This is a genomic window from Microbacterium sp., from assembly GCF_035554235.1.
In the GTDB taxonomy this organism is placed as follows: domain Bacteria; phylum Actinomycetota; class Actinomycetes; order Actinomycetales; family Microbacteriaceae; genus Microbacterium.
Genome location: NZ_DATMIO010000122.1, coordinates 1 through 51,989 on the forward strand (window position 1 = coordinate 1; position 51,989 = coordinate 51,989).

Consider the following 51,989-nt stretch of genomic DNA (forward strand, 5'->3'; position numbering starts at 1 on the left):
GCGGCGTCTGCGGAACATGGCGCGCCCGCCTGGTGGAGGGCGACGTGCGGATGACGCAGAACTACGCGCTCGAGCCCGAGGAGATCGCCCGCGGCTACATCCTCACGTGCCAGTCGCACCCCTCTACCCCTCGCGTCGTCGTGGACTACGACGTCTGACCCTCGCCGCTGAACCGAACCGAACCGAACCGAACACCGCAGAGGAGCCCGCATGATCCGGCTGACCATCGACGGCACCGTGGCCGAGGTCGTGCTCGATGCCCCCGACCGCCTGAACGCGCTCGGCCCCGACGACCTCGCCGAGCTCGACGGCGCCTACGCCGAGGCCGAGCGCGCCGGGGTCCGCGCCCTGCTCCTGCGCGGCGAGGGGCGGGCCTTCTGCGCGGGACGGGACATCTCGGGCGTCGACCCGCGCACCGACGACGTGATGGGATACCTTGGCGAGCTCGTCGGCCCCCTGCTGCGGCGAATGAGCGCGTTCCCCGCCCCCACCTTCGCGGTCGCGCACGGCGCATGCCTGGGCGTCGGGCTCGGGCTGCTGATCGCGAGCGACGTCGTCTACGTGGCCGAGACGGCGAAGATCGGCTCGCCGTTCGCCAACCTCGGGGCGACCCTCGACTCCGGCGGCCACGCCCTCTTCTACGAGCGGCTCGGTGCGCACAAGACGCTCGACCTGATCTACACGGGACGACTGATGTCGGGCGCCGAGGCCGTGCAGTCGGGCCTGTTCTCGAGGGTCTTCCCGGCCGACGAGGTGCTGGGGGAGGCGAGGGATGCCGCGCACCGGGCGTCGGAGGGCGCGACCCAGGCGTTCCGGGCATCGAAGCAACTCGTGCGCGCGCTGCGAGACGAGCGCCTCGGACTCTGGGACTCGCTCGACAGCGAGAACCGCGCCCAGGCCGCGCTCTGCGACACCGACGACTACCGCGAGGGCTTCGCCGCGTTCCAGCAGAAGCGGCGCCCGGCTTTCACGGGGCGGGGCTAGGACGGCAAGCGCGTTCGCGCAGGTCAGTCGCCGCGGGTCCACGTGCCGCGGAGGAACCGCCACCGCGGCTTGCGTGCGGGTTCGCCCGCCTCAGCGGCGGAGCGGCGGGTCGCGGCATCCCGGCGCTCGCCCCACGCGCGCACGCACTCGTCCACATCCACGGTCGGGGTCACAACCGGAGGTCCGCCCAGCAGCTGCCGGCGCGCCTCGATGACGCGGCGGTTGAAGTCCTCGAGGTAGTCGCGCACGTCCCTCTCGGCGCGCAGCGCATCGAGCCGCTGCTCGAGCTCGGCGAACTCGGTGCGAAGGGTCAGCGCGGGCGGCCCGAGGCCGGTCAGGCGCTCGCGCTCGATCTTGCGGCGGATCCACCAGTCCGGGTCGTGCGTCGTTCCCAGACCCGGGATGGGTTTGCCGGCCCCCGGCAGATCGTCGAAGTCGCCGCGGCGGATGGCCTGGTCGATCGAGGCCTCGACGATGGCGGCGCGCTCTTCTCGCGTCCAGATCCGATCGGATGCCGGGGCACCGGCATCCGATTCTTCGCCGCGCTCGCGCGCCTCCTTCTCGAGGCGGTAGCGCATCGCGGCATCCCTGCTGTCTTGCGTCACGGTCTCCTCCACGTGCTTCGAGGCTAACCGCCGCAAACCCGCGAGGGCTCGGTGCTAGCCTGACTCCACCCCTTCCGAAGGCGATCATGACCCCCTTGACACTCTTCGCGCACACCCTCGCGGTGCTGTTCGAGGTGTCGGTCGCTACGCAGAGCGCGAGCGGTCTGGCCGCGCTCGGAGTCATCGTGCTCTCGGGCGCCGCGATCGTGGTCGCGACGCTCCTCGCGGTGCGGGCCGCCGCTGCATTGCTCGGGATGCTGTCCCCCGAGCGCGCGGTGGAGCCCCCGCCCATTCCGTTCCTGCGCACGCAGGACGATCCCACCGCCGAGGGACACCCGCGTCCTCGAGCGCCTGGCCTGGCGACCTCGGTCGCCGTCCGCTGACCGCACCCGCCCTGCATCCCCGTGCCACGGCGCGGATTCGCGGCGCGCGCCGTCCGGCGACCATACGAAACCCCATCCTCGTATGACAGTCAGGACACCCCCATGGATCTCTACTCCTTCGGCCCCATCGCGGTCGTGCTCGACGGCGCCTACGCCGCCGTGATGTCTCTCAGTTCCCTTCTCACCCCGCTCGCCGGAACCGCGAGCGCGGCGCTCGCGATCGTGCTCGTCACCCTCCTCGTCCGCGCCGCACTCATCCCGGTCGGTGTTTCTCAGGTACGCGCGGCGAACACCCGGCGTCGCCTCGCCCCGAAGCTCGCCGCCCTCCAGAAGCAGTTCAAGGGCAGGCCCGAGGTGCTGCAGCGCAAGACCATGGAGCTGTACCGTGCGGAGGGCATTTCGCCGACCGCCGGGTGCCTGCCCCTGCTGCTGCAGCTGCCCGTCGTGTCGGCCATCTACGCGCTCTTCGTCGTGACGACGGTCAACGGCCACGCGAACGAGCTGCTCACGGAATCGTTTCTCGGGATGCCGCTCGGCTCGAGCTTCGTGCACCAGCTGATGACGGGGGCACTGGGGCTGGAACCGGCGCTGATGATGGTGGCGATCGTGGCCGTCATCGCGGTCGTCGCCCAGCTGTCCAGAAAGCTCCTGGCCGATGTGCCGGCGACGCAACCGGGCGTGGATGAGCCTGCGGCGGGCGCGCCCGACCTCGCGCGCATGATGGGCGCCCTGAGCTACCTGCCGTTCGTCACGGCCATCGTCGCGCTCTTCGTGCCGCTGGCCGCCGCGCTGTACATCACAGTGACGACCGCGTGGACCTTCGGGGAGCGGTGGCTGCTTCGACGGATGCTTCCCGCCGACGCAGCGTGAACGCCGGCCTGCGCCGAATAGCAGCCGTCAGCCGCGGACGGCAGCGCCCATGGCGCGGACGGCTTCGTCGAGGAGGGGCCGCGGCATTGCGAAGACGAGGCGCACGAAGCCCTTCGACCCGGCGCCGCACAGGGCGCCGTCGGTGAGGGCGACGCCGGCGCGCTCGCGGAAGAAGTCCGCGGGCGGGCCCTGGATGCCGAGCCGGCTGACGTCGAGCCATGCCAGGTACGTGGCATCCGGTGCGCTGAAGCGCGCGCCGGGGAGCTCTTCGCGCACGAGCTGGGACAGCAGGCTCCGATTGCCGGCGAGATAGCGGTTGACCTCGTTCAGCCACTCGCCGCCGTGCGCGTAGGCGGCCGTCGACGCGATGACGCCCAGGGTCGATGCACCGTGCATGACAGCGAAGCCGAAGCGGCGGTAGACCCGGTCGTCGGCGTCGTTCGAGGTGATCAGCTGCGCGGCCTTGAGCCCCGGGGTGTTCCACGCCTTCGACGAGCTCGTCCCCGTGACCGCGTGATGCGCGGCCGCGTCCGACACGGAGGCGTAGGGGATGTGCGTGCGGTCGCCGAAGCGGATCGGCGCATGGATCTCGTCGGCGAACACCCGGCCGCCGTGACGCTCGACGATGGCCGCGATGGCCTCCAGCTCGGCGCGTTCGAGCATCGTGCCCGTGGGGTTGTGGGGGTTGCAGAGCACGAGGGTGCGGGCACCGGCCTCGAACGCCGCGTCGATCGCGTCGAGATCGTGCGACCAGCGGCCGTCCGTGACGATGCCGGGCACCTCGACGACCCGCCGCCCGATGGAGGGAAGATATGTCAAGAACGGCATGTAGGCCGGGGTGGGAACGATGACGGCCGAGCCGGCGGGGCTGTACTCCTCGACGGCGACCCGCAGCGCTGCCATGACGTCACTGACCGGGTGCACCCGATCGGGGTCGACCTCCCACCCGTACTCCCGGCGCATCCAGTGCGCTGTCGCGACCCCGAGTTCGGCGGCCGTCGGCGGCGAGAGGTATCCGAGCGTCTGATCGTCGATCGCGCGGTGCAGCGCCTCGGCGACGACCGGAGCCGTGCCGAAGTCCATCTCGGCGACCCAGGCGCCGATGGTTCCGGGATGCAGGCTCCACTTGCGGCTCGATGGGCGCTCGAGTTCTGCACGGCTGCGCCGGTCGAAGGGATGCGTCGCATCGAGCACTCCGCTCAACGCCGTGGCCCCCGACATCCCGCACCGCCTCCGATCCCACCCCGCAGCTCGCCCACGGGAACCACCATGCTGACACGGAGGGCCTTCGAACGCGGCGCCGTGTTACGCCTTGAGTCGACCCGGCCCGCTCGCCCCGGCACGCTGCGGCATCAGCCGAGCCGGCCGTCGCCGGGACGTGCGACGCGCAGCCAGCGGTAGCCGTAGGGCGGCAGTTCGACCTCGACGCGGGAGCCCCGACCGGGCCTGAGCACGTCGTCGCCGAAGAGATCGCGGAGGGCCACGTCATCGGGTTCGTCGCCCAGATCGATCTCTGCCACGGCGGGCACCTCGCTGAAGTTGTGCAGGGCGATCATGCGGCCCACGTCGGCGCGGAGACTGTGCACGAGCACGGAGCGCGCCTTCTGCGGCTGAACCTCCAGCGCGCCCCAGCCGATCTCGGCCGAGGTGCGGTAGCGCGACGCGAGGTGCCTGATGAACTGCAGCAGCGAGTGCTCGTCGTTGCGCTGGTCCGACGCGTTGATGTGCCGCGGCGCGTAGCCGTCCGGGGGGAAGGGCGCCGGCATCCTCGACGCGGCAGCGCTTGTGAACCCGCCCTTGTCGTCCGGCCCCCACTGCATCGGCGTGCGCACCGCGAGGCGGCCCTTGATCTCGGGGTTCTCCCCCATTCCGATCTCCTCGCCGTAGAAGAGCACCGGCACGCCGGGGAGCGAGAACAGCAGGCTGTAGACCATGCGCACGCGCCGCGGATCGCCGCCCAGCATCGGCGGGAGGCGGCGGGTGATGCCGCGGTCGTAGACGCGCTGCGACTCATCGGGCGCGAGCGCGTCGAAGACCTCGTTGCGCTGACTCTCGGTGAGCTTGTCGAGGGTGAGTTCGTCGTGGTTGCGCACGAAGTTCGCCCAGGCCGCCTCGGGCGGGATCTCGGGCCGCGCGGTCAGCGTCCGGATGAGCGGCGCGGGATCGGAGCGCACCAGAGACAGGTACATCGACTGCATCGACATGAAGTCGAACTGCAGGTCGAGCTCTCCCCCGCGCTGGCCGCCGAAGTAGGCGACCTGGTCGCGGTAGGGCACGTTCACCTCGCCGAGCAGCACGGCCTCGCTGCTGCGGCGCTGCAGGAACCGCTTCAGGTCGCGCAGGAACTCATGGGGGTCGCCCATCTCCACGCCCTCGGGGGGTGCGATCAGGAAGGGCACCGCGTCGACCCGGAAGCCCGAGACGCCCAGCTGCAGCCAGAAGCCGATGACCTTGGCGATCTCGTCGCGCACCCTCGGGTTGGCGATGTTGAGGTCGGGCTGATGCGCGTAGAAGCTGTGCAGGTAGTACTGGCCCGTCCGCTCATCGAGCTCCCACACGCTCGCCTCCTCTCCGGGGAACACGGTCGGCTGCTGCTTCTTCGGCGGCTCATCGCGCCAGATGTAGTAGTCGCGGAAGCGTGAGGTGCGGCTGCGGCGGGCGTTGACGAACCACGGATGCCGATCGGACGTGTGGTTCACGACGAGGTCGACGATCACGCGGATGCCGCGGTCGCGAGCCGTGCGGATCACCTCGACGAGCTCACCATGGCTCCCGAGTCGCGGGTCGACGCCGTAGAAGTCGGTGATGTCGTAGCCGTCGTCCCGGTCGGGCGAGGGAAAGAACGGCATGAGCCACAGGCACGTGATGCCGAGGTCGGCGAGGTAGTCGATGCGGCGGGCGAGGCCCTCGAAGTCCCCCGTGCCATCGCCGTTGCCATCCATATAGGTTTCGATGTCGAGGCAGTACACGACCGCGTTCTTCCACCACAGATCGCCGGTGTCGGTGATCTTCACAGGAGCCCCCTCAGCGCGGGCAGCAGTTCGCGCTCGGCACGCTCGATGAACGCGGATTGGTCCTTGCCGACGTGGTGAAGGTAGAGCCGATCGAACCCGGCGGCCGCCCGGTGTGCGATCTGCTCGGCGAGATCGCCGGCCTCGGTGGCGATGAGCACCGACTTCTTCAGGGTCGCATCGTCCACGCCCTCGGCCGCCGCGTCGAAGTCCTCCGGCTGCTCGAGGTCCCAGAGCCGCGGGCCGGTGACGGCTGCCTGCCGCCACTGGTCGCGCACGATGGCGAGGGCGGATGCGTCGTCGTCGGCCAGGCACACATGCACCTGCAGCGAGAGCGGGCCGCGCCCGCCCGCCTCCCGGTAGCGGTGCACGAGGGAATCGAGCGCCGGCCGGTCTTGCGCGACCGTGACGAGCCCGTCGGCCCACGCCGCGACGTGCGCGGCGGTGTGCGGCGCGACGGCGGCGGCGAACAGCGGCGGTGGCTTCGCCGGCCTGCTCCAGACCCGCGCGCGATGCACCCGCACGGTGCCGTCGACGTCCACCTCCCGACCCTCGAGCAGCCGGGCGATCACGGCGTGCGATTCGTCGAGCCGCACGTCACGGAACTCCTTCTCGGGCCACGGGTCGCCGGTGACGTGCTCGTTCATGGCTTCGCCGCTGCCCAGGCACGCCCAGAACCTGCCGGGGAACATCTCCTCGAGCGTCGCGATCGCCTGTGCGGTGATGACCGGGTGGTACCGCTGACCGGGCGCCGTGACGACGCCGAACGAGAACGACGTGCGGGCGAGGGCGGCGCCGAGCCAGCTCCAGGCGTACCCCGACTCGCCCTGCCGCACCCCCCACGGGGCGAGGTGGTCCGAGCACATGGCGCCATCGAAGCCGGCGGCCTCGGCATCCTGCACGGCCTCCAGCAGCGCGCTGGGAGGAAGCTGCTCGTGCGAGGCGTGGTAACCGATGAGGGCCATCCGGCGAGTCTTCCGCGCGCTCCCGGCCCGGGCAACGCCTTGCACATCGCGCGCGCATCCGGTACGCGGGCTGCCGCTCCGCGGCGCGTCCCGCCGCGGGGCGCGCATCCGGCCCTGCGGCGCGCGAGTGTAAGCCCGGACGCGCCGAAAAATCTAGCCCCCTGGGTTCTTGCAGGGGCGTCGCACAGTGGAAGGACCGATCCCCACGACCACATCGGAGGCGTCATGTACTTCCACGTCCAGAGGCTCATCAACGAGATCGAGCAGGACGAGCCGGATCCCGCCGCCGCGAACGCCCTGCAGGAAGGGCTCGGCGGACAGTTCGGCGAGATGCGCACGATGATGCAGTACCTGTTCCAGAGCATCAACTTCCGCGGGCCTGCGGCGAAGCCCTACCGCGACCTGATCCAGGGAATCGGCACCGAGGAGATAAGCCACGTCGAGCTTCTCGGCACGACGATCTCGCGACTCCTCGACGGATCGCCTCGGTACCGCGGCAAGCCCACCGATCCGGTCGACGAGCCCGGCGCGGGCGGGGCCACCCCGCTCGCTGTCGCCCTGTCCGAGAGCAACATCCATCATTACCTCGTAGGCGCCCAGGGGGCGCTGCCGGTGGATGCCGCGGGCAACCCCTGGAGCGGGAGCTACGTGTACAACTCCGGCAACCTGGTGCTCGATCTGCTGTACAACCTGATGCTCGAATCGACCGGGCGCCTGCAGAAGTGCCGCCTGTACGAGATGACCGCCAACAAGACGGCTCGCTCGACGATCTCGTACCTCATCGTGCGAGACCAGGCGCACGAGAACGCCTACGCGAAGGCGCTCGAGACGCTCGGCGTGAACTGGCGCATCTCGCTTCCCATCCCGAAGACGAGCGCCGAGCAGTTCCCCGAGGTGAAGAAGCTGCTCGATCTCGGGCTGCAGAGCAAGCAGTTCTCGTTCGACCTGACCGCCGAATCGGAGGCCGGGAAGATCTTCCAGGGCATGTCCCCGTCCAAGGACGGAACGAGCCTCGACGCCTCGGAGCAGGCGCCGGAGGGCGTTCCCTCCGTCATCTCGCCCGAACGCCTGGAGGAGTTCTCCCCCGGAACCGACCCCGCTCTGCGGGAGCTGATCGAGGCGACCGCCGCCATGGAGATGGCCGAGATCGAGGCCACCTTCGGAGCCATGAAGTAGCCGTTCCTCACCGACCAACACCCCGGCCGAAGGGCCGGACAACCGAAAGGGGCACCATGTCCGAGAGTTATGGATCGGGCTCACCGACGAGCACCGATGCGTCCACCCCGAGCGGAAGCACGGTGGATGCAGCCAAGAACGAAGCGCGCGAGGTGAAAGACACCGCATCGGCCGAGGCCGGCCACGTCGTCGAGACGGCGAAGTCCGAAGCCGGTGCGGTCGCCGCGGAGGCCAAGACGCAGGTGAAGCGGCTCTACGCGCAGACGACGAGCGAGCTTCGTGACCAGGCCGCGACGCAGCAGCAGCGCGCGGCGGCCGGTCTCGCGTCGATGGGCGACGAACTGCGGGCTCTCGCCGCCGGCGAGAAGCCCGAATCGAGCGGCATCGCGTCCGATCTGGTGCGCGAGGCATCCACCCGGGTGTCGGATCTCTCGTCGTGGCTCGGCGACCGCGACCCGGGTTCGCTGCTGCAGGAGGTCAAGTCCTACGCCCGCCGCAGGCCTGGCACGTTCATCGCCCTGGCCGCGGTCGCGGGAATCGTGGCGGGCCGCCTCGCCCGGGCGCTCACCGAGCACAACGCCGACGAGAAGGCCGACCGGGAGCGCCTGTCGGCGAGCCCGAGCGCGGCCGCCGGCCCGAGCCTCCCGACCGGCGGGACGACCTCCTACCCCGGGTCCACCGCCGGCGCGCCCGTGCCGCCGGCAACCGTCGACGACCTGACGGAGACCCCCCTCTACGCGGAGCGGACGGCCTCGATTCAGGGCGGTGCGACGCAGGAGGGAACCGGCGATGTCCGACGCGACTCCCTCTGAGCAGAAGGCCGCGAACACCTCGCTGGGCGAACTGCTTGGCGAGGTCACGAGCGACCTCTCGACGCTCATGCGGCAGGAACTCGAACTCGCCAAGGCCGAGTTGAGGGAGTCCGCGAAGAAGGCGGCGAAGGGCGGCGCCATGCTGGGCGGCGCCGGATACGCCGGCCATCTGACCGTGCTCTTCCTCTCGATCGCCCTGTGGATGGCGCTGGCGTACCTGATCGGTCTGGGCTGGGCCGCCCTGGTCGTCGCCGTCATCTGGGGCGTGGTCGCGGCGATCCTCTTCGTCGTGGGCCGCAAGAAGTTCCAGGAAGTCGAGGGCGCTCCCCAGACGGTGGAGACCCTCAAAGAGATACCCGATGCATTCAGCAGAAATGAGGAGAACCGATGAGCACTTCGCCCGACGCGATCCGCGCCGATATCGAGGAGACACGCAGGGAGCTCGGCGGCGACGTCGATGCCCTCGCCGACAAGGTCACGCCGTCCAAGATCATGGACCGCCAGAAGGGCAGGGTCAAAGACGCCATCGGCTCGGTGAAGGACCGCATCATGGGGGTGGCTGACGACGCCGGATCCGGCCTGCACGACGCCGGTGCGGGCATCGGGGACGCCAAGGACCGCGTCGTCGCCAAGGCCCAGGGCAATCCCCTCGCCGTGGGGCTCGTCGCCTTCGGGGTCGGCCTCGTCGTGGCATCCCTCATTCCCGCGTCGGAGAAGGAGAAGGATGTCGCGGCAAACGTCCAAGACGGCGCCCAGCCGCTCGTCGAGAAGGCGAAGGATGTCGCGAAGGAGGTCGGTGAGCACCTGAAGGAGCCGGCCCAGCAGGCCGCCACCGCCGTGAAGGACACGGCGACGGATGCGGCGCAGACCATCAAGGCCGAGACGAAGGATGCCGCGGCCGAAGTGAAGGGCAAGGCTCAACAGGCCCGCGAGAACGTATCGGGCAGCTGACCGAATCGAATCGTCCATTCGGCGGGGAGACGGGCGACCGTCTCCCCGCCTCCATTCCCCCCGCCTCCATTCCCAGGTGACCCCATGACCAACGACGCTTCCCTCCGCCGCACCGACGACGACACGCGGGACGCTCCCGACCCCGAAGACCCGAGAAAGCCCGATTCGCCGAAGGACCTCCAGAAGCGCTCGTGGAGGTACATCGCGCTGAAGAGCGCGCGGGAGTTCTCCTCCGACCAGTGCACCGACATCGCCGCGGCGCTGACCTACTTCGGCGTGCTGTCGCTCTTCCCGGCACTCATCGCCGTGTTCGCCCTCCTCGGCCTGCTCGGTCAGCGCGGTGAGGCCACCGACGCGATCCTCGGCATCGTCAGCGCCGTTGCGCCCGGCGACAGCGCCGACGCCCTCCGGGGTCCGATCGAAGAGCTCGCCGGCTCGCCGGCGAAGGGATTCGCCCTGGTCTCCGGCATCCTTCTGGCCATCTGGTCGGCCTCCGGATACGTCGGCGCCTTCAGCCGGGCGATGAACAGGATCTACGAGATACCGGAGGGCAGGCCGTTCTGGAAGCTGAAGCCCGTTCAGCTGCTCGTCACGGTCATCGCGATCGTGCTCGTCGTCATCGCGGCCGTGCTCCTCGTCGTCTCGGGGCCCGTGGCCGAGGCGGTCGGCGGGGCGCTCGGACTCGGTGAGCTCGCGACGACGCTGTGGAACATCCTGAAATGGCCGGCGCTGGCGTTCGTCGTCGTGCTGATCATCGCGATCCTCTACTACGCCACGCCGAACGCGAAGCAGCCGAAGTTCCGCTGGCTGAGTCTCGGAGCCGTGGTGGCGATCCTGGCGATCGTCATCGCGACGCTGCTTTTCGGCCTGTACGTGACGAACTTCTCGAACTACGACCGCACCTACGGTTCGATGGCCGGCGTCGTCATCTTCCTGCTCTGGCTCTGGATCGTGAACATCGCCCTGCTCTTCGGCGCCGAGTTCGACGCGGAGCTCGAACGCGGGCGCCAGCTGCAGGCCGGCATCGAGGCCGAGGAGACCATCCAGCTTCCGCCCCGCGACACACGGAAGATCGACAAGGCCGAGGCGAAGGAGAGCAAGGACATCGAGGAGGGGCGCCGCATCCGTCGGGCCTCTACTCACGAACCGGACCGCCGTCAAGGAGGCTGACGTCCGGGGGCCCCGACCCTAGCCTTGACGCATGCGCACCGTGTTCGGGTCGTGGACAGCCGTCATCGTGGTCGGGCTGGTCTACATGTACGTCATCGCTCTGTCGGGGCGGTGAGTCATGCGCAACGCGATCAAGCGACACGGCCTCAGCATCTTCTTCGGCCTGATCTTCGTGCTCGCACTCGTGGGGCAGTCCCTTGCCGGGCTCGCGGTCTTCAACGAAGACCAGCAGTCGCACGGACTGCCCCCGGTGACCTACGTCGACTTCGTCACGTCGTCGCAGTTCGTCGTCGATGTCGCCGAGAACTGGCAGTCGGAGTACCTCCAGTTCTTCCTGTTCATCCTCGCGACCGTCTGGCTGGTGCAGAAGGGCTCACCCGAGTCGAAGAAGGTCGAGGATGCCGGTCCGGGCGATGACCGGACCGAACTCATCGGAAAGCACGCGCGCCCCGACTCGCCGCCGTGGGCGCGCGCGGGCGGCTGGCGCACGATGGTCTACTCGAACTCGCTCCTGCTCGTGATGGGCAGTGTGTTCCTCGCATCGTGGCTCGTTCAGTCCATCGCCGGCACGGTGGTCTTCAACCACGAACAGCTCGAACACGGAGCCGGCCCGATCACGTGGGGCCAGTATCTCGTCGAGGCGGACTTCTGGAACCGCACGCTGCAGAACTGGCAGTCCGAGTTCCTCGCCGTCGGGTCGATGATCGCCCTCTCCATCTATCTGCGCCAGCGTGGGTCATCCGAATCGAAGCCCGTCGGCGCGCCGCATCACGAGACCGCCGTCGAGGCGGAGTGAATCCGCGCTCAGCGCGGTGGTGCGAGCGCGGTCACGCCGGTGCGCGCCGGGGTGCGATCGGCGGGAAGGAGGGGATCGGCACCGGCCTGGTCGATCGGGGCGTCTCCTTCTGCGCGATCACCGCGTCGGCGGCGTTCAGCGCATCGTCCAGTTCGGCGAATCGCGTCGGAGCGTTCGTGCTCCGGATCCACACGACTTCGATGTGGTCATCGACGAGCTCCATGAACGCCACCACCCGGCGTCCGTCATCCTCGGGGAGCGTGCCGTCGCAGACGCGCCATCCGCTCTCGCCGACGTGGGTCAATTCCGCTCGTCGGTCCATGGTGCCGCCCGCCATCGGACCCACCCCTCTCTGTGTGATGCCGCCACGCTCGATGGTGGCGAATGTCGCACGCGCGACGGTGTCGAATGTCGTCACTCGTGCCGGTCCGCGGGCCGAACCTCGGCGCGCCGGGCCGACCACGCGGCCGTAGGCGGCCGCTCATCGTCGCGCTCGCGATGCGCGCGCCGCTCGGGGTGTTCGCGAGTCCACTGCGCGCGCTGGTTCGAATCCCGGCGGTCCATCGTCATGTGCTCACCTCTGCCGTGTCACCGTCTTTGGCGTCGTAGCCCAGCGTGCCTCACATCCGGCGTGGGCGAGAGGGGCTTGACGGTGCGCGGATCGCGGACTAGGCGATGCAGACCCGCGCCATGACACCCGGCGGGCGGGGAGGCTACGCCGCACCTCCGTCCGCGTCAAGGGTCTGAATCCGGCCGCGAGTTGCACCTACCGTCATCCCACCGCCCACTTCTCCCCGGCGGTGAAGGGTGCATTCGATGAAGAATTCCAACGGGCGGATTCCCGCCGCCGTGCTCACCGGCCTGCTGGCCGTCGCCCTGGCGTCGTGCGCCGTCGGGACCGGCGGCGCCGACGACTCCGACGCCGACTACGACCCGGACGCCGACCTTTCGGGCAGCGTGACCGTGATGGGCTTCTCCGGAGTCGACGAAGTCGCGACTTCCCGCGTCGCGCTCGCTGAGGAAGCGCTGGGGGATGTCGAGGTCGAACTCATCGAGGGCGACCTCGACCTGCAGCAGTTCCTCTCGTCCGTGGCATCGGGCAATCCCCCGGAGCTGCTGTACGCAAACCGCGACCAGATCGGATCGCTCGCCGCTCGGGGAGCGATCATCCCCCTCGACCGCTGCATCGAGGGCGAAGGCATCGACACGGCGCAGTTCGTTCCCGCCGCCATCGCCCAGGTGACGCTCGACGACCAGATCTACGGCATCCCGGAGTTCAACACCGTGCAGTTGACGATGGCGAACGCCGACCTGCTCGCACAGGCGGGCGTCACCATCGAGGACGTGAACGGGTCGGACTGGGATGCGGTGAGCGCCGCCAATCAGGCCCTCGTCGTGCGGTCAGGCGGTGGCCTCGCCGTGATCGGCTACGACAGCAAGCTGCCTGAGTTCCTGCCGCTCTGGGCGAAGGCCAACGGCGCCGACCTGATCAGCGAAGACGGCCGCACAGCGCAGCTCGATGATCCGGCCGTCATCGAGGCGCTCACGTGGGCCGTCTCGATCTACGACGCGCAGGGTGGGTTCAGCGATGTCAAGGCATACCGCGACTCCGCCGACTTCTTCGGTGAGGGCAACCAGTTCGCCACCAGCGTGCTGGGCGCGATGCCGATGGAGCAGTGGTACGTCAACGTGCTCAACGATGAGTCGCCCGATGCCCCGCTCGCGTTCGACACCGTGCGCGACCGCACGGGCAAGACGCTCGCGTACGCGTCGGGTTCCGCGTGGGCGATCCCCGCGGGGAGCGCGAACCCAGAGGCGGCGTGCCGCTGGGCCCGCGTGATGACCTCGGTCGACGCGTGGGAAGCGGCGGCCAACGCCCGCATCGAAGCGCGAGAGGCCGACGGCAAGCCGTTCACCGGCATCCTCACCGGCAACGCCGAAGCCGACGCGATGATCGAGGGCATGGTGACCTCCGGCGGCGAGCCGTGGGACACCGCGGTCCGCAAGATGTACGAAGCGAACGGCAGCACGTTCTCGCTGCCGGCGAATCCGGCCGATGCGGAGTTCACGACGGCGTTGCAGGATGCCGTGAATTCGGTGCTGAACGGTCAGGCCACCGCCGAGGAGGCCATGGCCACGGCGCAGGAGAACGCGCAGAAGGCGCTCGACGAGGCCTGGGCAGAGCTCGAGGCGGAGGAGTGACGTGACCGCGGGAGCCACCGTCGCCGGGAGGGAGATCCCGCCTCCTCCCGACGAGCGCGCCCGTGCGCGCTCCCGCAAGAGGGCATCGCGCCGCAACGTGGGCTCCGCGCTGCTCTTCCTCTCGCCGTGGATCATCGGCTTCGTGGTCTTCACCGCGTGGCCGCTCATCTACAGCGCGTACCTTTCGCTGACCGACTACGACGTCATCAACGACCCTCGGTTCGTCGGCTTCGAGAACTTCGCCGAACTCGTCTCCGATCCGAAAGTCGCGCTGGCGCTCGCCAACACCTTCCTCTTCACCGCGGTGCAGGTGCCGCTCTACGTGATCGTGTCGCTGGCGCTCGCGCTGCTGCTCCAGCGGGCCAGCCGGTCGGCCGGATTCTTCCGGACGATCTTCTTCCTGCCGAAGATGACGCCGCCGGTGGCAGTCGGCATCCTGTTCCTGCTCCTCTTCAACGGCCAGAACGGCGTGATCAACCAGGTGCTCGGATGGTTCGGCATCGACGGGCCCGCCTGGACGACCGACCCGAACTGGATCAAGCCGGGCCTCATCATGATGAGCCTCTGGACCGTCGCGGCATCCGTCATCATCCTCCTCGCCGCCCTGCAGAACGTGCCCGAAGAGCTCTACGAGTCCGCGCGGCTCGACGGCGCGGGTTTCTGGCGGCAGTCGTTCAGTGTGACGCTGCCCCTGATCAGTCCGGCACTTTTCTTCATCATCGTCGTCAACACGATCGCCGGCCTGCAGACCTTCGACGAGGCGTACACGGCATTCTTCGGCGCCGGCAACACGACCTACAGCAACGATGCGGCGCTGTTCTACGTGATCTACCTCTTCCAGCAGGCGTTCGAGTTTCTGAACATGGGCTACGCCTCGGCGATGGCGTGGCTGCTGTTCGGCCTGATCATGATCGTCACGGCGGTGCAGCTGATCGTGTCGAGGCGGCTCGTGTACTACGAGGGCGAGGCGCCGAGGTGAGCCGCGTCCTTCCGCCGGGGGTGCCCTCGGGAGCCCCCGACCCGGATTTCGAGCTCGACCCGCGGGCCCGCACCGTGGGCGCGGACACCGACAGGCCGCGCTCGCGGCCGGTCCCCGGCCTCGCTGCCCGCGCGTCGAAGGCTCCCCCGCGCAACGTCGGCAAGACGGTGCGGCGCGTCCTCGTGATCACCGCCCTCTCCGTGCTGGCCGTCATCTTCGCGTATCCCTTCATCTGGCTGATCAGCGCGTCGTTCAAACCCCGCGGTGAGGTGTTCGACAACAAGCTCATCCCCGAGACCTTCACCCTCGACAACTACGTGCAGGTATGGATCGAGGCGCCGCTCGGGCTCTGGCTGCTCAACACGCTCATCGTGACCGCGCTCGCCTCGGTGACGGTGGCCCTGTCGAGCGCGATGGTCGCGTGGGGCTTCTCGTACTTCCGCTTCCGCGGGCGTGGCCCGCTGTTCGCGCTCGTGCTCGGTTCGATGATGCTGCCCGGTGCCGTGACGATGATCCCGACCTTCCTGATCTGGAACTCCCTGGGGATGGTCGGCACGCTCACTCCCCTCTGGGCGGGCAATCTCTTCGCCAGCGCGTTCTACGTCTTCCTCATCCGCCAGTTCATGCTGGGTCTCCCGCGCGACCTGTTCGAGGCGGCACGCGTGGACGGCGCGTCGCAGTGGGCGGTGTTCTGGCGCATCGCACTGCCGCTGAGTCGCCCGGTGCTGGCTGTGACGCTGGTCTTCGAGGTGCAGGCGGTGTGGACCGACCTGATGCGGGCGCTCATCTACCTCCGTGACTCGTCGACCTTCACCATCCCGCGCGGCCTGAAGTCACTCGTCGACGCCTTCGGCTTCGGCGGCGAGTGGCACTGGGAGATCATCGTGACCGCGAGCGTCATCGCCACGATCCCGATGATCATCATCTTCTTCATCGGCCAGCGGCAGATCATCCAGGGCATCAGCACCTCCGGCCTGAAGGGCTGATACGGCGGTCAGGCTCAGCGGCTGCGGAGCCGCACGCTGCCGGCCGAGATGGAGACATCGATGGCGTTCTGCGCAGAGCTCGAGGTCTCGAGGTCGTTGCGGACGTTGCCGGCGGACTCGCTGACGGTGACGGCGTAGGCGTCGTCGGGCAGCGTCAGCTCGAGACTGCCGGCGCTCACATCGATCGTCGTGTCGGTGGGGGCGTCGCCCGTGAAGTCCGCGACCATCGCGCCGGCGCTGACGGTGAGATCGGCGGTGCGCACGTCGGCGATGTCGAGCTCGGCTCGTCCGGCGGCCACCTCGGCCGAGAGGGTTTCGGCGGCCCCGTCCACCTGCAGGTCGCCGGCCGACACATCGAGCTCGAGCTCCCCGAATCCGCCGGTCGTCGTGAGCTTGCCGGCGGCGAGCTCGAGGTGGGCGTCGAGGTCGCCGTCGAGCGCGCGCGGCAGGGTCAGCGTGGCTCGGGTCGGCCCGCTCATCCAGCCGCCGAACCACCAGCCGTCGAGCCAGCCGCGGTGCGGCGACGCGACGGTCAGCGTGTCGCCCTCGCGCTCGAAGGTCCAGTCGCCGCGACCGGGGCCGCTCGTGATATCCAGCACGGCCTCCTCGACGTCGCCGAAGGCGACGTCGAGGGTGCCGGCCGAGGCCTCGACATCGAGCTCGGCGATATCGTCGACCGCCAGCGTGCGGGTGATCGTCTCAGTGCTCGCCGAGCCGACCGTGGCGACCGCGGCGCCGCCCACCGTGACGACCGCGACCAGACCGCCGAGCACCGCCGCGAGGATCGCGATGACGCGTCCGGCGGGCGGGCCGGATGCCGGCGGCACAGCGCCGGACGCCGATGGCAGCGGGCCTTCTGCCGGCGGCACAGGCCCCCCGGCGGGCGGGAGCGGGGGCGGCGGGGGCGGGGTGAAGTCGTTCGTGGTCATGTCATGCTCCTGTCTGCGGCGATCCGCCGCCGTGCTCGAGGTGGGCGAGGGCTGCGAGCACCCGCCGGTTTCCCGAATCGTCCTGCTCGAGACCGAGCTTCTGGAAGACCGCCGTGATGTGCTTCTCGACGCTGCCCTCGGTGAGGTGCAGCGTCCGCGCGATCGCCTGGTTCGACTTCCCCTCTGCGAGAAGCCCGAGCACGGTCGATTCGCGCGCGGTCAGCCGCTGCATCCGCTCGTCGACCTGCCGGCGACCGAGCAGCTGCGCCACGACCTCCGGGTCGAGCACCGTGCCGCCCGCGGCGATCTGCTCCACCGACTCGAGGAATTCCGTGACGTCGGCGACCCGGTCCTTCAGCAGGTAACCGAGCGCACCCCCGCGTCCCCCGATCAGGTCGGCCGCGTAGCGCTCCTCGACATACTGCGAGAGCACGAGCACCGGCAGATGGGGGTTCGCCGCGCGGAGGCGGAGCGCGGCGCGGATGCCCTCGTCGGTGAAGGTCGGGGGCAGGCGCACATCGAGGATGCAGAGATCGGGGCGGCCGGCGGCCACCGCGTCGTCGAGGCTAGTGGCGTCGGGGATGGCGGCGACGACATCGTGCCCGGCATCCTCGAGCAGTCGCACGATGCCTTCGCGCAGAAGGACGGAGTCTTCGCAGATCAGGATGCGCACGGGACGTTCACCTCCACCTGTGTCGGACCGCCCACCGGGCTGTCGAGCCGGAAGGTGCCGCCGGCGGCGACCACCCGGTTCGAGATGCCGTCGAGCCCGCCGCCGGGCGTGAGGTGGGCGCCGCCGATGCCGTCGTCCTCGACCCGCGCCCAGATGGCGCCGTCTTCTCGCTCGCGCACCAGCACGCGGCACTCCGATGCCCGCGAGTGCTTGGCGGCGTTGGTCAGCGACTCGGCGATGACGAAGTACACCGCGGCCTCCGTCACCGCGCTGCAGCGGCGGGTGAGCCGCACATCGAGCAGCACGGGGATGTGCGAGCGGGCGGCGAGGGCCGACAGCGCGGCATCGAGTCCGCGATCATCGAGCACCGAGGCGTGGATGCCGCGGGCGAGCTGGCGCAGCTCTGTGATGGCCGCCTTGGTGGAGGTGTGCGCCTCGGCGATGAGCGCCTTGGCGGCATCGGGATCGGCGTCGACCTTCTGCTGCGCGAGCCCCAGCGTCATACCGACCGAGACGAGGCGGGGCTGGATGCCGTCGTGCAGATCGCGCTCGATGCGCGTGCGCTCCACCTCAGCCGCGCGCACCGCGCCCGCACGCTGCGTGCTCGATGCGTGTGCCGCGTCGGCGAAGAGCTGCTCGCGGGAGGGGATCATGACCGATCGCGAGATGAGACCGTGCAGCAGCGCGAGCCCGACGATGGCGGCCACGGCGAGCAGCGCGATCAGCACCCCCGCGACCGGGGCCCAGGCGACGGGAATCTCGACGTCGGTGCGGCCGAGCGAGACGGCGGCGGTGTCGGCGTACAGCGGGGCGAAGGCAGACACGAGCCCCGAGGCGGCGAAGCCCAGCGCGGCGAGCGCGATCAGGCCGAGCACCGTCGAGATCACGAAGTTGGCGAGCGCCCGCCACGACGCCGGGTCGATGAACTGCAGCCAGAGCGTGTGGAGGAAGCCGGCGAAGCCGGTGCGGCTGCTGCGCCGCAGGCGACGAGCCGGCAATTCGATGCCGTAGAGGCCGCCGACGCGGGCCGTCTCGAGCCAGCTGAGGCCGAACAGGGCGTACGCGAACGCGATGAGGCCGAGCACTCCGATGCCGAAGAGCACCAGGAAGGGAACGGATGTCGCGAGCAGTCCGAAGATCGCCCCGAGGATGACGGGGCCGATCCAGCCGAGCGCGAACAGGTGCCCGACGGCGCCGGCGAGGGTCAGTGGCCGCGCGATGGGCACGCGCTGGGGAAGCGGTGATGTCATGCCTCCACGCTAGGTGCGGGGCTGCGTCTGCGCCCCCGAGGCAGCCGCAGACTTCGTTTCGGGTTAACCCCCGCAGTTTCGGGCCGCTCTGCCGTGGCGTGCGCTAGCGTGAGGCCGAGTCAGCCCCACCCCACCCGCAGGGAGATCTGTGTCGACGACGATCATGATCCGGGCCGAGCATGCCGCCGGAGAGCGGCGGGTCTCGGCCACTCCAGACAGCGTCAAGAGGCTCGTCGCTGCCGGCGCCACGGTGCTCGTCGCCTCGGGTGCCGGAGCCGGAGCGCTCCTGACCGACGCCCAGTACGAGGCCGTCGGTGCGCGCATCGTCGCGCCCGCCGACGCCGCCGGGAACGCCCCGCAGGCCGATGTCCATTTCCATGTGCGTCCGCTGGAGCCGAGCGAAGTGTCCGCGCTCCCGGCGGGGGCGGTGACCCTCGGCACGGCGGACCCCTTCACCCACCCCGACAGCGTGGCGGTCGCCCGCGACCGCGGCGTCACGATGCTCGCGCTCGACCTCCTTCCGCGCATCTCACGTGCCCAGTCGATGGACGTGCTCTCGTCGCAGTCGCTCGTCGCCGGGTACCGGCTGGTCACGATGGCCGCCGACGCCTTCGGACGCATGTTCCCGATGTCGATGACCGCCGCGGGCACTCTGGCCCCGGCACGCGTGCTCGTGCTCGGGGCGGGGGTCGCCGGCCTCCAGGCGATCGCGACGGCCAAGCGCCTCGGCGGCGTGGTGTCGGCGAACGACGTGCGCGCGGCATCCGCCGACGAAGTCCGCTCGGTCGGCGGGACGTTCATCGACCTCGACCTCGAGACCGCCGATGCCGCCGGCGGCTACGCCAAGGCGCTCGGCGAAGACCGCGCGCGCCGGCAGCAGCAGCTGCTCGCTCCGCACCTCGCGGCATCCGACATCGTCCTCACCACCGCGGCCGTGCCCGGCCGCGCCGCGCCGCGCCTGGTCACCGCCCAGATGCTCGCGGGCATGCGGCCCGGCTCGGTGCTCGTCGACCTCGCCGCAGAGTCCGGCGGCAACATCGAGGGCTCGGTCGCCGGCGAGCGGCGCGCGGTCGAGGTCGCCGGGGGCGCCATCACTGTGATCGGCGCGCGCAACATCCAATCCGACCTCCCCGTCGACGCGTCGAAGCTGCTCGCCATGAACTACGCCAACTACCTGACCCCGCTGCTCGCGGACGGGACGCTCACCCTCGACTTCGCCGACGAACTCGTCGCCGGCTGCGCCCTCACCCACGAGGGCGCCGTGGTCAATCCGCGCATCGCCGAACTGCTGGAAGGAGCGTCCCGCTGATGGATGCATTCGCCCTCATCACGATCACCGTGCTCGCGATCTTCCTGGGCTTCGAGGTCGTCTCGAAGGTCTCGAGCACCCTGCACACCCCCCTCATGTCGGAGGCGAACGCCATCCACGGCATCATCCTGCTCGGCGCCATCGTCGTCGCCGGGCAGGCCGATGAGCCGGTCACGCTGACGCTCTCGATCGTGGCCGTGCTGCTTGCCACCATGAACGTCGTCGGCGGGTTCGTCGTCACCGACCGCATGCTCGTCATGTTCTCGGGCGGGCGGCGGCAGAAGGCGACCGCTGACAAGAGAGCGGATGCTCCGGCTGACAAGAGAGCGGATGCCGCGGCCGAGGAGGTCGCGAAGTGAGGCTGCTCAGCCCGGAGGTCGTGACGGTCTGCTACCTCGTCGCGGCGGTGCTCTTCATCCTCGCCCTGAAGGGGCTCAGCAACCCGCGCACCGCCCGGCGGGCGAACCTCTTCGGCGCCGCCGGGGCCGCCCTCGCGGTCGTCGCCTATTCGCTCAGCACCGTGCTGAACAATCTCGTGTGGATCGTGCTCGCCGTCGTCGTCGGATCGGTCGTGGCGGTCATCGCGTCGCGCCGCGTGAAGATGACGCAGATGCCGCAGCTCGTCGCCGCGTTCAACGGCGTCGGCGGCGGGGCCGCCGCGCTCGTCGCGGTCGTCGAGGTGACGCACAGCGACAACCCGTGGACGCTCGGCGTCGTGGCTGTCACGACGCTCATCGGCGGGGTGTCGCTGACGGGATCGTTCGTCACGTTCGGCAAGCTGCAGGGCGTCATCACGACGCGGGCCGTCGTCTTTCCCGGCCTGCGGCTGCTGCTCGTCGTGGCCCTCCTCGGGGCGATCGCCCTCGGCGTGACGCTCGCTGTCACCGGCGACATCCTCTTCGCCTACGCGCTCCTCGCGGTCGGCATGCTGCTCGGTGTGCTGCTCGTGCTGCCGATCGGCGGCGCCGACGTGCCGATCGTCATCTCGCTGCTCAACGCCTTCACGGGCCTCGCGGTGGCGGCCTCGGGTCTCGTGCTCGGCAACGTGCTGCTGCTCATCGCGGGGACGCTCGTCGGCGCCAGCGGCACGATCCTGACGATGGCGATGGCCAAGGCCATGGGCCGCACGGTCACCGGCATCGTGTTCGGCGCGTTCACCGCGGTCGCCTCGACGACCCACGGCGCGGCCGATGACCGCCCCATCCGCACGATGGACGCCGACGACGTCGCGATCCTCCTCGAGTACGCGCAGACGATCGTCATCGTGCCGGGGTACGGGCTCGCGGTCGCCCAGGCGCATCACGCGGCGGCCGAGCTCGCCGACCTGCTGCGCGAGGGTGGCGCAGACGTCGTGTTCGGCATCCATCCCGTCGCCGGCCGCATGCCCGGCCATATGAACGTGCTGCTGGCCGAGGCGAACGTGCCCTACGAGGCCCTCGTCGAGATGGACGAGGTGAACGGACGATTCAAGGCGACCGACCTCGTGCTGGTGGTCGGCGCGAACGACGTCGTGAACCCCGCAGCCAAGACCTCGCCCGGCTCGCCGATCTACGGGATGCCGATCCTGGAGGTCGCCGACGCGAAGCAGATCGTCTTTCTCAAGCGCAGCCTCAACCCCGGCTTCGCGGGGATCGAGAACGAGCTGTTCTACGACCCCAAGGTCTCGATCGTGCTGGGCGATGCGAAGGCGACGCTCTCGAAGGTGCTCGCGAGCGTCAAGTCCCCGGCGTGAGCGGGCACGCACAAGCCGAAGGCCCGTGCGCCATACGGCCCGCGGCCCGTGCAACCGCGGTGGGACGCCCTACTCGGTGCGCGTCAGCAGATGCGCCGGGATCGCGAGCGCGAGGCTGACCGCCAGGATGCCGCCGATGAAGACCGGGCCCTGCCACTCGGTGAGCGAGAACGCGAACGAGAAGAGGAACATCCCGCCCAGGAAGAGGACGAAGGTCACGATGACGGCGATTCCGGTACTCATACTTCGCAGTGTCGTCCACAACGGCGCGGCATGCAAGCTGGCGAATCCTTGGTCGCCGGCCCTCTCTACACCTGGGGTTCGGAGGCGCCGCTGAAGAAATCGGCGGTGCGGGCGGCGGAGGCGCGTGCGGACTCCTCGGTCTCCCCTGCCGCGATCGCCGCGTCGCCCCACGCCGCCGCCGTGGCGCGGATGAACGCGAGGCCGTCGACCGATGCGGCCCACTCGGTGGTCTCCACCGGGGCCGACGTGTCGAGCGCGAGGTACGCCGCGAGTCCGAGAAGGCCCTGGTCCCAGCCGACGCCCGTCGCGCCCGGACCGAAGACGTCGTAGAACTCGTAGGGCACGTCGGCGGCGTGCTCGAGCGTAAGGCGCGTGCCGTCTCCTTCAGGAGCGAGTCGTACACGGATGTCGCTCGTGCCGCCCCCGAAGTCCCACGTTGCCGAGAAGCCGTTCGGCGCGTTGCACGTGAGGATCGTGCCGGTGGCGTTGCCCTCGACCTCGTACGTGCCACCGACGCGGAAGTCTCCGGCGACGTTGCCGAACCAGCGCGCGAGGCGCTGCTGGTCGACGATCGCGTCCCAGAGGTCGTCGAGCCCTGTCGGATAGACGTGGCTGATCGTCAGCACGGCTCCGGCCGCGGACTCCTTCCGCTCGATGGTCATGCTGCGCACCCCGTCGGCGACGAGGCGGTCGGCTTCGGCCTTGATGTCGGTCATTCCCGTTCTCCTTGGTTCTTCGTCGTGCGCCGCTCGCGCTTGCCGCGAGCGATCTCGGTCTCGAGGGCCGCGAGCCGCGGCATCCAGAATCGACGGAAGGGCGTCACCCACTCGTCCACCTGCCGCATGCCCTCCGGCTCGAACGAGTACACGCGCCGCGGGCCGTCGGCGCGCGAGGCTGCGAACCCGTTCTCGCGGAGCACGCGCAGGTGCTGCGACACCGCGGACTGGGTGATGCCGAACTCGCGCACGACGGCCTCGGTCAGATCGCCCGCGCTGCGATCGCCGTCCGCGAGCAATTCGAGGAGGCGCCGGCGCACCGGGTCTCCGAGAACATCGAACGCGTGCATACGCCCATAATATTAGTTCGGGCTTATATGAGTCAAGCCTGAAGTGACGCGGGCGCCTCACAACCGGGCGTTGGCCGCGAGCACGACCGCCACGGCCTCGGCCCGAGAGTTCGCCCCGAGCTTGCGCAGCACCCGCGAGATGTGGAACTTCACGGTGTTCTCGCTGATGCCCAGCTCGGTTGCGATGGAGCGGTTGCGACGCCCCTCGGCGAGGAGCTTCAGCACCTCGACCTCTCGCGGGCGAAGGTTCCACGCCGGGTCGGCGGGCCCGACATGCGGCGGATCCAGCGGGATCACGACCGACATCTCGGTGCCCCACCCCGGCGTCGCGTCCACGGTCAGCCGGCCGTCGAGGGCGTGCACGCGCTGCCGGACGAGCTGGAGCTGCGTCGAGGAGTCGGCCGCGACCCCCGGGCCGTCGTCGCGGAGGTGGATGAGCAGGTTGGTCCCGTCGCAATCCCATTGCACGCGCACGCGATTGACCGCCGGGCGATCCACGAGCGCCAGGATCGAGCCGCGCACGACCGCCCGCGCCCCATGGGCGACCTCGCTCGGAAGCGGACGCCCATCGATCGGCGGCTCGACGAACTGCACGTCGATCTCCCGGTAGCGCATGAGCGGACGGAGGTCGTCGCGAAGCCGCTCGAACGCCGTGGTCACGGGCTCTTCGGTCACGGTGCGCACCCGGTCGCTCGCCGTGCGGAGGTGCACGAGACCCTCCGCCGCGATTCCGATGGCGCTGTGCCGCGCCGCGCGGTCGTCGAGCCCCGCCGACCGCAACGCCCCCAGCACGGACTCGAGCGTGGTCGAGTACTCGTCCGCGAGCTCCGTCAGGGCCTCCATGCGCTCGCCGGACGCGGCGCGCGCGAACTGGAGGTACGAGGGCGGCGCGATGTCCGCAGGCTCCTGCACGCGCAGCGCCACGATGCTCCACAGCTGCAGCACCGTCGCCCTGTCGACCTCGTCGGCCGGGCCGGCGGCCATCACCAACAGGGCGCCGTTGCGCGAGACGACCTGGAGCACGGCCGTCGGCACGCCGTTCACCGAGAGTTCGCCGTTTCGCGCCGTGCCGGGCGGCAGCTCGCGGCGCCGTTCGTCGAGGTCGAGGAAGGAGACCCCATCGACGAACGCCGCGTCGCCCACGCTGCGACGATGGCCTCCCCCGGCATCCGCCGCGAGGATGATGAGCCCGTCGTGCGGGACGAACGTGCTCAGCAGGGCCGAGAGCTTGGAGGGCACCTCCCTCGCGGGCGACGTGACGACGTCGGCAAGTTCTCGCAGGATGTGTTCGGTGTGCGCGGGTCCGGGATCGGGCATGCAGCCCACAGTAGGTGCCGCCCATTCCTTTGGGTAGGGCGAATGCCCCATGAGAGGGATCGACCCACCCGAACGGATCAAGGATGCTTGCGGATGTCGGGCGACGGGGCGAAGAAGGAGGACGAGGATGTCGGGAAACAGGGCGGTGGCCTACAAGGGTCCGGGACACGTCGAGGTGGTCGATACTCCGTACCCGGAATTCGAGCTCAAGGACGGGCCGGGCGTCAACCCGGCGAACGTCGGCCGCAAGGTCTCGCACGGCGCGATCCTGCGCACCGTGAGCACCAACATCTGCGGCTCCGACCAGCACATGGTGCGGGGGCGCACCACCGCTCCCGCCGGCCTGGTGCTCGGGCACGAGATCACCGGAGAGGTGGTCGAGGTCGGTCCCGACGTGGAGTTCATCAAGGTGGGTGACATCGTCTCGGTGCCCTTCAACATCGCGTGCGGCCGCTGCCGCAACTGCAAGGAGGGCAAGACCGGCATCTGCCTAAACGTCAACCCCGACCGACCGGGCAGCGCCTACGGCTACGTCGACATGGGCGGCTGGGTCGGCGGTCAGGCCGAGTACGTGCTCGTCCCCTATGCCGACTGGAACCTGCTGCGCTTCCCCGACCGCGACCAGGCGCTCGAGAAGATCCTCGACCTCACGATGCTGTCCGACATCTTCCCGACCGGCTTTCACGGCGCCTACACGGCGGGCGTCGGCCCCGGCTCGACCGTCTACATCGCAGGGGCCGGGCCTGTCGGGCTCGCCGCCGCCGTCGGAGCGCAGCTCCTGGGAGCGGCCGTCGTCATCGTCGGAGATCTCAACGAGGAGCGCCTCGCGCAGGCGCGGTCGTTCGGCTGCGAGAGCGTCGATGTCTCCCGGGGCGACCCCAAAGACCAGGTCGAGCAGATTCTCGGGGTTCCCGAGGTCGACTCGGCGGTGGATGCTGTCGGGTTCGAAGCGCGCGGACACGGTGCGGATGCCTCGCACGAGGCGCCCGCGACGGTGCTGAATTCGCTCATGGACCTCACGGCCGCAGGCGGCGCCCTCGGCATCCCCGGCCTGTATGTCACCGGCGACCCCGGCGGCGTAGACGAGGCCGCGAAGGTCGGCTCGCTGTCGCTGCGCCTGGGCCTCGGGTGGGCGAAGTCGCTGTCGTTCACGACGGGCCAGTGCCCCGTGATGCGGTACAACCGGCAGCTGATGATGGCGATCCTGCATGACAGGGTGCAGATCGCGAAGGCGGTCAACGCCACCCCGATCACGCTCGACGAGGCACCCCAGGGGTACGCCGAGTTCGACCAGGGCGCGGCGAAGAAGTACGTGCTGAACCCGAACGGCTACATCAAGGCCGCATGACAGAAACGGATGCCGCGGCACGAGCGGCGGCATCCATCCCTCTTCCACACTCACCGAGAAAGTAAGGAACAACAGCCATGACCAGTGTCACCCTCGAAGACGCCCGCCGTGTGATCTCCGCCGCCGAGAAGCGTGCCGACGAGATCGGCCAGCCTATGAACATCGCCGTCGTCGACTCCGGCGGCAACCTCGTCGCCCACGTCCGTCAGGACGGCGCGTGGATCGGCAGCGTCAACATCTCGATCAACAAGGCGTGGACGTCTCGCGCGTTCGACATCTCCACGAAGGACCTCGGCGACAACTCGCAGCCGAACCAGCAGTTCTACGGCATCCACGCCACGAACGGCGGCAAGGTCGCGATCTTCGCCGGTGGCATCCCGCTGTCGCGCGACGGAGTCGTCATCGGCGCCGTCGGTGTCAGCGGCGGCTCCGGCGAGCAGGACCACAGTGTCGCCGAGGCGGGCGCCGCCGCCTTCTGACGCCGGACTCGGTGGGCCGCGCCCGGGCTACAGCCCGACGCGCGGCACCCGCACGTCGACCCAGACGAGCCGGTGGTCGCTGCTCGGGAAGGGGAAGACGCCGGTCAGGCGCGACAGCGGATCGGCCTGCACGGGCCAGAAGACCCCCGATGCCGCGACCCGGAGGGCGAGCGAGGGCAGCACGTAGTCCGCGCGAAGGTTGCCGGGAGCGGTGTCGGCGAAGTCCGCGGTGTCGTACTTCGGGTCGCCCTCGTGGGTGGCGTTCGCGCCGCCCTGCAGCGCCGCCGCCTCGCTCGCGCCCGCCGACGCGGGTCGCGGGTCCTGGATCCGCCAGTGGCCGAGCAGCTGGTCGATCGCGGCATCCACCGAATCGCCATCCAGCGGGTCGGCGTTCTGGTCGCCCACGATGACGAAGGAATCGACCAGCCGCAGGCCGCCGCGCTTGCCCGCGTCATCGACGATGTAGCGCGATGTCACGGGTGAGATGTAGTCGCGCCAGAAGCGGATCTCGTCGTGGTTGCGGCGGCCGTTGCGGTCCTCCGGCCCGTCGAACGTGGGTGGCGTCGGGTGCGACGCGAGCACGTGCACCGTGTGCTTGCCGACCGTGATCGGAACGTCCCAGTGCGACTTGCTGGAGAGGCGGATCACCGAGAGCTCCTCGGGGGTGAACCAGTCGTTCGGTGCCGGCGTCGCCGGATCGTCGGGCAGGAGCGCGCCCGGCATGTCCTTCCACAGGAAGTTCTGGAAGGTCCGCACCTTGTCGGTCTGGATCGGGTGCTTCGAGAGCACGACCATGCCGTACTGCCCCTCGAAGAGCCCGAACCCGAAGGCGTCGTCGCCCCCGCCGACGGTCCCGTCGTTGTTGAGGTCGAAGCCGCTCGGGATGCCGGTGTTGGAGGGTGCGACGAAGGCATAGGGGTAGTCCACGGGGGCCGCGCCGTTCTGCGCGACCTCGAGGTAGTTGTCGCGGAACAGGTCGACCACATGGCCGCCCGCGACGTAGTCGAATTCGTTGAGCAGGATGACGTCGGCATTCGCCCGCTGGATCACTTCGGCCACCGTCTTCGCCTGTGCGTTGTCGGGCGTCGACAGGTCGGTCACGAGCTGCCCGGCGGCGCCCCGGTTGAGCGACAGATTGTAGGTGGCGACGCGAAGCGGCTGCTTCTGGAAGAGCACGTCGCCTGGCCCGTGCGTATGCACGGTCGGGGCGGACGGTGCCGCGGACGCAGGGGGCGCGGCCGCGAGCGCTCCGAGCGCGAGGGCGCCGATGGAGGCGGTCGTGACGAGGCTGCGGAGGCGACGGTGGCTGGGCATGAGGATCCTTCGTTCGCGAGATTGCGGGACCGTGCGGGTTCGAGGCTAGATCCCTCGGGTCCTCGGCGCACCCCTGTTCACCAACTCTTCAGACCGGCGTTCCCGAAACCGCTCGGGCGCTTCCGCGGCTGCTCCCCGCTCGATAGCGTGGGAGCAACTCGCTCGTCGTCGCCGGCATCCCGGCGGGAGGAGGGCACCGTGGGAGATCGGGTGGCTGATCCGACGGCGGGCGCAATCGTCACCCGCACCCTCGAAGGGCTGGCGGCGAAGTTCGACGAGACCGAGCAGCGGATGCTGCGGGGGGATGACCCCGAGGGGACCCATGACCACCGCACGACGGTGCGCCGGGTGCGCAGCGTGCTCGCGGCGTACCGTGGCCTGTTCGACAGCGCCGCCGTGAAGCGCCTGCGGAGCGAGCTGAAGGTCTGGGGCGGCGTTCTCGGTGTGGTGCGCGACATCGAGGTGGGCGCAGACCTGGCGGAGGCCGCGATCGACAGTGCCGACGGGCAGGCGGGGGCCCCCGTCCGCCGGCGGCTGGTGGAGCAGGAGCGCGAGGCGGCCGAGCGTGCGCGGGGCCGCGCGGTCGTCGTCCACGACGGCGAGCGGGCGCGCGAGACCCGCCGGCTGCTCAAGGACTTCGCCGCGGATCCCCCGCGCGCCGCTGCCGCGGACGAACCGGCCGAGCGCCTTCGCAAGGCCATCCGCCGCGAACTGCGCCGCACGGAGCGCGCCGCGCTGGCCCTCGACGGATCGCTCGCGCGCCTGCACGCGCTGCGCAAGGCGGCGCGTCGCCTCCGCTACGCCGTGGAGGGCCCGATGGATGATCCGAGCGCGCCCTTCGGCCGGAAGATCGCCCGCGTCGGCGAGCGCGCCCACGCGATCCAGCGCCTTCTCGGCGATCACCGGGATGCCGCGCTCCTCGCGGAGCGGGTCGACCGCGCCGCCGCGCTGGCCGCCAGGGACGGCGAGGACGTCACGGACTACGAGCGACTCGCCGGCATCGCGGTGACGGATGCCGACGCGGCGCTCGCCGGGCTCGACCGGGCACTCGCCCGGCTGAGATCGGCGGCGCGCAAGCTGGGCTGACCCTGTCCGGGCCTACAGATCGTCGTCGTCGAACTCGTCGTCGAGCTCGGCCACCTCGAGATCACCGAGCGCGGCCTCCGATGCGAGCGCCCTGACGATGTTGCCCGTCGCGGCCGCGATCCTGGCCGTGCCCACGATCGGCGCGATCGCCGTCAGCACGCCGCGGATGCTGTCGAGGTCGAGCCCGTCCTCGGCCGCGACATCGAGGTTGAGGGCGTACGACACGGGCGGCGCGTCCACCGCGACGAGCGCCGCGATGCGCACGAGGATCAGGGTGTCGATGTCGAGGGATGACGTCTCGTACGAGTCGACAGTCATGCGTGCAAGCAGGTCCAGGACCGGAGCCTCGGTGGTCGTGTCACTCATGATTGTCCCTTTCAACGCCGTCAGAGAGATGGGTCGGCGCAGCGGTGTCGCTGCCCCACCACCCTCGCAGGACGCCTGTCACAGGAGTGTGAACGCCCGGTTAAGCGGGGCGGAACAGTGCGGCATCCGGATGTGCGCCGCCTGAGCAAGCCACTGCGTAGAGTCGTAGTGAACCGATAACGCTCAGAGAGTGGGGCCCGGCGTGAGCACGAAGCTGACCGTGATCGGAACGGAATCGATCACTCCCGTGGTGAGGCGCGTCTTCTTCCGCACCGATGACCTCTCGGCGTTCGCGGAGAGCGCGGCGACCGATCGGTATGTCAAGATCGTCTTCCCGAAACCCGGTGTGTCCTACCCGGAGCAACTCGACATGCGCGCCCTGCGGGCAACGCTGCCGCCCGAACAGCTGCCCGACGTCCGCACCTACACGGCCCTCTTCCCCGACGTCGCCGAGGGGACTGTCGCGATCGACTTCGTCATCCACGGCGACGAAGGGGTGGCCGGGCCGTGGGCCGCACGCGCATCGGCGGGTGACACCCTCCGGGTGAATGGACCCGGCGGCGGATACCGTCCCGATGCGACCGCAGACTGGCACCTCCTGGTGGGCGACGAATCCGCCATGCCCGCGATCACCGCCGCCCTCGATGACCTCGCCGACGACGCGACCGCGCAGGTCGTGCTGCTGATCGAGGCTCCGGGGCACGAGCCGGTGCTGCCGCTGACGAGCGACAGCTCCGTGCGGCACGTGTACCGCGAGGACGATCACGGCGACGGCGCGCTGCTCGCCGCAGTGCGCGACCTGCACTGGCGGCCCGGGCGCGTCCACGCGTTCGTGCACGGGGAGGCGCAGGAGATCATGCACGGACTGCGGCCGCACCTGCTCAAGGAGCGCGGGCTCGGCCGTGATCAGGTCTCGATCTCGGGATACTGGAGGCGCGGACGCACCGAAGACGGGTTCCGCGTCTGGAAATCCGAACTCGCCCAGGCCGAAGCCGACGCTCGCTAGTCCGCTGGCTCGGGCTCGCGAAACTGACCGACCCTGAACTCCGCACCCTGCGGATCGCGCAGCACGGCCTCGAAGGTGTAGTCGGTGTCACGCGTGGAGACCACCTCGCCGCCCCCGCGTCGGGCGGATTCGATCGCCTCGGCGCGATCGGCGATCGAGAACTGCACGACCCAGCGCGCCGGCTCACCCCCCTCCGCCCGCGCGATGCCGCCGACCACGTCTTCGAAACCCTCGGGCGCGAATTCCTGTCGCTCGAGGATGCCGGGGTCGACCGTCGAGGCGAGATGCTCCCCGTAGCCGGGCACCGCGATCATCACGTCGCCCAGGGCCGGATCACCGCCGATGGAGGTCCAGCCGAACGCGCGCGCATAGAACGCCAACGCCGCCTCCGGGTCGGCGGTGCGCAGGATGCTGAAGTTCCACGCACCCGGGACGTTGGCGATCTGCGCGCCGAGCCGCTGATCCGCCTCCCACAGCCGGAAGACCGCACCGTCGGGATCTGCGCAGACCGCCAGCCGCCCACCGGGTCCTGCGTCGGCCACCGGCACGAGCACCGTGCCACCGGCATCCGTCACCCGCTCCGCCGCGGCATCCGCATCGTCGACGGCGACGTAGGTCATCCACTCCCCGTCTTCGCCGCCGCCGATCGCCGCGGCATCCTCGCCGTCGAGCGTCGCGATCAGGTAGGTGTCGGGGGCATCCGGCGGGGTGGCGGCGTGGAAGTCCCACCCCAGCAGCCCCCTGTAGAAGTCCGCGGCGGCATCCGGGTCGGATTTTTCGATGTCGATCCAGCACAGAACACCGTGTGGGTAGGTGTGCGGTGGGTTCGTCATGTCTCCTCCTGCCGGGTCCGATGCCTGGCACCCTACCCGCTGGGTCGGACGTCTGAAACCACTGGCCGGGATGCCGAGGTGTCGGTCGTGGTCGCTCTGCACGGGGCGGATGCGGCACGAGCCGCCACCTCGCTGCGGCCTGCGCGTCGCCGCCGCGACCACACGGGTCGCGCGGAGCGGGCTAGGGTGAATCGCGTGGATCTGACCGGCCTGGATTGGCGCTTGGGCGGCACCGGGCGGCTGCGCATCGGCGCCCGCAACGCGATCACCGATGTCACGGGCATCCGCGTCGGGCACGCCGGCCGGGCCGGCGACGGGTGGCTCACCGGATCCACCGTCGTGTTCGGCGGCGAGGCCGGCGTCACGGCCGCGGTCGATGCCCGCGGCGGCGGAACGGCGACGCGCGAGATCGGGGCGCTCGACCCGACGGGCGTGGTCGAGCGCATCCATGCGGTCTATCTCGGTGGCGGCAGCGCGTACGGGCTGGATGCCGCGGGCGGCGTCATGGCGGGGCTGGCCGAGCGCGGCCTCGGTTTCGTGGTGGGCTCGGAGCCGACGCATGTGGTGCCCGTCGTGCCGTCGGCGACGCTCTTCGACCTCGGTCGCGGTGGCGACTTCTTCGCCCGCCCCGACGCCGCCCTCGCGCGCGAGGCGCTCGAGGCGGCGCTCGCGAGCGACGACGGCGCGCCCGTCGCCGAGGGCTCCGTCGGTGCCGGCACCGGGGCCGTGGCGGGCGAGATCCGCGGCGGCGTGGGCACCGCGAGCGTCGTCCTTCCCGGTGGTGGCGTGGTCGGCGCCCTCGTCGTCGTGAACTCCGCCGGCAGCACGGTCAACCAGCGCACCGGGCTCCCGTGGGGAGAGCTGTTCGAGCTCCCGCACGACGACGGACGCCCGGAGTTCGGGCTCACCCCGCCCGACGACGCCGCCCGCCGCAGAGCCCTCGACGCCCTCGCCGCGCTGAGCGGCGGCCGACTCCCGATGCGTCCCCTCAACACGACGCTCGCCGTCATCGCCACGGACATCCCGCTCAGTCGCGGCCAGCTGCTGCGACTCGCGGGCTGCGCGCACGACGGCATGGCGCGAGCCATCCGCCCGATCCACACGCTCTCGGACGGCGATGTGGTGTTCGGGATGTCGACAGGCACCGGCCCGTGGCCGCCGGCAGAGGGCCCGCTCGAGTCGCTGCATCCGAGCGATCAGGTGAACCAGGTGCTCGCCGCCGGCGCCGACGTCATCGCCCGCGCGATCGTGCACGCGGTGATCGCGGCCGACCCGGTCACGACGCCGATGGGACACGTGCCCTCCTACCGCACGATGTACACCTGACGGCTGCCTCCGGCAGAGGCATCCGCCGACCCGAGCAATCCACGATTCGAGGACACCATGGACCGACCGCTCAACGTCGTCGTCGGAGTGACCGGCGGCATCGCCGCATACAAGACGATCCAGGTCGTGCGCGATCTCGTGCTCGCCGGGCACCGGGTGAAGGTCATCGCCACCGACTCCGCCCTGCGCTTCGTCGGCGCACCCACGTGGGAGGCGATCAGCCGCCAGCCGCTCAGCATGTCGATCTTCGAGGATGTCGCGACCGTGCACCACGTCGCGCTCGGGCAGGAGGCCGACGTCGTCGTCATCGCGCCCGCGACGGCGAACACGATCGCGAAGCTCGCCGCCGGCATCGCCGACGACCTGCTCGGCACGACCGTGCTCGCCAGTCGCGCCCCCCTCGTGGTCGCCCCCGCGATGCACACCGAGATGTGGAACCATCCGGCGACGGTCGCGAACGTCGAGACGCTGCGGGCCCGCGGGGTCACGATCGTCGGGCCGGATTCGGGACAGCTGACCGGCACGGATGTGGGGCCCGGGCGCATGAGCGAGCCCGATGCGATCGTGGCGGCGGCGCTCGCGGCTGCGTCGAGGGCGGCCGTGCCCGCGGATGCGAATGTCTCGGTGGGCGCGGCCCACGCTCGCCCGCGCGACCTGGCCGGTTATCGCGTGCTCGTGACCGCCGGCGGAACCCGCGAGCCGATCGACCCCGTGCGATATCTCGCCAACCGCTCCAGCGGCAAGCAGGGAGTCGCGTTCGCGCTCGCCGCGGCGGCGCGAGGGGCGGACGTGACGGTGATCGCGGCCCATCTCGACAGCGATCCGGCCGCGGCGCTCGAGGCATCCGGGCTCCATACGATCGAGGTCGTGACGGCCGCAGACCTGGCCGCGGCGGTCGAGCGGGAAGCGGCCGAGGCATCCGTCGTCGTGATGGCGGCCGCCGTCGCGGACTTCACCCCCGCGAAGTTCTCCGAGCGCAAGATCAAGAAGCGCGCACAGGGCGAGCGGATGGAGCTCGTCCTCGTCCGCACCCGGGATGTGCTCGGCGACCTGGTCGCGCATCCCGTTCCGGGCAGGATCGTGGTGGGATTCGCCGCCGAGACGGTCACGGACCGTGACGAGCTCGTGGCGATCGCGCGTGAGAAGGTCGCCCGCAAGCCCGCCGATCTTCTCGTGGCCAATGCGGTCGGTGCGGATCGAGGCTTCGGCACCGACGACAACGAGGCCGTCGTGCTCGCGGCATCCGGTGATGTCATCGCCGACGTGTCAGGCAGCAAGCGCGCCGTGGCGGATGCCGTGCTCGACCGGGCGGTCGAAATGCTGGCTCCATGACGAGGCGTCTCGAGCAGGCGGCGCCCGCACTGACGCCGTATCTCGACATCGACCGGTCGGACTGGGCGCGTCTTGCACCGGGAATGACCCAACCCCTCACCGACGACGAGATCGTGCAGATTCGCGGGCTCGGCGACCGCCTCGACATCGACGAGGTGCGCGAGGTCTACCTGCCGCTCAGCAAGCTGCTGAGCCTCTACGCCAGTTCGACGAAGGCACTGGGAGCATCGACGAGCAGCTTCCTGGGCGAACCCGATGCCACCACGCCCTTCGTCATCGGCATCGCGGGTTCGGTCGCCGTCGGCAAGTCCACGATCGCGCGCCTGCTGCGAGACCTGCTCGGCCGCTGGTCCGACACGCCGCGGGTCGAGCTCGTCACGACCGACGGCTTCCTCTACCCGAATGCCGAGCTCGAGAGCCGCGGGCTGATGAAGCGCAAGGGATTTCCCGAGTCGTACGACCGGCGCGCGCTCATCGAATTCCTCACGCAGGTCAAGAGCGGCGCCGCCGAGGTGCGGGCGCCGATCTACTCGCACCTGCACTACGACATCGTGCCCGGCGCCCACGTCACCGTCCGGCGCCCCGACGTCGTGATCGTCGAGGGGCTCAACGTGCTCCAGCCTCCGCCAGCGGCGACCGACGCGTCGATCGGCGAGCTCTTCGATTTCTCGATCTACGTCGACGCCGACTCCAACGACATTTCCCAGTGGTACGTCGACCGATTCATGGCCCTGAAGAAGGGCGCCTTCAGCGATCCCGCGTCGTACTTCAACGTCTACGCAGACCTCAGCGACGACGAGGCGACGCAGACAGCGATGGGATTCTGGAACGGCATCAATCTGCCCAACCTCATCGAGAACGTGCTGCCGACGAGGCACCGCGCCAACCTGATCCTCGAGAAGGCCGCCGACCACACCGTTCAGCGCGTGCTGCTGCGCAAGCTGTAAGCCCGCGGCTCCGGCCCCCGCCGCTCAGCCCTCCGCGGTCTCCCGATGCCGGTCGTCGTCTTCGGCCTTCCAGCGGGCGAACTCACGTTCGGCGGCCGGCAGCGCGTCGGCGCCCGCGGCGTAGCCGTGTTCGGGGCCCGGAAACACGCTCCGTCTCACCTCGTCGGCGTATGCGGCGATGCCCGCGCGCATGCCATCGCCGATCGCGGCGTAGCGCTTGACGAACGCCGCGGTGGGCCCCTCCGTGATGCCCAGGAGGTCGTGCAGAACCAGCACCTGCCCGTCGGCCGGTCCCGCGCCGATCCCGATCACCGGGATGCGGGTGCCGGGGAGGAAGACGGCGACGATGTCGGCGGGCACGGCTTCGACGACCAGGGCGCAGGCCCCGGCATCCTGCACCGCGAGGGCATCGCGCACGACCTGCGCGGCGCTCGCCGCGGTTCGCCCCTGCGCGCGGAGGCCGCCGAGCGAGACGGCCGTCTGCGGTGTGAGGCCCACGTGTCCGACGACCGGGATGCCGGCGGAGACGAGCGCCCGGATGCGGCTGAGCCGCGCGGGTCCACCGCCCTCGAGCTTCACGGCATCCGCTCCTGCCTCCTTGACGAACCGCAGGGCCGTCGTCACGGCCTGCTCGTCGGAGACCTCGGTGGACCCGAAGGGCAGATCGCACACGACGAACGCGGTGCGCACGCCGCGCCGGACCGCGCTCGCGAGCACGAGCATCTCGTCGGTCGTGACTTCGACCGTGGACCCGTGCCCGAGAACCACCTGCGCGCCGGAATCGCCCACGAGCACCATGTCGACCCCGGCTCGTTCCGCGGCCCGCGCGGAGGGGTAGTCGTAGGCGGTGACCATGACGATCGGCTCGCGGCCGGCCTTCATCTCGACCAGCCGGGGAATCGTGACGGGCGGCCGTGCCGGGCCTTCCGCGACGATGTCGGGATCGGAGGTTCGCAGTACGCGTCGCATCATCGTTCTCTCGGCTCCAGTGTTGCGTTGTCGATGAGTCGGGTGGCACCGACCCGGGCGGCGATCACGAGGAGCGCCGGTGAGGCGATCTTCGAGACGGGCTCGAACGAATCGGGGTCGACGACCGCGACGTACTCGGTATCGAGGCGCGCGGCGGCGAGTGTCGCGAGGGCCCGCTCGCGAATGGCCGCGGCATCCGTCTCACCCCGCCCGATCGCATCGGCGGCCGCCTGCAGCGCTCTCGGAATCGCGAGCGCACGCCGACGCTCGTCGGGATCGAGCCGCCTGTTCCGCGACGAGCGGGCGAGGCCGTCCGGGTCACGGGAGGTCGGGCGCACCGCGATGCGCACAGGGAGGTTCAGATCGGCCACGGCGCGGCGCACGACCACCACCTGCTGGGCATCCTTCGCCCCGAAATAGGCCGTGTCGGGCAGGACTGCAAGGAGGAGCTTGGTGACCACCGTGGCGACCCCGTCGAAGTGGGCTCGGCCGCGCGCGGCGCCCTCGAGCGTCTCGGCGATGCCTCCCGAGACGCTGACCGTCGTGGCGAAGCCGGTCGGGTAGATCTCGGATGCCTCGGGCGCGAAGACGATGTCCACACCGGCCGTCGCGGCAAGCTCGACATCGCGCTCCTCGGTCCGCGGATACGCCGCGAGATCCGCCGCCTCGTTGAACTGGGTCGGATTGACGAAGATCGAGAGCACCACGGTGTCGGTCTCTTCGCGGGCGGCCGTGACGAGCGACAGATGCCCCTCGTGCAGGGCGCCCATCGTCGGGACGAATCCGATGCTCCCCCGTCGACGGGCCTCGCCCAGCGCCGTTCGCAGATCGGCGATCGTCCGGATGACCCGCAGACGTCGTGCCCGCGTTCGGCGTCGCGCGTTCCCCGTGGACGCGGCAAGGTCGCGTGTGGCATCCGCCAGCGCATCGACGAGCGCGAGCCGGTCCGGGAGCCGCTCGGCGACGGCGGCGCGCTGGCGGCTCACCGTCTCCTCGTCGCCGCGCGCGACCGGGCCGGTGAGCGCGGGACCGGCGCCGATCGCGGCCCAATTCTCGACCGTCGCGCGAACGAGGGGCACGAGCGCGGCGCGCGGCACTCCGGCGGTGGCCGCGAGCTGTTCCGCGGCGCCCTCGAGCGTCACCAGGTAGTTCGAGGCGATCGTCGCCGCCGCGTGATAGGCGGCCCGGTCCTCGTCTGCGACACCGAATCCCGCCATCCCGAGGACAGCGGCCAGAGCCCGGGCCGTCCCGAGGGCTCGGTCGGTGGAACCGGCCAGGGCCGCGGGAACCCCGGCGAGCGAGACGTCCGGTGTCGTGATCGTCATCAGCGGGTGGATGCTGAACGCCTCGTGCGGCGCGAGCGGATCCAGCGTGCTCGCCCCGGAGAGGTGGCCGACGAGCCGACCCGCCGCGATGTGTGCGGCGGCGTCCGCGATCGCGCCGTCGGGCACGGCCAGCAGCACGACATCCGCGGTCTCACCGGTCGCACCGCGTCCCGCGGGCCCCTGCACCCGCACGCCGGCTTCGCGCAGCCGGGCGGCGAGCGCGGTCCCCATCCGCCCAGAACCGACGACCAGCACAGACTCGGCGAAAGGCGGCAACATGACATCCGGTGGAGCATCGGGACGAGGGCTACGCCCGCCGGGAGGCGGACTGTTAACCATACCCCGTGCCGAATTTCCTGAACCGGGTGCACAACGACGCCGCCCGCTCCCTGTTGGGGCGGGCGGCGTCGTTCGGCCGGTGGCGCTGTGGTGCGCTGTGTTCGACGTCAGCTGATCTTGCGGCGGTAGATGGCGATCGCGAATGCGTAGGCGGCGATGAGGATGCCGACGAGCCAAGCGAGCGCCACCCAGATGTCGGCGCCCACCGGTTGCTGCGCGAACAGGGCCCGGAGGGTGTCCACGATGGCGGTGACCGGCTGGTTCTCCGCGAACCACGCGACCGGGCCGGGCATCGACTCGGTGGGCACGAACGCCGAACTGATGAACGGCAGGAAGATCAGCGGGTAGCTGAACGCGCTCGCTCCATCGACGGTCTTCGCCGAGAGCCCGGCGATCACGGCGATCCACGTCAGCGCGAGGGTGAAGAGGATCAGGATCCCGGCGACCGCGAGCCAGGCGCCGACCGAGGCGCCGGTGCGGAACCCCATGAGCAACGCGACCGCGATCACGATCGCAACCGAGACCAGGTTCGCCACCAGCGACGTAAGCACGTGCGCCCAGAGCACGCTCGACCTCGCGATCGGCATGGACTGGAAGCGTTCGAAGATGCCGCCCTGCATGTCGAGGAACAGGCGGTACGCCGTGTACGCGACGCCGGACGCGATGGTGATGAGCAGGATGCCCGGGAGCATGTAGTCGATGTACGACTCCGCCCCGGTGTTGATCGCGCCGCCGAAAACGTACGTGAACAGCAGCATCAGCGCGATCGGGGTGACCGCGGTGGTGATGATGGTGTCGGGGCTGCGAACGATGTGGCGCAGCGAGCGCCCGGTGAGGATGCCGGTGTCGCCGAGGACGTGAGTGGTCATCGGGGTTCCTTTCGTGCGGGGACGGCGCCGTCTGTGCGGTCGTCGCCGGCGGGGTCCGTGTCGCCGGTGTCGCCGACGAGGGCGAGGAAGACGTCCTCGAGCGAGGGCTGCTTCTCGATGTACTCGACCTTGGCGGGCGGGAGGAGCTGCTTGAGTTCGGTGAGCGTGCCGTTCTGGATGATGGTGCCCTTGTGCAGGATCGCGATGCGGTCGGCGAGCTGCTCGGCCTCGTCGAGGTACTGGGTGGTGAGCAGCACGGTCGTGCCGCCCCTGGCGAGTCCCTTCACGGTCTGCCATACCTCGAGGCGCGCCTGCGGGTCGAGGCCGGTGGTGGGCTCGTCGAGGAAGATGATCGGCGGGTTGCCGATCAGGCTCATCGCGATGTCGAGCCGACGTCGCATGCCGCCCGAGTACGTCGCCGCCCGGCGGCCGCCGGCGTCGGTGAGCGAGAACCGGGCGAGCAGCTCGTCGGCGATCGCACCGGGGTTCTTCAGGTGCCGGAGCTGCGCGACGAGCACGAGGTTCTCGCGACCGGTGAGCACTTCGTCGACCGCGGCGAACTGGCCGGTCAAGCTGATCGACTCGCGCACGTCGCCGGGTCGGCCGGCGACGTCGAACCCGTGCACCGTGGCCGTGCCCGAGTCGGCTTTCAGGAGAGTCGAGAGGATGCGCACGAGCGTGGTCTTGCCGGCGCCGTTGGAGCCGAGAAGCGCGAAGATGCTCCCCGCCGTCACGTCGAAGTCGACGCCGCGCAGCACGTGCAGGTCCTTGAACGACTTCTCGATGCCCTGCACCCGGATGGCGGGGGTGTTGGTAGTGGTCATCGCTCGTCCTCCTTGCTGAGTCCCTTGATGGTTTCGGTCAGGCGGGCGCGCTCCTTGTCGATCCAGCGCTTACCCGAGTAGGCGGCTGCGAATGCCTCGGCGAATTCGACCGGATCGTCGCCGACGATCTCGTCGACGGGCGTCTCGTCTGTGGCAGCCCGCTCCCACAGGTCGGCGAAATCGTTCAGCATCGTGATCATCACGGCGGGGTCGCCGTCGGTGATCCCGCCGTTGTACATGAAGTAGCGCTCGAACGCCTTGGCGGCCGACTTATACGGCTCGGGCAGCGCCCCGATGCGGGCCTTGTACTGCCGGTACGCCTTCTTGTCGTCGAGCGATCCCGTCAGGAATTCGATCCACTTTGCGGCCATGGTCACTTCTCTCCTTCATGGAGCTGTTCGATACGTCCTGCGAGGAAGCTCCATGTCCTCCAGAACTCGTCGAGCTGTTCGCGCCCGTGCGCGTTGATCGAGTACACCTTCCGCGGCGGTCCCTTCTCGGAGGGAACCTTCTCGACATCCACGAATCCCCTCTGCTCGATGCGGACGAGCAAGGCGTAGACGGTGCCTTCGACGATGTCTGCGAAGCCCTGATCACGCAGCCGAGCCGTGATCTCGTAGCCGTACGCGGGGCGTACGGCCAGGATCGCAAGCACGATGCCCTCGAGGGTGCCCTTCAGCATCTCTGTCATCTGGTTTCCCACGATTCACCTCCCGATCTACTCTGTGTTGCTGACTACCACTAAACGGTAACACTAGGTACCGGTAGTTAGCAACACAGAGTTCCGGGCGCCGTCGCGGGCGCCGCCATGGGCGGTATCGCGGAGGCGTCACACGGCGAGCTCTGCGGACCCAATGCGGTCCACGCGAGCAAAGGGCGGCTTCTCGCGGGCCCTAGGCGGTCCGCGCAAGGATCACGGGTCTGCGAGCGCAGCCTCGAACGCGGTCTCCGCGGAACCGATGGCCATCAGGTCATGGCCCAGGACTCCACGCGTTCAGTGACTGACGCCGGCGGGGGCGACCTCTTCGGCGGGCGCGGGAGCGTGGCTCAGCGAGAGACCGTGGGCGCGCCGGCGGAACAGCAGCGCCGACATGACCGCGCCGGAGGCGAAGAACGCCGCACCCCACAAGTACGCCGTCGAGTAGCTCGCGAGCGCCGCTTGCACGCCCACCTCCGGTGTGACCGGGGTGTGCGCAGCGAGGTAGTCGACGGCGGCGGTGGCCGCCAGAGTATTGAGCAGCGCGGTGCCGATCGAGCCACCCACCTGCTGGCTGGTGTTGACCGTTGCCGAGGCGACGCCCGCGAACTGGGGATCGACGCCGAGCGTGGCGGTCTGCATCGACGCCGGCATGATCGTGCCCATCGCGAAGCCGATGACCATGAGGGGCGGCATGACGTTGATTGCGTACACGCTCGACGCGTCGAGGAACGTCAGCCAGATCATGCCGAGCGCCCCGAGGGTCATTCCGATCGGCACGAGCACCTTCGGGCCGAACCTCGGCACGAAGATGTTCGTACCGAGCTGCGCGGCGAGCACCAGCATCCCGATCATCGGCAGGAACGCGAGGCCGGCCTGGATCGGTGAGTAGCCGAGGGTGAGCTGCACGTAATAGGTGACGAAGAGGAAGACGCCGAACATCCCCGCGCCGGCGATCGCGACGGACAGAAACGCCGCTCCGCGGTTACGATCCACGACGATCCGCAGAGGCAGCAGCGGGTGCGCGGCACGGCGCTGCCAGAGCACGAACGCGACCAGCAGGATGGCGGCACCGGCGAGCATTCCCCAGGTCATCGGGGAATCCCATCCGTCGGTCTCCGCGTTCGAGAAGCCGAAGACCAGGCCGAACAGGGCGCCCGATACCAGCACGGTGCCCGGGACATCGAGCTTCGGCCGCGGGCCGCTGCGAGTGATGAACGGGATGTAGAGAAGGGCACCGACGAGGGCGACGGCGGCGATGAAGACGTTGATGTACAGGTTCCAGCGCCAGTCGAGCGCCTCGGTCAGGATGCCGCCCAGCAGCAGTCCGACCGCTCCCCCGGCGCCGGCGATCGCCCCGAAGACGCCGAACGCGCGGGCGCGCTCCTTCGGGATGACGAAGGTCGTCGTGAGCACGGCGAGCGCCGTGGGGGCCAGGAGGGCGCCGAACGCGCCCTGCAGCGCGCGGGCGGCGACGAGGAGTTCGAATGAGGCGGCCGCACCGCCGAACGCGGATGCGGCGGCGAAGCCGATGAGCCCGATGATGAACGTGCGCTTGCGACCCCAGAGGTCGGAGAGCCGTCCGCCGAGCAGAAGGAGGCTTGCGAAGGCGAGAGAGTAGGCGGTGATGATCCACTGGCGCTGACCGTCGGTGAAGCCCAGGTCGGCCTGCGCGGAGGGAAGCGCGATGTTCACGACCGTCGCGTCGAGCACGACCATGAGCTGAGCGAGCCCGACGACGACGAGCGTGATCCAGCGACGGGTGTCGGTGGCAGGCATGGCGGGTGCAGAAGACATGCAGCCAGCTTATACGATACGATGGAGTTCCGGATATCACTGGTTCAGGAATTTACCTGCCGGTAATGTCGAGGATCGGACCGAAAGGATGGCGATTGCGATGACGCAACTCGACCTCGACGTCGACCACCCGCAGGCGAAGCCCCGGCTGGGCCGAAAGCGCGACCAGACGCGCGATCCCGAGATACTGGATGCCGCGCTCGAGGTGCTCGCCGAGACCGGGTATGACGGCATGACGATCGAGATGGTCGCCGCCCGCGCCAAGGCCGGCAAGGCGACCCTGTACCGCCGGTGGGCGTCGAAGCCCGAGCTGGTGCTGGACGCGGTCGCGTGCATGAAGGCCAGGGACCTCGACCTCGATTCTCTGCCCGACACCGGCACCCTGCGCGGCGACCTGGTCGCGATGGTGAAGGCGCCGACCATCCAGGAGGGCGAGCGAAAGCTCAAGGTGATGGCGGGAATCGTCTCGATGATCGCGCGCGACCCGGAGCTCGCCGCCGCCGCTCAGGAGGCGCTGGTCGAACCGCGCGCGGCCGCCAACCGCGTCGTGTTCCGGCGTGCCATCGAACGCGGCGAGATCAGCGCGGACGTGGACGTGGAGACGCTGTGCACGATCGGACCGGCGATGATCGCCTACCGGGTGCTGATGCTGCGCAAACCGGTCGATCGCGCGTTCATCATCGGCACCATCGACCAGATCATCCTCCCGGCGGCGATGCGGGCGACCGGGCCGACGTAGCGGCATTGCATTGACCACCCGCGCCGAACCCCGCGAGGATGAGGGGATGCAGTTCGCCGGAGTTCTCCCCGAAGACGCACCCGACCCACGGCTTCAGCGTGAAGAGATGCTGAAGAACATGCCGATCCCCATCGTCCAGTTCGCTGACCAGCGCTGCCTGGAGGTCACGGACATCGGCGTCAGTTCCGGCGCCGACGTCCACGGCTTCAACACCATGACCGCCAGCGTCTCCGCGACGCTCTGGCGAAACCCAGACGACAAATCCGACCCGGTGAACCTCGCCGACCTCGACGAGCAGACACGGCGCTCGATCGACGAGGTTCCCCCCTGGCCGCGTCCGGCGTGGCTGATCGAGGGCGTCGCGCGGATGCGGTACCCCGTCCTGTGGGAGGCGGTACAGACGACCTGGCATCGCGTGGAGTCCGACTACACCACCCTCCCCTACCTCCTCGTCCAGCACGCGAACTACATCCTGATCAACCAGTTCCGCGAACAGCTCGGGCTCGGTCTACACGATTGGGATTCCCCCGCGCTGACCTCGGAGCGTGTGGTCAGGCAGGATGTCGAGGTTGCGGTCGACGGTCTGGTGCTGACCGGCGCGGAGATCGACACGGACCCCTTCGTCTACGCCATTGGCGCGAAGCTGCCCAGCGGTGGGACACTGACCGCTGTCATTGCCCGCGAGCACCTCCCGTACCTCGACCTCGCATTCACCTTCCGCCGCTGAGCGCGGTGAGACACCAGTCACCTTGACGGCGGTGATGACCACTGACGGGCGTCCGTGTGGAGTCCTGCTAGGCCGACGATTCGACCATCATCTCCACCGCTTCGATCATGGCGTATCGGTCGCGCAGAACATCGAGGATCGCATCGACGGTGAGCACTGCGCCGTGGCGGCCGGAGCGTCTTGCGATCTCCTGAACGGCGGCCAATGCGTACTGCGGATTCAGCGCGACGGTGTTCCTCGCGAACTCCCGCGCGCTGAGCACTTGGATGCTCGGCGGAATCCTGTCCGAGGGGAAGTCCTTGAAGTTCTCGGTGACGATCGCTCCGGCTCCCGCGATGACCGCCGCAGCGACCACGTGCTCGTCATCAGGATCGGGCAACCCGAAGGTACCCTCCAGCGGCTCCCAGCCTTCAACCTCCGCGTCGGCGAACTCACGTCGCATCGCGGCGATGAGAGTCGACGCACGCTCGCCGGCCTCTGTGCTCGACGCTCCGAGTCTCACGAGCTTGGTCTCCTCGTGGAACTCGAGTTCGTCGAGGATCGCGGCACTCCAGGTCGGCCGGTACGCGCCCTCGATCGCGAGAGACAGCAGGAAGTCCCGTTGCAGACTCGGCCACAGCACGTTGGTGTCGAGAGTGGCCGTGAACACGACCCCATCCTGTCAGTCGGTGGAGCTAAGCCTGGCAGCTCGCCTCGCCGCGACCGTCTTCCTAGCCGCCTTGAGGTCCTCGAGCGCCTGGGCGACGTTCTCTTCATCAATGGCGTCGCGCGTCACGGCAAGCATGTCGTACTGACGCTCGCGCCGATGCTCCCGATACTCGAGCAGATCCGCAAGGAGAACGCGGCGGTGCGTTCCCGCCCTCTCGAAGGGGATCTCGCCGTCGTCAAGGAGCTTCACGACAGTCGGCCGGCTCACGTTCAGCAGGTCCGCCGCTTGCTGCGTTGTCAGGCGCGTCGTCTGCGGCACAACCGATACCGCGAGTCCACTTCGCATCGCGTCGACTACCTTGCGCAGCGCGAGGTAAACCTCTTCCGGAAGCTCGACCTGGTCGCCAGGGCGCGCTCCGGCGAGGAAGTAGCGCGGCTCAGGTACTGTCCGACCGGCTGCCTCATGAGCGCTCAGAAAGTCCGAGACCCGAGCAAGCACATCAACCTTGCTCGGAAGATACGTCTCCTCAACGACCGCAGCGCGAGACACAGGAATCACCTCGATAAGAACGAACGCAACAGTTTGCGTTTATTGCGATTAGGGTACCACGTGCCGCCGACAGATCGGCGAGACCCTGAAACGCAGCTTCGACGCCATCTACCGGAACGAGCAGACAATGACCGCCGGCGTTCGCGTCGATCTCCTCAGCTCACGACATGACGACGTCCTGGAAACGGGGTCCTCAGACTGCGGGGCGGTTCGTGAGGACGTAGGTCTGCAGATCATCGAGAGTCTGCGTCATGTGACTTTGCATCGCCTCTCGTGCTTTGCCTGGATCACCGGACTCCAACGCACGCAGGACGCCCTCATGCTCCGAGATCGCATGGATCTGGATTTCACGGACGCGGGATGTCTGCTCGCGCCGCTCCCGAAGTACACGCGTCAGGGGTTCGAACATCGCGGCGAGGAAGATGTTGTGGGAGGCCTTGAGAATCACGTCGTGAAATGCGATGTCGGCCTCGACGAAGCCGGCCACATCGTTGCGATGGTGGGCGCTCTTCATGACGTCGATCAGCGCCGACATCCTCTTCAGATCGGAGTCGGTTCGCCGCTCGGCGGCCAGCGCGGCGGCACCGACCTCGAAGATCCGGCGCAGTTCGAGCAGCTGGACGGCCACCTCGTCGTCGCTGCTTCCCGCGGCGGATACCCGGAGCACGGCTTCGAATGAGGTCCACTCCGAAACCGGGTTGACGAACGAACCCTTGCCGGTCTCGACCCGGAGCACACCCTGCGCCTGCAGCGTCCGAATCGCCTCCCGGACGGTCAGCCGGCTGACGTCATGGCTTTCCGCGATGTCCGCCTCGCTGGGGAGCCCGTCACCGATCGGAATCGTTCCTGCGACGATGTCATCGAGGATCGCGTCGACAACCTGGGTGACGAGGGTCTTCCGAGCCACGATTCCTCCCAACCGATCTGCAGATGCGGGTCAGTGCTTCCGAACCTACAGTCCGCCGCCGCTGATCAGGAATGCGGCCCAGACCATGAGGAAGCCGGCGACGCCGAGGATCGTCGTCAACACGGTCCAGGTGCGCAGACCGTCTGCCACCGAGATGCCGAGGTATCGCACGACGATCCAGAACCCCGCGTCGGTGACCATCGACAGGCCAAGGCCACCGAACCCGACCGCCACCGTGATGAGCGCGACCTGGAAGGGGGTGTATCCGCCGTCGGCGACCGCGGTGGCCAGCAGGCTCGCCGTCGTGACGATCGCGACGGTCGCCGAGCCCTGGGCCGCTCGGAGAATGAGCGTCAGCAGGAAGGCGAGGAGGATGAGCGGGACCCCGACGCCGTCGAGCGTCGTGGCCAGCGCGTTCCCGATACCGCTCGTCTGCAGCACGGCACCTAAGACACCACCGCCGGCGACCACCAGCAGGATGGAGGCGATCGGGGGGAAGGCGGATTCGAAGACCTCATTGGTGCGCTTGAGCCCCCACCCGCGACGGACCGGCAGGGCGAAGAAGGCGATGCCGACGGCGACGAGAAGTGCGAAGACCGGCGTCCCCACGAAGACGGCAAGGTCGTGCCCGAATGTCTCGGCAGGCAAAGTCAGCGCCAGCACGGTGCCGAGCATGATCTGAACGATCGGGATGGCGATCAGCGCGACGATCATGCGGGTGCGCGGCGGGGCGAGCACGTTTCCGTGCTTGTCGGTCGTGGTGATGATCGTCTCGGTGGTGCCGAACTCCGCGAGCTGGGCGGCGACCGTGTGGTTGACCTCGTATTCGCGGCGATTCATGATGCTCGAGACCCAGTAGCACAGGAACCCGAGGACGACGCAGATCGGCAGCGCGATCATGGCGACGAGCCCCAGGTCGGCGCCGAAGACTCCCGCGCCCGCGACGATGCCCGGGTGGGGCGGAACGGCGACGTGCACGGCGAGCATGAGGCCGAACATGGGCAGACCGAACTTGATGGGGTTGAACCCGGCGATCTTGCTGAAGGCGTAGATGATCGGCACCATGACGATGACGCCGACTTCGAAGAAGACCGGGATGGCGACGAGGAACGCGACGATCGTCAGGGCGATCGCAACGCGCCTGGGGCCGAAGACGCTCGTGAAGTGATCGGCGAGGCTCTGCACTCCCCCGGACACTTCGATCAGTCGTCCGAGCACCGCGCCGAGCGCGATGATGATGAGGACCTTGCCCATCGTCGCGCCGACGCCGGTGGCGATCAACGGGAACACATCCACGAGGGAGATGTTGGTCGAGATCGCGACGAGGATGCTGACCAGCAGCAGCGCCACGAACGCGTGGATTTTGAATCGGATGATGAGGACGAGCAGGATCGCGATGCCTGCCGCGGCGATGGCGAGCAGCCATGGCGTGTCCAGCTGGGTGGTCGGCGCGATCGGTACGGCATCTGCGGCCTTGAGGATGGTTGCGTACACGGTGTCTCCTTTGACTGCTGCGGGATGGAGTCGGGTCAGTGGGTGGGCGGGGAGGGTGCGATGACGGTGATGACGGCGGAGTCGTCGAGTGCTGAGAGGCCCTGCGCCTTTCCGATCAGATAGAGCTGCTCGGCCGCGGCTGCGACGGGGGTCGCGAGGCCCGCGGCTCGGGATGCCTTGCCCACGATGCCCATGTCCTTGACGAAGATGTCGAGGCGGCTGAGCACCTCGGCGCCGCCCTCCTCGTAGGCCTCGAGCATGCGCGGTCCGCGATTGCCGAGCATGAAGCTGGCGGCGGCCCCCGACATGAGGGCGTCGAGCGTGGCGGCAGGGTCGAGCCCCAACGCCGCAGCGAGTGCGAGCGCCTCCGCGGCCGCGGCGATGTGGACTCCGCAGAGCAGCTGGTTCACGGTCTTGAGCGCCTGGCCGTCGCCGGCCTTGTCGCCGACGACCGTCAGTGTGGAGGCGAGCAGGTTGAGCACCGGCGCCGCCTTCTCGCGAGCCGCTGGCGAGGCGCCCACGACGATCAGCAGATCGCCCGCGCCGGCACGCACCGGTCCCCCGCTGAGGGGAGCGTCAACGAGTTCGACGCCGACGGCCTCGAGCCGTTCGACGACGGTGGGTATGCCGTCCATGCCGACCGTGCTCGTCAGGATGACGACCGCGCCGGGCTGGAGGGATTCGGCGATTCCTGCCGTGCCGAAGAGGACGTCGTCCAGCTGGGCGCTGTCGCGCACCGCGAGAAGCACAGCGTCGACGCCGGCCACCGTCTCGATGGCGGAGCCGAACGGCACGATCCCGGCCGCGGACGCGAGGTCGAGGCGCGGCTGAGCGATGTCGAAGCCATGGACGGTGAGACCGGTGGTCAGGCGGGTGGCCATCGGCAGGCCCATCGCCCCCAGACCGAGGACGGCTACTTTGTAGTCGGACATTGACGGGTTCCTGTTCTGTGGTGACTGCTAGCGGGGGGAGCGCACGGGCACGTGCGCCGAGAGGGTGGCGACGACGGCGGCGAGGGATCCGTCGTCGCCGACGTTGCCTGCGAAGACGACATAGGGGATGCCGACCGCCGGCCCGTCGACGGGCTGCCAGAGCGACACGATGCCGGGCAGCATCGGTCCGCGGACGATGGCGTGGCGGATGCTGAGCCCGAGCGATGCGACATCGCTGGAGGTGATCCCTCCCTTGGCGACGACGAACCTCGGGGGGCGTGCGGCCAGGGCGCGTTGGGTGATGGTGACAAGTGCTGCCGAGACACGGCGCGAGATGTCGAGGCTCTCGGCGGGGTCGTCGCTGCGCTTGAGGGTTCTGCTGGTGTTGACGATGACGTCACCGGTGCCCAGCGCTTCGACGATGTCGGACGACACGATGCTCAGGTACTCGCTCGCGTTCGACGTGCCGACGATCTCGTTCACGTCGACCTCGACGGTCACGGCATCCGGTCGCTCCGCCTTCAGGCGGGCCAGTTGCCGGGTGGTCAGCCCGACGTGCGAGCCGACGACGATCAACCCGCCGGTGAGCGTCGGCGTCGGGTCGGTGAAGATCTCGCCGGTTGTGAGCGGCGCCTTGATCTCCTGACCGATGCGAGCGCGGACGAAGGGCGGTCCCACCCGGTAGAGGAATCGCTTGCCGCGGGACTCCGACTCGATCAGCCCGAGAGACAGCAGACGCAGATCGTCTTCGGAAACAGCGTCGGCGACGATCGGGGTCGAGTCGTTCACGAATGCCAGTGCTTCGGCGATCGCGGTCGCACCGCTACGAATGATGCCGAGGTCGAGCACCACGACATCCTGTTGCCGGATCCGGCCAGACGATTTCTCCTCAACCCAAGCGGATAGTGACGATGATGCGTATCCGAATGTCGCGTCCTTCGCGAACTCGGTCTCAGCGATGGGGGTCAGCGCGTCGCCGTCGCGCATGTAGTGGACGCCGCCGATCGTCACGCGGCCCGCGTCGGGGAATGCGGGGACGATCACGACCCCGTCGACTCGCTCCCCCGCCGCATCGGCCAGCGTCTGTGCGATGACGTCGGTCTCGAGCGGGTAGTGTCCGCGCAGCGTGGAGTCGCTCCTGCTGGCGAACCCCAGTGTGATGCCGAGCATCGCGGCCGATGCCGAGGCGTTGGTCACGATCTGCCGATTGCGCTCTGCGGCCTCAGCCGGGTCGAGACTGCGGGTGTTCGTCAGGACGTAAACGGCGGAGGCGCCCTGCGCGAGGGCCCAGTCGAAGTCTGCGCGATCCCACTTCGTCAGCACGGGAAGATCCGCGACGGACTGTGTGCCGGTCGGATCGTCGTCAAGCACGATCAGCACCGTCCCAAGCCTGATGGCCGCTGCCCGAACGCTCGAGGCTTCCACGCTTACGGCTCCGGGAAATTCGGCGAGTGCGTCTCGCTCGTCCATGAAAACTCCCTTGTTTCATACATGCCAGATATCAGCTATCAGACAGGATAGGAGAGTTGCCCGCGCGCGTCAAGACCCCGTCCGCGTCGCAGCGGCCGGACGATGGCTCAGGGACGTGGTTCGAGACGGCACGACGACGCGTCCAGAGATGCTAGGAAAAACGAGCGGCGTACCCTGGACGCGTGCATAGGATCTTCGACATGTCGTTCGCCGCGGTCTATCCGCTGTACATGGCGAAGGTGGAGAGGAAGGGGCGGACCTCCGCCGAGCTCGATGAGGTCATCCGATGGCTGACCGGATTCGATGAGGTCGCGCTGCGCCGCCACATCGCCGACGGCACGACGTTCGCGGAGTTCTTCGCCGATGCACGGATGAACCCGAACGCATCGTTGATCACGGGCGTCATCTGCGGGGTGCGGGTGGAAGAGATCGAGGATCCGCTCATGCAGAAGATCCGATACCTCGACAAGGTCGTCGACGAGCTCGCCCGCGGCAAGCCGATGGCGAAAGTGCTCCGCACGCCCGCCGCGGTGGTCGCCCCGTGAGGATGGCGCACGACGTCAAGCTCGAGCAGGTGGAGCCTCGCCCCACGGCAGTGGTCCGCGCGACGACGACCTGGGACGAGCTCCCGTCGACATGACGGGGTGCCCGGTTTCAGGACATCGTCGACGGGTGGTGAGCAGCGGTGGTGCTGGGATGCCAGGTGTCCGGATCGATCCGGCCGGCGTACATGGGGAGAGCGAGAGGCGAGTCGGTGGACACGAACTGCGACCACATCCGGTTGCTGCCGGCGGTGCCCTCAAGGTGCACCTTCGTCACGTGGCTGAGGTCGAGCGTGCTGATCAGCTCGACGGGGTCGACGCCCGCCGACTCGGCGAGCACCTTGCCCTCGGGATCGACGATGAGGCTCTGACCCCGGCCAATCGGGCCTGCGCAATTGACCGACACAGTGAAGGTCTGGTTGACGATGGAGTTGGCCTGCGCCAGCACCAGCTCCTGGGAGCGATCCGGGGTGGTCGTCTTGACGATGTTGATGACCGCTTCGGCGCCCATCCAGGCGAGGTGGCGGGCAACCTCGGGGAACCAGGCGTCGTAGCAGATCGAGATGCCGAGGCGGCCGACCCCTGGGATGTCGAACACCACGAAACGGTCGCCCGCGTCGTAGGGCTCGAATGGCCGCCACGGGAAGACCTTGCGGTAGTGCGCGACGAGTTCGCCGGCCGGCGAGAACACGAGGGCGGTGTTGAAGAGTTCGCCGAGCGGACCCCTCTCGCAGATGCTGCCTGGGATCAGCCACGCGCCGGCTTCGCGCGCGATGTCGCCGAGCTCTGCCACGAGCTGGCCGTCGAGTGGAACGGCGGATCGGCGGAGTTCGACGTTGCGCTGCTCGTCGGGCCAGATCTCGGAACCGAACAGGTGCAGCTCGGGGTAGACGATGAGATCGGCATGCGCGGCGCGCGCGATCACGTCGGCGCGGAAGGGTGCCAGATCGGCGCCGATGGTCACCGGCTGAGCCTGCACCGCCGAAACCGTGAGCGTTCGGGACAAACCGCACCTCCATTGTGGATTGACGTTGGAACCCAAAATAGATCACCCTCTCGAGCGGCTGAAGCTCGCCAACCACGACCACGAGCGCATCCTCGACGCTGTGCGGCCTCACGACCCGGTGGATGCCGCGGCTGAAATCTCAGCACACATCGCAGCCCTGCACTCGACGGTGTTCGTCGGCTACCCCGACGCGGAAAGCTGGATTCGTGGTGGCCGGGTCATGCCACCGAGACATGTGTCCCGCGGGTGTGCCGCAGGACACAGCGGGGACACTCGAACGGACCGTCCGGCAAAGACCGAGAACTCATGCAAGAAGCCAGAAAAGTGCGCCTGCCCAGGGATTTCATGGCTGAGACGGAGGGACTTGAACCCTCCCTTGGATTGACGAAGCTTTCGCTTGGCCGGCGACGCGCAACGCCGCAGTACGCAACGTGTCCGGCCACCTACCCGCAGAAACACGCGGATGCAGCTGCCGATCGCACCCGATCTGATCGATCGATGCGGTCGACGGGCAAGTCGATTGGGGTGCCAGCGTGTACATGGATTGATGTGTGCGTACGCAACTTGTGGGCAAAATGTGGGCACGCCGTGGGCGGGTGTAGGCGCCTTCGCCTGTGATGTATCAGGACATGCCTGACAGTTCTGCCTCAGGACATCTCTGACAGTTGATGTGTCAGGACATGCCTGACGTTAGAGGGTCCTCGCGGGCCCGGGTCGGCGGCCGTTGCTGACGTATTTGGTGCCGGGTCTGGGCCAGGGGTGCGCGATGATCAGGGTGCCGCGGAGGTCGAAGACCATGACGGTCTTCCCGGCGTCCACGACGCAGACTCTCTGCTCGGCGAAGGCGCGGGCGATCCCGAATCGGATGCCGCGGAACTCGACCGCGCCGGTGTTGCCGACCAGCTTCACTGATCTCTTCAGAGGGGCTCGGGAGCGGTCCGCGCGGGGCGACCGGTCGGGGCGGTTCGGTCCTCGAGGTGGCGTCCCAGGCGGACTGCGGCGTGATCCGGCCCTGAAGCGCTTGGTGAGGTCGCAGGGTGTCGTAGATGGGGTCGAAGTCGTCGACCTGGGTTTGCAGTTGCTCGAGAGTCGCGGCGAGAGGCTGCTTGTCGAGAGAGCAGCCGTTGCGGAACACCGTGCGCGGCGATGCCCTTCTTCACCACGACGATCGCGGCTTCGGACGTTTCGCCCCACGCGACGTGAGAGGCGATGGCGAGGCGGGAGTGGTCGTCGATGAGTTGGAAGATCACGCACTTGCGCCCGCCAGTGAGGACATACTCCGTCGCATCAAGCTGCCAGCACGCGTTCGGTGCCGGGGGTAGACGAATCGCCGGTAGGAGGAGCGTGGCTTCTTCCGCGGCTCAGTCTTCGCGACCCGGGCGTCACGGAAGATGCGAGATAGCGACGCGGTCGACGGCACCGGCTCCATCCCGAGCGACCGCATCTTCTCGTGAACACTGATCGGGCCGTGATCGAGCCCGGACTGTTCCAACGCAGCCCGCACCGCGATCGCCTGCACGGCAATGGCGTCGGCGAGTTTGCCCGGGCTGTCTTTCGGGCGTCTCGACCGTGGCTCCAATGCCGCAGCCGGGCCCTCTGCGGCCGCGCGCCTTCGGATCGCGTAGAACGTCTCGCGCGAGATCCCATGCTCGAGGCAGAACGTCGTCACCGACCCGCGCGGCGCATCCGGAGGCCACTGCGTGATGGC

56 protein-coding genes and 1 pseudogene are annotated in these 51,989 nt (G+C 69.2%); 26 read left to right on the forward strand and 31 right to left on the reverse strand.

Features of this window, described 5'->3' with window-relative positions; translation table 11 throughout:
• Together VNT50_RS05985 and VNT50_RS05990 are read left to right on the forward strand one after the other, a co-directional pair.
• Positions 1 to 158, forward strand: a 158-nt coding sequence (locus VNT50_RS05985) for a 2Fe-2S iron-sulfur cluster-binding protein (RefSeq protein ID WP_325484240.1), incomplete at its 5' end; no start/stop codon positions are given.
• A 52-nt stretch (positions 159 to 210) separates the two neighbouring features.
• On the forward strand, positions 211 to 984 hold the full coding sequence (locus VNT50_RS05990) for an enoyl-CoA hydratase/isomerase family protein (RefSeq protein WP_325484188.1): 774 nt from the start codon (positions 211 to 213) through the stop codon (positions 982 to 984).
• A 23-nt stretch (positions 985 to 1,007) separates the two neighbouring features.
• On the opposite strand, the gene VNT50_RS05995 is transcribed toward VNT50_RS05990, so the two are convergent.
• Positions 1,008 to 1,589 (reverse strand): DnaJ family domain-containing protein, encoded by a 582-nt coding sequence (locus VNT50_RS05995; protein WP_325484241.1) that lies wholly within the window; start codon positions 1,587 to 1,589, stop codon positions 1,008 to 1,010.
• 86 nt (positions 1,590 to 1,675) lie between these two features.
• Here VNT50_RS05995 and VNT50_RS06000 point away from each other — a divergent pair, with 86 nt between their 5' ends.
• Both VNT50_RS06000 and VNT50_RS06005 read left to right on the forward strand, forming a co-directional pair.
• Positions 1,676 to 1,972: a DUF6412 domain-containing protein gene (locus VNT50_RS06000; RefSeq protein WP_325484189.1), complete on the forward strand. Its 297-nt coding sequence runs from the start codon at positions 1,676 to 1,678 to the stop codon at positions 1,970 to 1,972.
• A 102-nt stretch (positions 1,973 to 2,074) separates the two neighbouring features.
• Positions 2,075 to 2,842, forward strand: a complete 768-nt coding sequence (locus VNT50_RS06005) for a YidC/Oxa1 family membrane protein insertase (RefSeq protein WP_325484190.1) — start codon at positions 2,075 to 2,077, stop codon at positions 2,840 to 2,842.
• Between the two features lie 27 nt (positions 2,843 to 2,869).
• Here the strand turns inward: VNT50_RS06005 and VNT50_RS06010 are convergent, their stop codons facing one another.
• From VNT50_RS06010 to VNT50_RS06020, 3 genes are all read right to left on the reverse strand, one after another.
• Positions 2,870 to 4,063, reverse strand: a complete 1,194-nt coding sequence (locus VNT50_RS06010; RefSeq protein WP_325484191.1) for a MalY/PatB family protein — start codon at positions 4,061 to 4,063, stop codon at positions 2,870 to 2,872.
• 131 nt (positions 4,064 to 4,194) lie between these two features.
• Positions 4,195 to 5,856, reverse strand: a complete 1,662-nt coding sequence (locus tag VNT50_RS06015) for an alpha-amylase family protein (protein ID WP_325484192.1) — start codon at positions 5,854 to 5,856, stop codon at positions 4,195 to 4,197.
• Positions 5,853 to 6,818: a TIGR03885 family FMN-dependent LLM class oxidoreductase gene (locus VNT50_RS06020; RefSeq protein WP_325484193.1), complete on the reverse strand. Its 966-nt coding sequence runs from the start codon at positions 6,816 to 6,818 to the stop codon at positions 5,853 to 5,855. The genes VNT50_RS06015 and VNT50_RS06020 overlap by 4 nt, the downstream gene beginning before the upstream one ends.
• Positions 6,819 to 7,043: 225 nt before the next feature.
• Here VNT50_RS06020 and VNT50_RS06025 point away from each other — a divergent pair, with 225 nt between their 5' ends.
• The 6 genes from VNT50_RS06025 (at position 7,044) to VNT50_RS06050 (ending at position 11,723) form a co-directional block, all read left to right on the forward strand.
• The gene (locus VNT50_RS06025) at positions 7,044 to 7,994 is read left to right on the forward strand and encodes a manganese catalase family protein (protein ID WP_325484194.1); all 951 of its coding nucleotides are present in this window, start codon (positions 7,044 to 7,046) and stop codon (positions 7,992 to 7,994) included.
• Between the two features lie 56 nt (positions 7,995 to 8,050).
• Positions 8,051 to 8,806 (forward strand): hypothetical protein, encoded by a 756-nt coding sequence (locus VNT50_RS06030; protein ID WP_325484195.1) that lies wholly within the window; start codon positions 8,051 to 8,053, stop codon positions 8,804 to 8,806.
• Positions 8,784 to 9,197 carry a phage holin family protein gene (locus tag VNT50_RS06035; RefSeq protein ID WP_325484196.1) on the forward strand — a complete coding sequence of 138 codons (414 nt, stop codon included), beginning with the start codon at positions 8,784 to 8,786 and terminating at the stop codon, positions 9,195 to 9,197. Before VNT50_RS06030 ends, VNT50_RS06035 begins: the two co-directional genes overlap by 23 nt.
• Complete coding sequence (locus VNT50_RS06040; protein WP_325484197.1) at positions 9,194 to 9,757, forward strand: DUF3618 domain-containing protein; 564 nt, start codon at positions 9,194 to 9,196, stop codon at positions 9,755 to 9,757. The genes VNT50_RS06035 and VNT50_RS06040 overlap by 4 nt, the downstream gene beginning before the upstream one ends.
• An 84-nt stretch (positions 9,758 to 9,841) precedes the next feature.
• On the forward strand, positions 9,842 to 10,927 hold the full coding sequence (locus VNT50_RS06045) for a YihY/virulence factor BrkB family protein (RefSeq protein WP_325484198.1): 1,086 nt from the start codon (positions 9,842 to 9,844) through the stop codon (positions 10,925 to 10,927).
• Between the two features lie 118 nt (positions 10,928 to 11,045).
• Positions 11,046 to 11,723, forward strand: a complete 678-nt coding sequence (locus VNT50_RS06050; protein ID WP_325484199.1) for a DUF6766 family protein — start codon at positions 11,046 to 11,048, stop codon at positions 11,721 to 11,723.
• 31 nt (positions 11,724 to 11,754) lie between these two features.
• Here the strand turns inward: VNT50_RS06050 and VNT50_RS06055 are convergent, their stop codons facing one another.
• On the reverse strand, positions 11,755 to 12,060 hold the full coding sequence (locus VNT50_RS06055) for a hypothetical protein (protein ID WP_325484200.1): 306 nt from the start codon (positions 12,058 to 12,060) through the stop codon (positions 11,755 to 11,757).
• Positions 12,061 to 12,539: 479 nt separating this feature from the next.
• Between VNT50_RS06055 and VNT50_RS06060 the strand changes: the two genes are divergently transcribed.
• The 3 genes from VNT50_RS06060 to VNT50_RS06070 are packed head-to-tail and all read left to right on the forward strand — an operon-like array spanning position 12,540 to position 15,890.
• Positions 12,540 to 13,925 (forward strand): ABC transporter substrate-binding protein, encoded by a 1,386-nt coding sequence (locus VNT50_RS06060; RefSeq protein WP_325484201.1) that lies wholly within the window; start codon positions 12,540 to 12,542, stop codon positions 13,923 to 13,925.
• A gap of 1 nt (position 13,926) precedes the next feature.
• Positions 13,927 to 14,904: a carbohydrate ABC transporter permease gene (locus VNT50_RS06065; protein WP_414683944.1), complete on the forward strand. Its 978-nt coding sequence runs from the start codon at positions 13,927 to 13,929 to the stop codon at positions 14,902 to 14,904.
• The gene (locus VNT50_RS06070) at positions 14,901 to 15,890 is read left to right on the forward strand and encodes a carbohydrate ABC transporter permease (protein ID WP_325484202.1); all 990 of its coding nucleotides are present in this window, start codon (positions 14,901 to 14,903) and stop codon (positions 15,888 to 15,890) included. Before VNT50_RS06065 ends, VNT50_RS06070 begins: the two co-directional genes overlap by 4 nt.
• A 14-nt stretch (positions 15,891 to 15,904) precedes the next feature.
• On the opposite strand, the gene VNT50_RS06075 is transcribed toward VNT50_RS06070, so the two are convergent.
• From VNT50_RS06075 to VNT50_RS06085, 3 genes are read right to left on the reverse strand one after another with little or no spacing between them, the layout of a single operon-like run.
• Positions 15,905 to 16,819: a DUF4097 family beta strand repeat-containing protein gene (locus VNT50_RS06075; RefSeq protein ID WP_325484203.1), complete on the reverse strand. Its 915-nt coding sequence runs from the start codon at positions 16,817 to 16,819 to the stop codon at positions 15,905 to 15,907.
• Position 16,820: 1 nt separating this feature from the next.
• A complete protein-coding gene (locus VNT50_RS06080) occupies positions 16,821 to 17,492 on the reverse strand; it encodes a response regulator transcription factor (RefSeq protein WP_325484204.1) in 672 nt (223 codons plus the stop codon).
• A complete protein-coding gene (locus VNT50_RS06085; protein ID WP_325484205.1) occupies positions 17,480 to 18,742 on the reverse strand; it encodes a sensor histidine kinase in 1,263 nt (420 codons plus the stop codon). The genes VNT50_RS06080 and VNT50_RS06085 overlap by 13 nt, the downstream gene beginning before the upstream one ends.
• Positions 18,743 to 18,890: 148 nt before the next feature.
• On the opposite strand from VNT50_RS06085, the gene VNT50_RS06090 reads away from it, so the two are divergent.
• Genes VNT50_RS06090 through VNT50_RS06100 form a run of 3 tightly spaced genes read left to right on the forward strand, consistent with a single transcriptional unit; the run spans position 18,891 to position 21,783 of the window.
• On the forward strand, positions 18,891 to 20,051 hold the full coding sequence (locus tag VNT50_RS06090; protein WP_325484206.1) for an NAD(P) transhydrogenase subunit alpha: 1,161 nt from the start codon (positions 18,891 to 18,893) through the stop codon (positions 20,049 to 20,051).
• On the forward strand, positions 20,051 to 20,410 hold the full coding sequence (locus VNT50_RS06095; RefSeq protein WP_325484207.1) for an NAD(P) transhydrogenase subunit alpha part 2: 360 nt from the start codon (positions 20,051 to 20,053) through the stop codon (positions 20,408 to 20,410). The genes VNT50_RS06090 and VNT50_RS06095 overlap by 1 nt, the downstream gene beginning before the upstream one ends.
• Positions 20,407 to 21,783: an NAD(P)(+) transhydrogenase (Re/Si-specific) subunit beta gene (locus tag VNT50_RS06100; RefSeq protein WP_325484208.1), complete on the forward strand. Its 1,377-nt coding sequence runs from the start codon at positions 20,407 to 20,409 to the stop codon at positions 21,781 to 21,783. The genes VNT50_RS06095 and VNT50_RS06100 overlap by 4 nt, the downstream gene beginning before the upstream one ends.
• A gap of 69 nt (positions 21,784 to 21,852) precedes the next feature.
• Here the strand turns inward: VNT50_RS06100 and VNT50_RS06105 are convergent, their stop codons facing one another.
• The 4 genes from VNT50_RS06105 to VNT50_RS06120 all read right to left on the reverse strand — a co-directional run bounded on the left by VNT50_RS06105 (position 21,853) and on the right by VNT50_RS06120 (position 24,409).
• A complete protein-coding gene (locus tag VNT50_RS06105) occupies positions 21,853 to 22,026 on the reverse strand; it encodes a hypothetical protein (protein ID WP_325484209.1) in 174 nt (57 codons plus the stop codon).
• A 65-nt stretch (positions 22,027 to 22,091) separates the two neighbouring features.
• Positions 22,092 to 22,742: an SRPBCC family protein gene (locus tag VNT50_RS06110; RefSeq protein ID WP_325484210.1), complete on the reverse strand. Its 651-nt coding sequence runs from the start codon at positions 22,740 to 22,742 to the stop codon at positions 22,092 to 22,094.
• The gene (locus tag VNT50_RS06115; protein WP_325484211.1) at positions 22,739 to 23,092 is read right to left on the reverse strand and encodes an ArsR/SmtB family transcription factor; all 354 of its coding nucleotides are present in this window, start codon (positions 23,090 to 23,092) and stop codon (positions 22,739 to 22,741) included. Before VNT50_RS06115 ends, VNT50_RS06110 begins: the two co-directional genes overlap by 4 nt.
• A gap of 57 nt (positions 23,093 to 23,149) precedes the next feature.
• A complete protein-coding gene (locus tag VNT50_RS06120; RefSeq protein WP_325484212.1) occupies positions 23,150 to 24,409 on the reverse strand; it encodes a LuxR C-terminal-related transcriptional regulator in 1,260 nt (419 codons plus the stop codon).
• A 127-nt stretch (positions 24,410 to 24,536) separates the two neighbouring features.
• Between VNT50_RS06120 and fdhA the strand changes: the two genes are divergently transcribed.
• Positions 24,537 to 25,757, forward strand: coding sequence for a formaldehyde dehydrogenase, glutathione-independent (gene fdhA, locus VNT50_RS06125; protein ID WP_325484213.1), 1,221 nt, complete (start codon positions 24,537 to 24,539; stop codon positions 25,755 to 25,757).
• A 77-nt stretch (positions 25,758 to 25,834) separates the two neighbouring features.
• Positions 25,835 to 26,236, forward strand: a complete 402-nt coding sequence (locus tag VNT50_RS06130) for a GlcG/HbpS family heme-binding protein (protein WP_325484214.1) — start codon at positions 25,835 to 25,837, stop codon at positions 26,234 to 26,236.
• 27 nt (positions 26,237 to 26,263) lie between these two features.
• On the opposite strand, the gene VNT50_RS06135 is transcribed toward VNT50_RS06130, so the two are convergent.
• Positions 26,264 to 27,550 carry an endonuclease/exonuclease/phosphatase family protein gene (locus VNT50_RS06135; RefSeq protein ID WP_325484215.1) on the reverse strand — a complete coding sequence of 429 codons (1,287 nt, stop codon included), beginning with the start codon at positions 27,548 to 27,550 and terminating at the stop codon, positions 26,264 to 26,266.
• Positions 27,551 to 27,760: 210 nt separating this feature from the next.
• Between VNT50_RS06135 and VNT50_RS06140 the strand changes: the two genes are divergently transcribed.
• The gene (locus VNT50_RS06140) at positions 27,761 to 28,636 is read left to right on the forward strand and encodes a CHAD domain-containing protein (RefSeq protein ID WP_325484216.1); all 876 of its coding nucleotides are present in this window, start codon (positions 27,761 to 27,763) and stop codon (positions 28,634 to 28,636) included.
• Between the two features lie 12 nt (positions 28,637 to 28,648).
• On the opposite strand, the gene VNT50_RS06145 is transcribed toward VNT50_RS06140, so the two are convergent.
• Complete coding sequence (locus tag VNT50_RS06145) at positions 28,649 to 29,002, reverse strand: carboxymuconolactone decarboxylase (protein ID WP_325484217.1); 354 nt, start codon at positions 29,000 to 29,002, stop codon at positions 28,649 to 28,651.
• A gap of 202 nt (positions 29,003 to 29,204) precedes the next feature.
• On the opposite strand from VNT50_RS06145, the gene VNT50_RS06150 reads away from it, so the two are divergent.
• A complete protein-coding gene (locus tag VNT50_RS06150) occupies positions 29,205 to 30,008 on the forward strand; it encodes a siderophore-interacting protein (protein WP_325484218.1) in 804 nt (267 codons plus the stop codon).
• On the opposite strand, the gene VNT50_RS06155 is transcribed toward VNT50_RS06150, so the two are convergent.
• The gene (locus VNT50_RS06155; protein ID WP_325484219.1) at positions 30,005 to 30,841 is read right to left on the reverse strand and encodes a VOC family protein; all 837 of its coding nucleotides are present in this window, start codon (positions 30,839 to 30,841) and stop codon (positions 30,005 to 30,007) included. The genes VNT50_RS06150 and VNT50_RS06155 overlap by 4 nt on opposite strands.
• A gap of 195 nt (positions 30,842 to 31,036) precedes the next feature.
• Between VNT50_RS06155 and VNT50_RS06160 the strand changes: the two genes are divergently transcribed.
• The 3 genes from VNT50_RS06160 to coaA are packed head-to-tail and all read left to right on the forward strand — an operon-like array spanning position 31,037 to position 34,446.
• The gene (locus VNT50_RS06160) at positions 31,037 to 32,167 is read left to right on the forward strand and encodes a P1 family peptidase (RefSeq protein WP_325484220.1); all 1,131 of its coding nucleotides are present in this window, start codon (positions 31,037 to 31,039) and stop codon (positions 32,165 to 32,167) included.
• Between the two features lie 57 nt (positions 32,168 to 32,224).
• Positions 32,225 to 33,499 carry a bifunctional phosphopantothenoylcysteine decarboxylase/phosphopantothenate--cysteine ligase CoaBC gene (gene coaBC / locus VNT50_RS06165; protein WP_325484221.1) on the forward strand — a complete coding sequence of 425 codons (1,275 nt, stop codon included), beginning with the start codon at positions 32,225 to 32,227 and terminating at the stop codon, positions 33,497 to 33,499.
• Complete coding sequence (gene coaA / locus VNT50_RS06170; protein WP_325484222.1) at positions 33,496 to 34,446, forward strand: type I pantothenate kinase; 951 nt, start codon at positions 33,496 to 33,498, stop codon at positions 34,444 to 34,446. The genes coaBC and coaA overlap by 4 nt, the downstream gene beginning before the upstream one ends.
• A 24-nt stretch (positions 34,447 to 34,470) precedes the next feature.
• Here coaA and panB read toward each other — a convergent pair whose 3' ends face one another.
• The 7 genes from panB to VNT50_RS06205 form a co-directional block, all read right to left on the reverse strand.
• Positions 34,471 to 35,415 carry a 3-methyl-2-oxobutanoate hydroxymethyltransferase gene (gene panB / locus VNT50_RS06175; RefSeq protein ID WP_325484223.1) on the reverse strand — a complete coding sequence of 315 codons (945 nt, stop codon included), beginning with the start codon at positions 35,413 to 35,415 and terminating at the stop codon, positions 34,471 to 34,473.
• The gene (gene panC / locus VNT50_RS06180) at positions 35,415 to 36,971 is read right to left on the reverse strand and encodes a pantoate--beta-alanine ligase (protein WP_325484224.1); all 1,557 of its coding nucleotides are present in this window, start codon (positions 36,969 to 36,971) and stop codon (positions 35,415 to 35,417) included. The genes panB and panC overlap by 1 nt, the downstream gene beginning before the upstream one ends.
• Before the next feature lie 215 nt (positions 36,972 to 37,186).
• Entirely contained in the window at positions 37,187 to 37,948 is a 762-nt protein-coding gene (locus tag VNT50_RS06185; protein WP_325484225.1) for an ABC transporter permease, read from the reverse strand.
• Positions 37,945 to 38,772: an ABC transporter ATP-binding protein gene (locus VNT50_RS06190; RefSeq protein ID WP_325484226.1), complete on the reverse strand. Its 828-nt coding sequence runs from the start codon at positions 38,770 to 38,772 to the stop codon at positions 37,945 to 37,947. The genes VNT50_RS06185 and VNT50_RS06190 overlap by 4 nt, the downstream gene beginning before the upstream one ends.
• Positions 38,769 to 39,143, reverse strand: a complete 375-nt coding sequence (locus tag VNT50_RS06195) for a DUF1048 domain-containing protein (RefSeq protein WP_325484227.1) — start codon at positions 39,141 to 39,143, stop codon at positions 38,769 to 38,771. Before VNT50_RS06195 ends, VNT50_RS06190 begins: the two co-directional genes overlap by 4 nt.
• Before the next feature lie 2 nt (positions 39,144 to 39,145).
• Positions 39,146 to 39,475 carry a PadR family transcriptional regulator gene (locus tag VNT50_RS06200; protein WP_325484228.1) on the reverse strand — a complete coding sequence of 110 codons (330 nt, stop codon included), beginning with the start codon at positions 39,473 to 39,475 and terminating at the stop codon, positions 39,146 to 39,148.
• A gap of 291 nt (positions 39,476 to 39,766) precedes the next feature.
• On the reverse strand, positions 39,767 to 41,266 hold the full coding sequence (locus VNT50_RS06205; protein ID WP_325484229.1) for an MFS transporter: 1,500 nt from the start codon (positions 41,264 to 41,266) through the stop codon (positions 39,767 to 39,769).
• A 100-nt stretch (positions 41,267 to 41,366) separates the two neighbouring features.
• Between VNT50_RS06205 and VNT50_RS06210 the strand changes: the two genes are divergently transcribed.
• Together VNT50_RS06210 and VNT50_RS06215 are read left to right on the forward strand one after the other, a co-directional pair.
• Entirely contained in the window at positions 41,367 to 42,005 is a 639-nt protein-coding gene (locus tag VNT50_RS06210; RefSeq protein WP_325484230.1) for a TetR/AcrR family transcriptional regulator, read from the forward strand.
• A 46-nt stretch (positions 42,006 to 42,051) separates the two neighbouring features.
• Positions 42,052 to 42,732 carry a hypothetical protein gene (locus tag VNT50_RS06215; protein ID WP_325484231.1) on the forward strand — a complete coding sequence of 227 codons (681 nt, stop codon included), beginning with the start codon at positions 42,052 to 42,054 and terminating at the stop codon, positions 42,730 to 42,732.
• A 67-nt stretch (positions 42,733 to 42,799) separates the two neighbouring features.
• On the opposite strand, the gene VNT50_RS06220 is transcribed toward VNT50_RS06215, so the two are convergent.
• The 6 genes from VNT50_RS06220 to VNT50_RS06245 all read right to left on the reverse strand — a co-directional run bounded on the left by VNT50_RS06220 (position 42,800) and on the right by VNT50_RS06245 (position 48,733).
• Positions 42,800 to 43,381: a PIN domain-containing protein gene (locus VNT50_RS06220; protein ID WP_325484232.1), complete on the reverse strand. Its 582-nt coding sequence runs from the start codon at positions 43,379 to 43,381 to the stop codon at positions 42,800 to 42,802.
• Between the two features lie 12 nt (positions 43,382 to 43,393).
• Positions 43,394 to 43,930, reverse strand: coding sequence for a helix-turn-helix domain-containing protein (locus tag VNT50_RS06225; protein ID WP_325484233.1), 537 nt, complete (start codon positions 43,928 to 43,930; stop codon positions 43,394 to 43,396).
• A gap of 193 nt (positions 43,931 to 44,123) precedes the next feature.
• Complete coding sequence (locus VNT50_RS06230; protein ID WP_325484234.1) at positions 44,124 to 44,837, reverse strand: FadR/GntR family transcriptional regulator; 714 nt, start codon at positions 44,835 to 44,837, stop codon at positions 44,124 to 44,126.
• Positions 44,838 to 44,882: 45 nt separating this feature from the next.
• A complete protein-coding gene (locus VNT50_RS06235; RefSeq protein ID WP_325484235.1) occupies positions 44,883 to 46,331 on the reverse strand; it encodes a GntP family transporter in 1,449 nt (482 codons plus the stop codon).
• A 35-nt stretch (positions 46,332 to 46,366) separates the two neighbouring features.
• Positions 46,367 to 47,263, reverse strand: coding sequence for an NAD(P)-dependent oxidoreductase (locus VNT50_RS06240; protein ID WP_325484236.1), 897 nt, complete (start codon positions 47,261 to 47,263; stop codon positions 46,367 to 46,369).
• A gap of 27 nt (positions 47,264 to 47,290) precedes the next feature.
• Positions 47,291 to 48,733, reverse strand: coding sequence for a four-carbon acid sugar kinase family protein (locus VNT50_RS06245; protein WP_414683945.1), 1,443 nt, complete (start codon positions 48,731 to 48,733; stop codon positions 47,291 to 47,293).
• 200 nt (positions 48,734 to 48,933) lie between these two features.
• Between VNT50_RS06245 and VNT50_RS06250 the strand changes: the two genes are divergently transcribed.
• Positions 48,934 to 49,278, forward strand: a complete 345-nt coding sequence (locus tag VNT50_RS06250) for a DUF2200 domain-containing protein (protein ID WP_325484238.1) — start codon at positions 48,934 to 48,936, stop codon at positions 49,276 to 49,278.
• A gap of 109 nt (positions 49,279 to 49,387) precedes the next feature.
• Here VNT50_RS06250 and VNT50_RS06255 read toward each other — a convergent pair whose 3' ends face one another.
• From VNT50_RS06255 to VNT50_RS06265, 3 genes and pseudogenes are all read right to left on the reverse strand, one after another.
• Positions 49,388 to 50,239: a carbon-nitrogen hydrolase family protein gene (locus VNT50_RS06255; RefSeq protein ID WP_325484239.1), complete on the reverse strand. Its 852-nt coding sequence runs from the start codon at positions 50,237 to 50,239 to the stop codon at positions 49,388 to 49,390.
• Between the two features lie 732 nt (positions 50,240 to 50,971).
• Positions 50,972 to 51,190, reverse strand: a complete 219-nt coding sequence (locus VNT50_RS06260) for a hypothetical protein (RefSeq protein ID WP_325484243.1) — start codon at positions 51,188 to 51,190, stop codon at positions 50,972 to 50,974.
• A gap of 52 nt (positions 51,191 to 51,242) precedes the next feature.
• Positions 51,243 to 51,989 (reverse strand): annotated as a pseudogene (locus VNT50_RS06265) (helix-turn-helix domain-containing protein); the annotation flags it as partial.

Excerpts from the sequence above, each read along its gene's own strand:
- VNT50_RS05990 (WP_325484188.1), top strand. The coding sequence starts at position 211 with ATGATCCGGCTGACCATCGACGGCACCGTGGCCGAGGTCGTGCTCGAT.
- VNT50_RS06000 (WP_325484189.1), top strand. The coding sequence starts at position 1,676 with ATGACCCCCTTGACACTCTTCGCGCACACCCTCGCGGTGCTGTTCGAG.
- VNT50_RS06005 (WP_325484190.1), top strand. The coding sequence starts at position 2,075 with ATGGATCTCTACTCCTTCGGCCCCATCGCGGTCGTGCTCGACGGCGCC.
- VNT50_RS06010 (WP_325484191.1), bottom strand. The coding sequence starts at position 4,063 with ATGTCGGGGGCCACGGCGTTGAGCGGAGTGCTCGATGCGACGCATCCC.
- VNT50_RS06020 (WP_325484193.1), bottom strand. The coding sequence starts at position 6,818 with ATGGCCCTCATCGGTTACCACGCCTCGCACGAGCAGCTTCCTCCCAGC.
- VNT50_RS06025 (WP_325484194.1), top strand. The coding sequence starts at position 7,044 with ATGTACTTCCACGTCCAGAGGCTCATCAACGAGATCGAGCAGGACGAG.
- VNT50_RS06030 (WP_325484195.1), top strand. The coding sequence starts at position 8,051 with ATGTCCGAGAGTTATGGATCGGGCTCACCGACGAGCACCGATGCGTCC.
- VNT50_RS06035 (WP_325484196.1), top strand. The coding sequence starts at position 8,784 with ATGTCCGACGCGACTCCCTCTGAGCAGAAGGCCGCGAACACCTCGCTG.
- VNT50_RS06040 (WP_325484197.1), top strand. The coding sequence starts at position 9,194 with ATGAGCACTTCGCCCGACGCGATCCGCGCCGATATCGAGGAGACACGC.
- VNT50_RS06045 (WP_325484198.1), top strand. The coding sequence starts at position 9,842 with ATGACCAACGACGCTTCCCTCCGCCGCACCGACGACGACACGCGGGAC.
- VNT50_RS06050 (WP_325484199.1), top strand. The coding sequence starts at position 11,046 with ATGCGCAACGCGATCAAGCGACACGGCCTCAGCATCTTCTTCGGCCTG.
- VNT50_RS06055 (WP_325484200.1), bottom strand. The coding sequence starts at position 12,060 with ATGGCGGGCGGCACCATGGACCGACGAGCGGAATTGACCCACGTCGGC.
- VNT50_RS06060 (WP_325484201.1), top strand. The coding sequence starts at position 12,540 with ATGAAGAATTCCAACGGGCGGATTCCCGCCGCCGTGCTCACCGGCCTG.
- VNT50_RS06075 (WP_325484203.1), bottom strand. The coding sequence starts at position 16,819 with ATGACCACGAACGACTTCACCCCGCCCCCGCCGCCCCCGCTCCCGCCC.
- VNT50_RS06085 (WP_325484205.1), bottom strand. The coding sequence starts at position 18,742 with ATGACATCACCGCTTCCCCAGCGCGTGCCCATCGCGCGGCCACTGACC.
- VNT50_RS06095 (WP_325484207.1), top strand. The coding sequence starts at position 20,051 with ATGGATGCATTCGCCCTCATCACGATCACCGTGCTCGCGATCTTCCTG.
- VNT50_RS06105 (WP_325484209.1), bottom strand. The coding sequence starts at position 22,026 with ATGAGTACCGGAATCGCCGTCATCGTGACCTTCGTCCTCTTCCTGGGC.
- VNT50_RS06110 (WP_325484210.1), bottom strand. The coding sequence starts at position 22,742 with ATGACCGACATCAAGGCCGAAGCCGACCGCCTCGTCGCCGACGGGGTG.
- VNT50_RS06115 (WP_325484211.1), bottom strand. The coding sequence starts at position 23,092 with ATGCACGCGTTCGATGTTCTCGGAGACCCGGTGCGCCGGCGCCTCCTC.
- VNT50_RS06120 (WP_325484212.1), bottom strand. The coding sequence starts at position 24,409 with ATGCCCGATCCCGGACCCGCGCACACCGAACACATCCTGCGAGAACTT.
- fdhA (WP_325484213.1), top strand. The coding sequence starts at position 24,537 with ATGTCGGGAAACAGGGCGGTGGCCTACAAGGGTCCGGGACACGTCGAG.
- VNT50_RS06130 (WP_325484214.1), top strand. The coding sequence starts at position 25,835 with ATGACCAGTGTCACCCTCGAAGACGCCCGCCGTGTGATCTCCGCCGCC.
- VNT50_RS06135 (WP_325484215.1), bottom strand. The coding sequence starts at position 27,550 with ATGCCCAGCCACCGTCGCCTCCGCAGCCTCGTCACGACCGCCTCCATC.
- VNT50_RS06145 (WP_325484217.1), bottom strand. The coding sequence starts at position 29,002 with ATGAGTGACACGACCACCGAGGCTCCGGTCCTGGACCTGCTTGCACGC.
- VNT50_RS06155 (WP_325484219.1), bottom strand. The coding sequence starts at position 30,841 with ATGACGAACCCACCGCACACCTACCCACACGGTGTTCTGTGCTGGATC.
- coaBC (WP_325484221.1), top strand. The coding sequence starts at position 32,225 with ATGGACCGACCGCTCAACGTCGTCGTCGGAGTGACCGGCGGCATCGCC.
- coaA (WP_325484222.1), top strand. The coding sequence starts at position 33,496 with ATGACGAGGCGTCTCGAGCAGGCGGCGCCCGCACTGACGCCGTATCTC.
- panB (WP_325484223.1), bottom strand. The coding sequence starts at position 35,415 with ATGCGACGCGTACTGCGAACCTCCGATCCCGACATCGTCGCGGAAGGC.
- panC (WP_325484224.1), bottom strand. The coding sequence starts at position 36,971 with ATGGGGACCGCGCTCGCCGCCCGGCTGCGCGAAGCCGGCGTGCGGGTG.
- VNT50_RS06185 (WP_325484225.1), bottom strand. The coding sequence starts at position 37,948 with ATGACCACTCACGTCCTCGGCGACACCGGCATCCTCACCGGGCGCTCG.
- VNT50_RS06190 (WP_325484226.1), bottom strand. The coding sequence starts at position 38,772 with ATGACCACTACCAACACCCCCGCCATCCGGGTGCAGGGCATCGAGAAG.
- VNT50_RS06195 (WP_325484227.1), bottom strand. The coding sequence starts at position 39,143 with ATGGCCGCAAAGTGGATCGAATTCCTGACGGGATCGCTCGACGACAAG.
- VNT50_RS06205 (WP_325484229.1), bottom strand. The coding sequence starts at position 41,266 with ATGTCTTCTGCACCCGCCATGCCTGCCACCGACACCCGTCGCTGGATC.
- VNT50_RS06210 (WP_325484230.1), top strand. The coding sequence starts at position 41,367 with ATGACGCAACTCGACCTCGACGTCGACCACCCGCAGGCGAAGCCCCGG.
- VNT50_RS06215 (WP_325484231.1), top strand. The coding sequence starts at position 42,052 with ATGCAGTTCGCCGGAGTTCTCCCCGAAGACGCACCCGACCCACGGCTT.
- VNT50_RS06240 (WP_325484236.1), bottom strand. The coding sequence starts at position 47,263 with ATGTCCGACTACAAAGTAGCCGTCCTCGGTCTGGGGGCGATGGGCCTG.
- VNT50_RS06245 (WP_414683945.1), bottom strand. The coding sequence starts at position 48,733 with ATGGACGAGCGAGACGCACTCGCCGAATTTCCCGGAGCCGTAAGCGTG.
- VNT50_RS06250 (WP_325484238.1), top strand. The coding sequence starts at position 48,934 with ATGTCGTTCGCCGCGGTCTATCCGCTGTACATGGCGAAGGTGGAGAGG.